The following is a 51,210-nucleotide window of genomic DNA, read 5'->3' as shown; positions in this document are numbered from 1 at the left end:
TTATATATTGGTGGTAGCGAGCATGCTACTGGTCATTTATTATACTCACGTTTTTGGGTCAAGTTTTTATACGATCGTGGTTTTGTTGGTGTGGATGAGCCATTTAAAAAGTTGATTAACCAAGGGATGATATTGGGGACTAGTGCAATTACCTATCGACTTAATATAGGACTTTTGTTTGAGAATGATGAATTTGCCACGAAGAAGGATTTTTTTGTAAATGAGATTTTTATTTCTAAAAAGGTTTATGATTCTTTGGATAGAGGGAATTACGGTGAGTTTGCAAGACAAAATGAAAATTTAAAATTACTCTTTGACTTTTTGGTTGATTATATTGAAACAGAAATAATTAAAGGTTCTACTGAAATTAGAACTATGTTTTATGGCAGAAATGGAAATAAAAAGAATATTAGTTTTCAGGTTTTACCAGTTCATGTAGATGTTTCTTTTGTAAGTTCTTCCAATGAACTAGATCTTGAAGCTTTTAGTAATTGGAGGGAAGATTATAATAACTCCATTTTTATAGATGAAAAAGGTGAAGTTTTCATTGAAGATAATACATCGTTTACTGTTGGTCGTGAACCTGAGAAAATGTCCAAATCCAAATACAACGTGGTCAATCCAGATGATATCGTAGAGCAATATGGAGCAGACAGTTTAAGACTATACGAAATGTTCCTTGGGCCTTTAGAACAATACAAACCTTGGAATACAGCAGGTATTACAGGAGTCCACGGCTTTCTTAAAAAATTATGGAAGTTATTCCACCAAGGAGAAAACGGTAGTTTTTACGTTTCGAGTGAGGGTTCTTCCCCTCAGGGGAAGCTAGATGGGGCTGCACTTAAGACGCTTCATAAAACCATAAAGAAAGTACAAGAAGATATTGAGAACTTCTCATTTAATACATCGGTATCAACGTTCATGATTGCAGTTAACGAATTGACAGCACAGAAATGTACAAGTAAGGAAATTCTCGAACCTTTGCTAGTTCTTATTTCACCTTATGCACCACATATTGCAGAAGAACTTTGGGAACAATTAGGGCATAGTGAATCTATTTCTACGGCACCATTTCCAAAATTTGAAGAAAAGCATTTAGTAGAGAGTTCTAAGAACTATCCGATTTCGTTTAATGGAAAGATGCGCTTTACTATGGAATTGCCTTTAGATTTAAGCAAAGATGACATAGAAGCTGCTGTAATGGCCAATGAGAAAACACAAGAGCAATTACAAGGTCGTACACCAAAGAAAGTTATTGTAGTACCTGGTAAAATTGTAAATATTGTAGGCTAATGGTATTGCGAGGTGTCACACTGGGCTTGCGGAAGTGACGAAGAACGCGGCAATCTGTTTAATATTATGGAACCTATATATTATATAGAAAGCATTGGGTTATGCGCCACAATTTTAACAACAACAGCTTTTCTGCCAAAAATGTATAAAACATAGAAAACAAACGATGTGTCGTCACTTTCTTTACCAATGCTGTTACTATTTCTTGTGGGAGTCTTTCTCTGGTTAATTTATGGGTGGTTATTAAAAAGTCCTTCACTAATTTTAGCTAACAGTATTACGATAGTTTCTGTACTGCTTTTGTTTATTTTTAAAATAAAATACAGTAAAAAATAATTAAAAAATGTGCCTAAATAGTCTAAAAAGAAATGATAGAATTGGTTTATTTTTCTTTTTAGCATTTGTTATCAGTAGTTCGCTTATTTGGTTATTTGAAGAACGATTTAATAAAGAACAGTGGAGCAATCAACCAGCCTTACGCTATAAAATGGTGGACGATATAATAGAGTCTCAAAGATTTATTAAAAAATCAAAAGATGAAGTTATTTACCTATTGGGACAACCCACTTTAAAATCTAATACAGAAAAGGACATCTTTATTTATAATATTGGTAAGCAACCTAGTTTTATTACCTCTCACAAAGAACATTTACTAATTGTATTTAAAAATGAAAAAGTGACCGAAGTTACTTTAGCTACTGAATAGAAATAAATGACTTTCATTTTATCGATACAATATTTCATTCATCTATTGCTGTATTCAATTGAAAACGAGGCTTATATTTTAAAATCTTTAAATTTTAACTTTCAAATTTAGAATTTCGTAAAAATACTTCCAATTAAGGATAATAATTTGGAGGCTTCAATTTTTTAATAGTATTTAACGGTGCTATTAATTCAAAATAAATTCAATATGAAAATTGGAGTCCCAAAAGAAATTAAGAATAATGAAAATCGTGTTGGTATGACACCAGCTGGTGTTTACGAACTTGTTAAAAATAACCACACTGTATTTGTGCAAAAGGATGCTGGCTTTGGCAGTGGTTTTTTTGATAACGATTACAAGAAGGTCGGAGCTACCATTTTAGAGACCATAGAAGAGGTCTATGCTGCTGCAGAAATGATTGTAAAAGTAAAGGAACCTATTGAAGAAGAGTATGCTTTAATAAAGCCACATCATGTGGTATTTACCTATTTTCATTTTGCATCAAGTGAGCCATTAACCAAAGCAATGCTAAATAGTAAATCGGTTTGTATTGCATACGAAACTGTGGAAGACGCAGATGGGTCCTTGCCATTACTAACACCTATGTCTGAAGTAGCTGGGAGAATGGCGATTCAACAAGGAGCTAAATATTTAGAAAAACCAATTAAGGGTCGCGGAGTACTCTTGGGAGGTGTACCAGGAGTGCCTCCTGGAAAAGTTTTAGTGCTAGGGGCTGGTATTGTAGGAATACAAGCGGCAAAGATGGCGGCAGGTTTAGGAGCACATGTTACCATTATGGATATTAATATGAAGCAATTACGTTATGTAAATGATGTTATGCCAAATCATGTAGTCACCGAATTTTCGAGTGAATTCAATATAAGAAAACGTATTAAGGATCACGATCTAATAATTGGTGGAGTTTTAATAAAAGGTGCCAAAGCACCAAAATTAATAACCCGAGATATGCTCAAGGAAATGCGGCCTGGAACAGTTTTGGTTGATGTAGCCGTCGATCAAGGAGGTTGTATGGAAACAACAAAAGCGACAACCCACGAAGATCCAACTTATATTATAGATGATGTTGTACATTATTGTGTAGCAAACATGCCTGGTGCTGTACCTTATACCTCTACCTTAGCATTAACCAATGTAACCTTACCTTATGTGCTGAGATTGGCTAATCAGGGTTGGGAAGTTGCTTGTGCTAAGGATGAATCTTTACGTAAAGGACTTAATATTGTTAAAGGTAAAATTGTTTATGAAGAAATTGCGGAAGCCTTTAATTGGTCTGTGGATACTGTTTAAGTTGTTTTTTAGCTATTAAATACTGACAATTTTTCTTAAATATAATTTGGCTTATTTTTTGCAATTCATTTATTACTTTTACAATAACTAAAACTTATTTATTATGAATGGAATGATGGGATATTACGTTTTAATCGGTGCTATAGCTTTAGTAAGCTGGTTAGTTAGTAATCAACTTAAGCGTAAATTTGCAAAATATTCAAAAGTGCAATTACGTAATGGAATGTCTGGAAAAGAAATAGCAGAAAAAATGCTAACTGATAATGGTATTTTTGATGTTGAAGTTATATCCACTCCTGGGCGCCTAACAGATCATTATAATCCAAAGAATAAAACCGTTAATTTAAGTGAGGCTGTATATAATCAGAGAAACGCAGCGGCAGCAGCAGTTGCAGCGCACGAAGTTGGTCATGCAGTTCAGCATGCTCAAGCCTATAGTGCGTTGGGTATGCGATCAGCGTTAGTTCCTATTGTAAGTGTTACTTCTGGTATGTCGCAATGGTTGGTAATTGGTGGTTTGGTTCTTGGAGCTGCTGCTGGTGTTGGATTAGGCTATTGGGTCGCTATTGCTGGTCTTGTTTTTATGGGTTTTGCAACCTTATTTAGTTTTATTACATTACCAGTAGAGTACGATGCTAGTAATAGAGCCTTAGCGTGGTTAAAAAATAAAAATATGGTAACTCCAGATGAATATAAAGGATCAGAAGATGCACTAAAATGGGCTGCAAGAACTTATTTGGTGGCGGCAATAGGCGCTTTAGCGTCGCTCTTATATTGGGCATTACAAGTATTTGGTGGACGCGACTAATTAATAAATCTATCCTAATAAACTAAAAGCTCTGAGAAATCAGGGCTTTTTTTGTTGTAATTTTGGCACGTAATTTTTAAATTCTTTGAAGAAAGGTATCATTTTTATGCTTATTGCCACATTCGCATTTGCGTGGATGAATTTAATGGCTAAATATCTTAAGGATTTTCATCCGATGCAAGTGGTGTTCTTTAGAGCTATGGGAACTTTTGTTTTTATCTTTCCGTATATGATTGTAAAGAAAGTACCTATAATTGGTAAGCATGTTTTTTTGTTAAGTACAAGAGGTCTTCTAAGTTTTGTTTCTTTAGCGTTTTTTTTTAAGGTTGTACAAGACATCCCTTTGGGTTCTGCTGTTGCGTTACGTTACACTGCACCGATTTTTAGTGTGGTATTAGCGTTCTTTTTTTTGAAAGAAAACGTAAAGTTTTGGCAGTGGATGAGTTTAATTATTGCTATTACAGGTGCATTTGTAATGAAAGGAGTAGATTTTAGGATAGATACTAATAGTTTTATTCTTATAATGCTATCTTCATTATTTGTCGGTGCTGTATTTGTTATTGTTAGGTATCTAGGATCTAAAGAGCATTATTTAACTATCATAAACTATTTTATGATGTTTTCTATAATAGGAAGTTTGTTTTTTATTCATACATGGAGAATGCCAATAGGCGAGGAATGGTTATGGATATGTTTAATAGGAACTTTAGGATTGGCAGGACAAGTGTTTTTAACGAAGTCATTTCAATTAGCCGAAGCAAGTACTGTTGCACCCATTAAATATATGGAATTGGTATATGCCTTAATTTTTGGATTCCTATTGTTTAATGAGTCCTATGGTTTTTGGCCTATAGTTGGTATGCTATTGGTAGTGTTAGGTATGGTTTTAAATATTTGGATTAAGCGAAAAGGCTAGATCGTTATTTAATTAAAGCTGTAGCCATACCCTAAAATAATATACTTATGGCTTTTAGATTGCAGAGTTTCTCTAGAATTATATCTTACACCAATTTTTAAATTATTTTGTCCAAATTTGTTATGAAAATCAAAGCCAAATCTCAACAATGCGTTTTGGCTTTCACGCAATACCTGTGAGTCGTCACCAAATAAGTTACCTTCAATTATACCATTATAAATAACATTACGGTACGCCGCATTTAGCGTAAAATATATTTCGTGGTTATGAACACCCAAAAGATCAAAGAAAATACTATTTTTAAGTTGTGCTTTTCTTCCAAAAGATAATACAAGCTCTGGCTCTAAATATATATCGCGAGTTCCTAAAGCTATATGCGAAAGCAATGCTATTCTCATACCAAACGGATTTGGGACTAGTGTCCATTCCTTAGCATAAGTACTGTATAAATTGAACTGAAAACTGTCTCTTAGTTCTGCTACCCATATCGGAGGATCAGAAATTACTAAAGTATTGTGGTACCACCTCTGAAATCCACCAGCACCAGAGTTAGGGCCAACAATCCCTGCAAGAGCACTAATCTTTAGTAGGTTATTTTCCTTTGCATGTAACCAATGAAATCCCAAACCTACAAAACCAGCGTAGCTTCGGTCAAACTCATCGATGTTAGTAGATTTTGTTTGCGATGGTGTATAGATTTCTTGTTGAATACTGAACTCAACCTGTTCTGTACCTTCATTAAAAATAGGGTTAGAAAGTAACTTTCTATATCTTAGATATAGACCAGACGAATAATACCTATCTGTTAGGGTAATAAAATCATTATCGTGTTGTAATTGTAGTTGTTGGCTAAACGTGTTGTTAGATTGAGAATAACCTAAAAAAACAGTAATAGCAAACAGACTAAAGCATAAGCTAAATTTAGCCATATCAGATCTTAATTTGCCTATTAATTTGCTGCTGAAGAGAGATAAAAGTTTCAGTTCGAGACACGCCTTTAATGCCTTGTATCTCTTTGTTAAGTAAGTGCATTAAATGTTCGTTGTCTTTAGATAGAATTTTAATGAAAATACTCCACTCACCAGTGGTGTAATGGCACTCTATAACCTCTGGGACACGCTGTAATTGTTTAACGGCCTCTGGGTTACTTACCGCTTTATCTAAATAAACTCCGACAAAAGCCATAGTGGTGTAACCTAATACTTTGGGATTAATTATAAATTTTGAGCCTGCTAAAAGACCAGATTTATAAAGCTTCTTTAACCTTTGGTGTATAGCCGCACCAGAAATACCGACGCTGCGGGCAATTTCTAAAATCGGAGTTCTGGCATCTTCCATTAAAGCTCTTAGTATCTTTTTATCAATACCGTCAATGTAAATGCCTTTGTCATTAACTTTCATACGTAACTTATTTTCATTTCCAAGTCAATAGAAATTTTAGTATTACATTTAACAATATATAAATAAGAAAACGATTCCAGTTTGTAACTTATAAATATTTTTAGTTTAAATATTTAGTGGATTGTAACCTAAATATGGCATTTCTTTTTTATTAAAGGCTATTCCATAAGATTCTAGCTCTTTTAAAATAGGAGTGTACACTTCTTTTGATATAGGAATCTGTACACCAGGTGTTTTAATTTTACCATTTAATATAGCCATAGTTGCAATGGCTACAGGTAATCCTACTGTTTTTGCCATTGCTGTATACGTTTGGTCTTCTCCTAAAGCAACCATAGTTGCATCAATTTGATGATTTTCTCCATTAAGTTTATAACCAAATTTATGATACATTACAATCATATCTTTATCCTCTGCATCTAAGGTCCAGCTATCCATTAATATTTTTTGCAGAATTTGAGCGGGAGTTGCTTTATCTAGTTCTACCATTTTAATAGCGCTAAAAATATCTAACTCAACAAATTTATCCCATATAATATCATCTTGGTCAATCTTTAAGGCATGTCTAAATTTAAGTTCAACTGAATCCGTTGGGCTATAAGGTAAAAAAGCATTAACAAAATCGCGATAGCTCATATTGGCACTATCGTCTATGGTATAACTATCGTCAGTCATACCTAATTGAACAAAAACATTCCAAGCACGACTAAAACCCACGCGTCTCATAGTGCCTCTGTATAATGTTCTAATATGGTCTAAGCCATATAGGTTTTGATATTTTAAAGAGTCTCTGTTTGCATAGGCCTCAAATCTACCATAACCCTCTACATCTAAAAATTCGGTACGTCTAAAAAGGCGGTAATATGGAATATATTTAAATTGATTTTCTTGTAAGAATTTTGCGGCTCCACCTTGCCCTGCAACAACTACGTTTCTTGGGTTCCAAGTAAACTTGTAATTCCAAAGGTTAGTGTCACTTTCTGGTGCAACTAGTCCGCCAGTAAAAGATTCAAACAAAATCATTTTTCCTCCTTTATCTCTAATTTGATCAATGATTTGCATAGCGCTCATATGGTCTATGCCAGGATCTACGCCAATTTCATTCATAAACACTAAATTATTAGCTTTTACATCTTCATTTAGTTCCTGCATTTCTTTACTTACGTACGAGGCTGTAACCATGTGTTTTTTATAAGTAATACAATCTTTGGCAACTTCAATATGGAATCTTGCAGGTAACATTGAAATTACGAGATCTGCACCCATTACGGCGTTTCTTCTAGATTCGGAATCAAAAACATCTAAGTGAATGATTTTAGCTTTAGAATTTTCACCAACTAATTTTTCTGCATTTTTTATATTAAGATCAGCGATGGTAACTTCTAGATTTTCAGAGTTAACTTTATCTAATAAGTATTTAATGAGATAGGATGAGGATTTTCCGGCACCAATGATTAAAATCTTTCGCATAGTGGTTTTATATGACTAATTTTGTTTGTACTAATGTAGTAAATTACAAAAGGCAAAAAAACCATAGCATTACTTTACTTATGAACAGAAAATTATTAATTGTAGGTTCAATTTTGGGTATTTTAGGAATTATTTTAGGTGCTTTCGCGGCTCATGGCCTAGAAAAGTTAATTGATAACGACGCGCTTGCATCTTTTGAGACAGGTGTGCGCTATCAGATCTATCATGCATTTTTTCTTCTCTTTTTAGGTAATACCTCGCTTATAAGTATAAAGCTTAAAAAGATGATTTTTTATGTTGTGATTTTAGGTGTTATTTTCTTTTCAGGATCTATATATGGCTTGGCTACAAATGAGCTTTCAAATTTTAATTTTAAAGCCATAGCCCTCATTACGCCAATAGGTGGATTATTGTTAATAATCGCATGGGTTATGATGTTAATCGGTTTATTAAAGGCAAAAGGCGATTAATCTTTTTTAGTGTCGCTCGTTTAAAATAAAGTTTTAATTTTGTGGTCTTAAATATAAAAATATGGCAAACTATACACAATCATCGAAAACGATTTCGTTAGACAATTACGGTATTAAAAATGCCAAGATTAATTATCAATTATCTTCAGACCAATTACACGCAGAAATAATTGCAAAAGGTCAGGGAGTTGAATCGTCTTCTGGTGCTATTGCTATTAAAACAGGTGAATTTACAGGGCGATCACCTAAGGATAGATTTATTGTAAAAGATGATATAACAAAAGATAAGATTTGGTGGGGAAATATAAATATCCCTTTTAAAAGTGATAAGTTTGAGCAACTTTACCATAAAATAACTAACTACCTATCTGGTAAAGAAATTTATGTTAGAGACTGTTATGCTTGTGCAGATCCAAATTATAAAACTGGTATCCGCGTTATTAACGAATATGCATGGAGTAATATGTTTGCTTACAACATGTTTTTACGTCCAACGGAAGATGAATTGCAAAATTTTAAACCTGAATGGACAGTGATTAATGCACCAGGTTTTATGGCTGTAGCAGAAGAAGATGGCACCAGACAACATAATTTTGCGATTTTAAATTTTACCAAAAAAATAGCTATTGTAGGTGGAACAGGATATACTGGCGAAATAAAAAAAGGTATTTTTTCTGCTTTAAATTTTGAGCTACCTGTGTTTAAAAACACATTGCCAATGCATTGCAGTGCTAATGTTGGTAAAGACGGTGATACTGCCATTTTCTTTGGCTTATCTGGTACAGGTAAAACAACGCTCTCAACCGATACAAATCGAAGTTTAATTGGTGATGATGAGCATGGTTGGACCAGTGAAAATACAGTCTTTAATTTTGAAGGTGGATGCTATGCTAAAGTTATTAATCTATCCGCAGAACAGGAGCCTGAGATCTATGAAGCCATTAAAAAAGGAGCCATTCTCGAAAATGTGATTATGGATGATAATGGTAATGTGGATTTTACCGATACATCTATAACTCAAAATACAAGGGTAAGTTACCCTATTTATCATATTGATAATATAAAAACACCATCTATTGGTAAGAATCCAAAACATATATTTTTCTTAACTGCGGATGCTTTTGGCGTGTTACCTCCAATTTCTAAATTAACTCCATCGCAAGCAGCCTATCACTTTATATCTGGTTATACGGCTAAGGTTGCAGGTACTGAGGCAGGTGTTGTTGAGCCGCAACCTTCTTTTTCTGCATGTTTTGGCGCACCGTTTATGCCACTTCATCCCACAGAATATGCAGCTATGCTAAGTAAGAAAATGATAGAAGCTGGCGTCAATGTTTGGTTAGTTAACACAGGTTGGACTGGCGGCCCTTATGGTATTGGTACACGTATGAAATTAAAATATACACGTGCCATGATAAATGCTGCATTAAATGGTGATTTGGGTTTATATAATTATGACGATTACCACATACATTCTGTATTTGGTGTGGCGCAACCAAGGACTTGTCCTGGTGTGCCTACGGAAGTTCTTAGCCCAAGAGCAACATGGAATGATGACGATGCTTACTATAAGATGGCATTTAAATTATCTAATGCGTTTAGAGAAAACTTTAAGCAGTTTGAGTCCTATGCTTCTGAAGAAGTTAGAAGAGGTGGGCCGCAACGTTATGCGTTTTAATTTTACTATAACCCAAAGGGTATAAATAACATCGGGATTCTCAATGAGAATCCCGATGTTATTTAATGTAACTTAGTTATAATTATTTTCCCTTATTTACGGAATCAATATATTTTTTTAATGCCATAGTCATGGATGGAGTTTCAGGTGTAGGTGCAGAAATATCTACACGTAACCCTTTCTCTTTTACAGCCTTTATGGTCGTGTTTCCAAAAACGGCAATCCTAGTGTCGTTTTGTTTAAAGTCTGGGAAATTATGAAACAAAGATTCTATGCCAGACGGGCTAAAAAAGACTAAGATATCATAATATACGTCGGCTAAATCAGATAAGTCGCTAATTACAGTTTTATAAAACGTAGCCTGTGTCCATTTAACATTAAGTTTGTCTAAGTTCTCTGGGATTATAGGTTTTACTTTATCTGTAGTAGGTAGTAAAAACGTTTCGTCCTTATACTTTTTAATAAGTGGCATTAAATCTGCAAAAGTTCGTTTACCAACATATATTTTTCGTTTTCTGTAAACCACATATTTTTGTAGATAATAGGCAACAGCTTCAGATTGGCAAAAATACTTCATAGTATCAGGTACTTTAAAGCGCATTTCTTCTGCTACTCTAAAGAAATGATCTACAGAATTTCTACTGGTAAGTATAATCGCAGTATATGTGCTGAGATCTATTTTTTGTTGTCTAATTTCTTTGGCTGAGACACCTTCGACATGGATAAAAGGTCTGAAATCTACTTTAACTTTCTGCTTTTCTTGCAAATCAAAGTACGGAGAGTTCTCAATTTTAGGTTCTGGTTGAGATACCAAGATCGTTTTCACTTTCATACGTAAACCCCTTTGTTTTAAACGTTATACCCTCTAAACGCCTTATATAAAAGAACATAAGGTGCAATTTCGAGAGCGCAAAGATACAATAAAAAATAGAATAAATTAGGTAATAGACTTTTTTGGTATATTTTAAAGGACGTAATAAATCCAATGAGATTTAATAACACAACTAGTATAAAAGCTGTAATTACAATAATTTTTGTATTTATATTAGTGTAAAGTAATATAATATTTGCGGCTAAAAGAACGAATCCAGAATAATTGATAAATGTGGTTTTTTGAAAAAGATAAAAGTCAATTAAACCATCAATTTCAAACAAACTACCTATTAATCGCTCAATTAAGGTTTTAATAATAATAATGGTAGCAAGTGTAAAAGCTAATTTAAAAAAAGTGATGATTTCAAAATTAACAGGTACAATAAAATTAGAATAGCCTTGATATAAAAAAATACTCGCAGAAACAACTAGGTTTATAAACAGAAAACCATCAAAAAGATCAATAAACTTCTGGTCTTTACTATATATTTTTAAATATTTGGAATTTCCAACGGTATATAAAAAATCGTTAAACCTAATAGAATTAATAGTCTTAGCTGCAATAATTGCTATAAGACTAAACAGACTAAGAACGGTAAACCAATCGTACGTAATAAATTGCCGCATAATGCTAAATTATAAAGAAAAATAAGGTTGTCATAATTTATGTAGAGGTTTCAATCTTTAAGAAAGAAATAACAGTTTCAAATACATTAAAACTGTTACTTTTGTCATTAAACTCTAATTATAGTAGTATTAAATTCAATACATGTCTAACGCAGTAGTTATTATACCTACCTACAATGAGATAGAAAATATAGAGCCCATAATAAAGGCTGTATTTTCTCAACAAAAAACATTTCATGTATTAATAGTAGATGATAATTCTCCAGATCACACAGCAGAAAAAGTTAAAGCCTTGCAAGTGGAATTTCCCAATCAACTTTTTTTATTAGAGCGCAATGAAAAAAACGGATTAGGTGTGGCTTATATAGCAGGTTTTAAATGGGCATTAAAACACGCTTACGATTATATTTTTGAGATGGATGCCGATTTTTCACACAATCCAAATGACCTCATAAAACTATATAATGCCTGCGCCAACGATGGTGCAGATGTATCGGTAGGATCAAGGTATGTAAAGGGTATTACAGTAGTTAACTGGCCGATGTCTCGTATTTTGTTGTCTTATGGAGCATCAAAATACGTAAGGTTAATCACACAAATGAAGGTTAAGGATTCTACAGCAGGTTTTGTTTGTTATAAACGAAACGTTTTAGAAACCATAGACTTAGATAAAATTAAGTTTGTGGGTTATGCGTTTCAAATAGAAATGAAATTTAAGGCGACCTTAAAAGGGTTTAGAATTAAAGAAATACCTGTTATTTTTAAAGATAGAGAAAAAGGAAAATCAAAAATGAGTGGTAGTATAATATCAGAGGCTATTTTTGGTGTCATTAATTTAAAGTTGAAAAGTTTATTTAATAAGTAAATTACAAATGAAGCGAAGTACATTAATAAAAAATGCAAAAATCGTTAACGAAGGCTCTATAGTTGAAGGAGATATCTTAATCGAAAATGATATTATAAAAACGATTGACGATTCCATAAGTGTAAAGTCAGCAGATATTAATGTTATTGATGTAGAAGGTAATTTTGTTATTCCTGGTATGATAGACGACCAGGTACATTTTAGAGAGCCAGGTTTAACCCATAAGGCAAATATTGAAACCGAATCTAAAGCTGCATTAGCTGGTGGTATAACCTCATTCATTGAAATGCCAAATACCAATCCGCAGACTACAACAGTAGCAAAGTTGGAAGAAAAATTTAGTATTGCTGCCAAGTCGTCTCATGTTAATTATTCATTTATGTTTGGTGGCACTAATAATAACCTAGACGAAATATTAAAGGTAGACGCTAAAACAGTAGCAGGTTTAAAGTTGTTTTTAGGCTCTTCTACAGGCAATATGCTAGTGGATGATCCAGAAATATTAGAAAAGATTTTTTCTAGTACAAATATGGTCATTTCGGTACATTGTGAAGATGAAGCAACGATAAGAGAAAATCTTGCCAAGTATAAAAGTGAGTACGGAGACGATATACCTATGCATTTGCATCCAATTATAAGAAGTGAAGATGCATGTTATTTATCATCCTCTAAGGCCATTGAATTAGCAAAGAAAACAGGAGCAAGGTTACATGTGTTTCATCTTTCAACAGGAAAAGAAACAAATCTTTTTTCAAACAAACTTCCATTAAAAGATAAAAAAATCACAGCCGAGGTTTGTATTCATCATTTGTGGTTTTCAGATGAAGATTATGAGAAAAAAGGGAGTCACATAAAATGGAATCCGGCTGTAAAAACGGCAAAGGACAGAACGCAACTTATAGAAGCGTTATTAGATGATAGAATTGATGTAATTGCCACAGATCACGCACCGCACACTATCGAAGAAAAAAGTAATCCTTACACTAAAGCACCTTCGGGTGGGCCTTTAGTACAACATGCCTTAGTTGCGTTATTAGAAATGCATCATCAAGGTAAAATATCAATAGAAAAAATTGTAGAAAAAGCATGTCATAATCCTGCTATTTTATTTGATGTAGAGAAAAGAGGTTACCTAAAAGAAGGTTATTTTGCAGATTTAGTTGTTGTAGATTTAAACAATCCATGGACCGTAAATAAAGATAATATTCTCTATAAATGTGGTTGGTCTCCTTTTGAAGGCAATACCTTTAAAAGCAGAATTACGCATACATTTGTTAATGGGCAATTAGCCTATAATAATTTTAAAGTATTAGAAGTTAAGGCTGGTAAACGTTTAACATTTAACAGATCATAATGAAAAGAATATTCTCTATCTGCATATGTATGCTAGTATTAGGCTGTATTGGTAATGATAAACCCAAAAGGCCTACAAATCTTATCTCCAAAGCTGATATGGAGACTATTCTTTACGATTTATATATTATTAATGGAGCTAAAGGAGTCAACGGAAAACTATTAGAAAATAATGGCTTTTTGCCCGAGACGTATATTTTAGAAAAACACGGTATTGATAGTTTGCAATTTGCTACAAGTAACGATTATTATGCTTTTGACACAGAACAGTATAAAGGTATAATTGAAAATGTGAAAGCTAAATTAGAGCAGAAAAAAGGTCAATTAGAGGCTTTAGAAAAAGAAAAAGCTGAAGTAGCCAAAAGAAAGCGCGATTCTCTACGTAAAAAGGGTAAGAAAAAACAAGACTCTATTCGTAAAGTAATGGAGAAACAAAAAGATACCGCAAAATATAAATTGCAAGAATTGTCAATTGACAACTAGTTTAATTGATATCCTTTAGAAAATGTTGACAAGTACGCACTATGGATTCTTCTATTGGCGTTAGTTTTATCTTAGAGATGTTTTTTACTTTAGTGGTATCATATTTTGTAATAGTAACAGCTGACTCCGCATTTTGTTTTGAGAATGCTCTACGAATTCCAAAAATTTTGTGCTGTAACCAATCTAATCGCCATGCCACAGCAAGCATCCATGGCTTGGCTTCTTTTTTGGGAGGCTTTACGTTGAGTGCATTTGCAACTTTATATTGAAAATCTTTAAAACTCAAATGTTCAGCAACCACTATAAATTTCTCATTAGAGATGTTGCTCTCCATGAGTTGTATCATAAGCTTTACCACATCCCAAACATCTACATAACCTGTTACTCCTTTGGTATAGTATGACATGCCTTTGTAGATTCTTTTAAAAATACCACCACTACCACCACCATGCCAATAGCCAGGACCTAAAATAATACCTGGATTAACTATGACGGCATCTAACCCTTCTTGGGTGCCACGCCAAACTTCTAATTCTGCTCCATATTTAGTGATAGCATAGACACTGTTATCAGCCTCAGGATTCCAATCTGTTTGTTCGGTAATTAATTTTTTAGAATTTTCATGAGATCCCAAAGCGGCTATAGAGCTCACATAGCATAATTTTTTAATAGAATGACTAATGCATAAGTTAACTATGTTTGCTGTTCCTTCAATATTTATTTTACGAAGACTATTATATTTATTGGGCTCAAAAGATACAAAGGCAGCACAATGGTATACGCTAGTTATGCCTTTAAAAGCATCGTTTAATTGAGGTATATTATTAATATCCGCTTCTATCCATTCTATACGTTCAAAAAGCGTTTCAGAATTGTCAGTATAGTAACTAAATACATGGGCAACACGCTTTATGGTCTTTTCTCTTCTGTAAATAGCACGCACATTTTCGCCATTACTAACAAGTTTATAAAGTAAATGAGATCCAACTAAGCCAGTACCACCAGTAATTAATATCATTTCTTGTTTTTCATTTTTGTGTGTATTTGGTTACTGAATGTAGCCCAAGTAAAATTACGGTAAATTTGTCTTTTGTCTTTTATTATGGAAATATATCTTTGTCCAAATCTAATACTGAAACGCTAAGTAATGAAAAAGAATTTTGTAGAAGAATTAAAATGGAGAGGTATGTTACATCAAAACATGCCTGGAATAGAAGAGCATTTAGAAGAAGCAATGCGCAGTGCTTATGTTGGTTTTGACCCAACTGCAGATTCTTTACATATTGGTAATTTAGTTCCGATTATGCTGTTGGCACATTACCAAAGATGTGGGCACAAACCTGTAGCTTTAGTTGGTGGAGCAACAGGCATGATTGGTGATCCTTCTGGGAAATCTAGCGAGCGTAATTTGTTAGACGAAAAGACCTTGCGCCATAACCAAGAAGCCATAAAACTTCAGTTGTCTCATTTTTTAGATTTTAAGAGTAATACTGCCAATGCCGCTGTTTTAGTAAATAACTATGATTGGATGAAGGAGTTTAGTTTTTTAGAATTTATTAGAGATGTGGGTAAACACATTACAGTAAATTACATGATGGCTAAAGATTCTGTAAAAAACCGAATTTCTAGCGAATCTTCTAACGATGGTATGAGCTTTACTGAGTTTACTTATCAGTTAGTACAAGGCTATGATTTTTTACATTTATTTAAGGAAAATAGTTGCACAATACAAATGGGTGGAAGCGACCAATGGGGAAATATTACTACAGGTACAGAGTTAATAAGACGCATTGGCGGTGGAAAAGGTTTTGCCATCACGTGTCCTTTAATTACCAAAAGTGATGGTTCTAAGTTTGGAAAGTCTGAAGGTGGTAATGTTTGGTTAGATGCAAAAAGAACATCACCCTACAAATTCTATCAATATTGGTTAAACTCTAGTGATGAAGATGCTAAAAAGTATATAAAGATATTTACGTTTTTAACCCAAAGTGAAATTGAGGCTTTAATTTCTGAACATGCAGAAGCACCGCACCAACGACATTTGCAAAGACGGTTAGCAGAAGAAATTACCACTATGGTGCACTCAAAAGAAGATTTTGAGAATGCTGAACGCGCCTCTAATATTTTATTTAGTAAATCTTTTAAAGAAGATATTAAAACATTAGATGAGACTACATTTTTAGATGTTTTTGAAGGTGTGCCGCAAGCTCTAATTCCACAATCTGAATTTAATGAAGGTATAGATATGATTGCGGCGCTAGCGGCAAAAACTAATTTTTTAAACTCTAATGGAGAAGCACGTAGAGCCTTAAAAGAAAATTCGGTCTCAGTAAACAAAGAAAAAGTAAAAGAGGGCTACCAGCTATCTGCAGAAGATTTAATTAATGATAGATATATTATTATAAACAAAGGAAAAAAGAATACGTATATTATAAAAGTAGTATAAACAAAAGTGCCCAAAATTTCTTTTGAGCACAATCTAACCAATCAATCAATGAGACCAAATTAATTCTTCTTTTTCATAGAATTAATCAAACTTAACGGCCTCCCAATGTAAGTCGGCTTTTTGTTTCAAACCTTTCACATTTTTTTTCAACCATTTTTTAAGCGTGTTATTTCCCCAAGAATTATAGAACAAATAAAGCTTACCATCCCTGACTTCAAAAGTCTCAGGGTTAATGTCAACTTTTTTAGAATTTATGGCAATAGCGTACGCGCAATAGCCACCATATTGAGGTATATATTTTTCAGGATGTTCTAAAAATGTCTCTAAATTGGCTTTAGAGGCAAATTTAAAATTTACGCCCTTATAGCTTGTTGCAAACTCTTGCAACCCTTCTTTCGGTGCATTATTAAAGTAAGCAACCACATCGTAGCCTTTGGCAATAAAACCATCTTTTAAATTATAATCTATGTTTTGTGAGTAAGTACTCAGCGCAACTAGGTATAGTATTAATGTAATATGTTTCATAATGTAATAACGTTTATGGTGTTGTGTAAAAATTAATACAGATTTACAATGCCATTAAATTGCAACCTCGTATGTCTGAATTATCAAATCTACCGATAATTTCAAACTGTTCATTATCGTAGACGCGTCCTAAATCTTGAGTCGCAATAAACGCGCAAGAATTTACATTTGCCAAATCAATAATATTAATGCCACCGGTTTTGTTTGTTTTATGGAGCGTAAGAGCATCCTCTGTATCTCTAGTCATAATTTTCATCCAAGCAGGGCATTTAAAAATACCATTTCCTTTTGAGTAGGCTTGACTAAGAAGCTCGGTCATGCCATACTCACTATGTATTTTGTCAACACCAAAACCAGATTTTAACATGTTATGAAGCTCTTGGCGTATGATTTCTTTTCTACGACCTTTCATTCCGCCAGTTTCCATAACTATGGTATGTTTTAGTTTAAATTGAAATTGTTCAATTAAATCTAGTAATGCAAAAGATACACCAATTAATAACGTTTTTTGACCTTTACGCTCTAATTTGTTTAAGGTTTTAGATAAGTCAGTGATATTATTAAGGTAAAACCCGCTTTCAGTATGTTTAGATTTTTGGATTAAGTCATTCATCATATAGATTAAAGACGAGCCTTCACGCTCTAGATAGGAGGGCAACAAAGCCAATATCGCATAGTCTTCTATATTGCCATAAAAATGTTGAAAGCCTTTAAGATAACTCTCTTCATAAATAGAAACATCAGAGACATAGTGTTTGCTATTTATATTACCAGTAGTACCAGAACTTGTAAATATTTTTTCGACATTGTTCTTAGTACTTACAACCTTACGACTTTTAAAAAATTGAATGGGTAAAAATGGAATGTTTTCTATAGAACTTACATCAGATGGATGTTTGTAGAGCAAATCACAGAATGAGCGATATGTTGTATTGTTGTTATACTGAAATTTAAAAATAGCTAGAGATAGGGTGTTAAATTCCTCTTTAGTTGTTATGCTAAATATCTTATCTCTAAAACTCATTGAGCAAAAATATAGAAAATAAAAAAGCGCAACTAAACTTTAGCTGCGCTTTATCTGTTTATGCAGAGACTATAAAACTATTAGTTAATTACTAGTTTTTTAGTTGATGTCTGGTTGTTTTGAGTTATTTTAATAATATAAACTCCAGTTTTTAAACTAGAAACGTCTAACCTACCGTTTGATAGTGTTTGATTTTTAACTTGTTTTCCTAAAATATCAAATACTTCAACATTTAGGTTATCAGCATTAGATGATGTAATAGTAACAAACCCTTTATTAGTTGGGTTTGGATATAGTTTAAAATCAGTTATAATATTAAATTCATTGTTAGATAAAGTTTCATTGAAATTAGATGAAACTACTAAATTATCAACTAAAACACTTTCGTTAAGACTAGAGTCGGACTGTCTCAGTGCAAATTGCGTAATCGTAATACCAGGATCATCTCTATCTTCCCCTAATATAGAGGTGTCAGATGATGATGATGCATCAATCCAAAGTTCTGCAATATTAGAATCTTGGTTATATCTTACAGTAGCTCTATAGGTTGTGTCAAAGGATAAATCTGTTGCCCAAATTGCGTCTGCCGTAGACTCATCTGAGGCAATACCAACGGTGAAGTCATTGCCTGACGTGTTCGCTTCTACGATGTCTAACCTTGCAGCAAATGCAAACGCATCATCTTTTAAAAGTGCAAAATATTCATAATCTTCACCAGCTATTGGTGCGCCAGGATCTACAACTGTAAAATCGAAAGCATAATAAATATCTCCTGCTACAGCATCAAAAGCAATACTGGCGTCTTCACTAGGTGTACCATGTTGTACAACAGCTTGCCCAGAAGCTACTAATAAATCTCCATCGGTACCAGAAAAATTATCCCAATTAGGATTAGAGGTTAATGAGCCATCCGAATAATCAAAATTTTCTATTACAGGTAATGTTAGTGCAGGTTCGCAATCTGCGGAATTTACAACACCATCAACATCACATATATTACCATCTTGTACATTTATTGTTACATCGATGCCTTCAGTAATGCCTGTTACGGTAATAGTTCCTGTAGTATCTGTAGTTGGATTTCCAGCAGATAAATCCACTGTACCAGAGTCTGCTGTAACGGTGTAAGTTGCTGTTCCTCCACCATTAAAATCTATGGTTGCTGTATAGGTGTCAGTACCTGTGGTTATAGCATCACAAGTTGCATTTGGGTTAGATAAGGACAAACCACACGTTGGTGTTCCCCAAGCCCCTGGATCGTAATCCTCAGGTGCAGTTCTAGGAGCATTTTGGTGCGATGTACAGTCATTAACCGTAGAATCTGCCCAAACATTCCACTGCGATTCATCAAAAGTTGCGCTTCCGGCTGTTACAGAAGTTAAGCGCTCTGCTCTACCATCTTCATACTCTGCACACGTACTAGAATTATCTACAGCAGGAACTCCAAAAAAGTCTACAATAGTGTCAGTGCCATCCACTAAAACAATATCATCGTCACCATTACTACCAGCTACACCGTTATTTACATTGTCTAATTGATCTGGTGCAAATCCGTAGGTCGATTGAAATTCTCCTGCGTCATTAAGATCGTAAGCGATAATATAAAACCCACCAGCAGGGATTGTTCCTGTAAGGTCTAATGAAATTGATACAGTTGCACTAGCATTAGTGTATTTGTCAATTTGCCAACCGTTACCTTCAGTAAAATCTACAGCGGTAGTACCTAAATTATGTAGCTCAATGAATCTTGCATTGGCATTATTATTAGGATCGGCAATTTCTGTAATGATTACTTGCGAAAAAGTAAAGCAACTTATCATTAAAAAAGAAAATAAAAAGTAAAGTTTTTTCATAATTAAGGATTAAAATTAGACTATAAATATACTAACAAATAGCTTGTTTTTTAGAGGTTTTTATTAACAAGGTGCTTTTTTACAATAAGTTAACATTACATTAATTTTTTGCTAATGTTAGCGAATTGTTACTAATTTAAAATTGAATATTTAGTAATTATCTATTTTTTATCTTTACCCATAATCAATATGCCTAATCGTGAAAAAAAAGAATATTAAAATATTGTTGGTAGACGATGAGCCAGATATTTTAGAAATCGTTGGTTTTAATTTGTCTTCTGAGGGTTATCAGGTGCTAACTGCGGAAAACGGTGTTGAAGCCGTTGAAATGGCTAAAAAATACAAGCCACATTTAATAATATTAGATGTAATGATGCCAGAAATGGATGGTATTGAGGCGTGTGAGCGTATTAGGCAAGACAGCAGTTTAAACGACATTATAATCACTTTTTTAACAGCAAGGGGAGAGGATTATTCTCAGGTTGCCGGTTTTGATGCAGGTGCTGATGATTACATCACCAAACCTATAAAACCAAAAGTTTTAATTAGTAAGGTGAAATCTTTACTAAGACGATTAAAATCTAAAACAAACGAATCTAGTGCCATTAAAATAGGGGATTTAGTAATAAACCGAGAAGAGTATAAAATTTCCAAAAAAGGTAAAGAAATAATTCTACCTCGAAAAGAATTTGAATTGCTTGCGCTATTGGCGACAAAACCTGGTAAAGTATTTAAACGCGAGGAAATACTTGATAAAGTTTGGGGAAATGAGGTTGTTGTTGGTGGTAGAACAATAGATGTACACATTAGAAAACTCAGAGAGAAAATTGGTGATAAATCCTTTAAAACAGTTAAGGGTGTAGGTTATAAGTTTGTAGACTAATGCAAAAAAATAATTTAAAAAAAACATATAAGTTTGCTACAAGAACCTCGCTTTATGTAACATTTTTTGCGACACTCCTTGTAAGTTTTTTTTTACACTATTACCATACGTTTAATTGGCAGATCATCTTCTTTCCTTTAATGTGTTTTCCATTATGTTTTGCAGTAGTGCAATACAGAGTTGAGCGTTTTATATATAGACGTGTAAAGAAAATATATGATGATCTTACCCTTTTAGAATCTGTTAGTTTACGAGATCAACCTATAACTACCGATATGGGTACCTTAACCAAAGAGATAGATAAATTTGCAAGAGATAAAAAGATTGAAATTGAGACCCTAAAAATTAGAGAAGAGTACCGTAAAGAATTTATTGGTAATGTGTCCCACGAACTTAAAACACCATTATTTACCGTACAGGGTTATATAGATACAATATTAGATGGTGGTGTTGAAGATGAAAAAATCAAAAAAAAATATTTAACCAGAGCAAGTAAAGGAGTAGAACGGTTAACTTATATTATTAAAGATTTAGACATGATCACCAAATTAGAAGTAGGCGATCTAAGTCTAAATAAAGAAGATTTTGATATAGTAATGCTCGTTAAAAGTATCTTTGAACTGTTTGAAATGAAAGCCGCCAAGAAGAAAATATCATTAACTTTTGATATTGATTACCCCTCCCCCATAATAGTCTTTGCAGATAGAGAACGTATACAGCAAGTTTTAACCAATCTTATTGTGAATTCTATAAAATATGGAAGAGAAAATGGAACTACCGAAATTAGTATTGAGAATCTTATAAAAAATAAAGTTATTGTACGTATAACAGATAATGGTGAAGGTATAGATAAAGAGAATTTACCACGTCTTTTTGAGCGTTTTTACAGAGTTGATAAAAGTGGCTCTCGTAAAGAAGGCGGTTCTGGTTTAGGCTTATCCATTGTAAAACATATTATTGAGGCACATAAAGAAAAAGTATATGTAGAAAGTGAGTTGCAAGTGGGTAGTGAGTTTTCCTTTACTCTAGAAAAGGCTAAATAATTCTTTATAATTAACGTCATTATTATGTAAATCTTTAAAACCAGTGTAGGGTTCTATAGTATTTAACATAGCTATTTTAAATTCATTTTGTCTGCATGTAGGAGCAATAACTTCTTTTTTAAATTTATCAGCTAAATATTCTTGCTCGTTTTGACCTGGTGTTGGTATAAAAAATACCTTTTTTTCTAACTTCGCATAATCCATAATTGATGTGTAACCAGATCTGCTTAATACCATTCTGCTTTCATTTAAAGCGTTTTCTAACGCTGCGCTAGTCATAAAATTATAGATTAAGACATTCTCGTTTTTAGTAATGCGTTGTTCAGTCTCAATAAGTCCTTTAATAAGGCAGGCCTTACCATTGTAACATTGCAATTCTAAAAGTAATTTTTCCTCTAAATATGTGCGCTGAGGTTCTAGACCAGATAAAATAATTAGAAGATCGTGTTTAATGGGTAATCTTAGTTTTTTAAAACGACTCAGAGGACCTATATGTTTTACATGAGATGGTTGATTTTTTAAATGCCCTAAGCAACCACTAAGATTTGGTTGTTCTTTATAATCTGGCACCCAGCATTCATCAAATTTTTTAATAATATTTTGATGTAATTTAGAACTAAGCCAAGTCGTATTTCCGCTCAAAACCTGCAATTGATGCGTTATAAAAACGGATGGTACGTTTTTATGACGTATTCCAAATCTATTATCTGATATAATGCCTGCAATATCCTCAGAATTTACCAAGTGGTCAATAGCTTTTCTTTCTTGTTTTATGGTTTTTAAAAGATACGGTGCATCTTTAATTAACTTTAGTTTAATACTTTTAGACTGTTTAGGATAAGTAATGTTATAAGAAGGTAGTTTAAAGGAGCTAAGTTTAGGAAACTCTTTTTGTAATAATTTTAACGACACACCATCTGATGCAATAAGAGGTTCAAACCCATTAGAAATTAGTGCATTTATAATAGGTATACACCGTGTAGCATGGCCTAAACCCCAATTAAGAGGAGCAACTAAAATTCGTTTTTTTTTTGCGTTGGATTTCTTCATGCTAAACAAAGATAAACCTAAATGATTGCTTAATTTTACCCATTATTAATTAATAAAAGCGTGGGAAGCAAAAATAAACTGAAGCGATTTAAGGAAAACGAAACCTTTAAAAATGTTTTTCAGCCTAAACGTGAAGAACTTACAGACGAAAATTATAAACTAAAAGGCAAATGGAAAGCCTCGTTTTTTAAGAACGAAAACCCATTGGTTTTAGAGTTAGGTTGTGGCAAGGGTGAGTATACGGTTGGTTTAGCAAAACGCTATCCCAACAAAAATTTTATTGGTATAGATATTAAGGGAGCGCGTTTTTGGAGAGGTGCCAAAACAGCCATAGAAGATAATTTGTTAAACGTAGCGTTTATAAGAACCCAAATAGAGCTTATTGAATATGTATTTGAAGACAACGAAGTTGATGAAATTTGGATTACATTTCCAGATCCTCAAATTAAATATAAGCGTACCAAACATCGTTTAACCAATCTTCAGTTTTTAGAACGCTATAAAAAAATACTTAAACCAGACGGTCTTATGCATCTAAAAACTGATAGCGAATTTATGCATGGGTATACCCTTGGGTTGCTTCATGGGTTAGATTGTGAGGTGTTATATGCAAATCATAATGTTTATAAGCTAGAAGGTAGTCCGGAGGAAGTAACACAGATACAAACCTTCTACGAGAATCAATATTTAGAGAAAGATAAAGCAATTACGTATATTAGATTTAAAATCAACTAAAGCTTGAGTATTACTGTTGTTTTCTTTCTCGGACTTTTCGTTGCACTCGTTGGTGTAATACCACCAGGCTTGCTTAATATGACGGCAGCAAAAATTGGTCTTAAGGAAGGGCCAGGCAGAGGTATTTCTTTCTCCTCTGGTGTATGTTTGATTGTTTTTATTCAAACCTATGTCGCAGCTATTTTTGCAAGATATTTATCTAATAGACCAGATATTGTTGAGATTCTTCAACGCGTCGCTTTTGTAATCTTTGTATTAATCACCATTTATTTTCTTGTTATTGCCCGTAATCAAAAAAAAGCAAAAGTTGAGGCAAGAATAATGAGTAAAAAGAGCCGTTTTTTTAATGGCATGCTGTTATCTGCGCTTAATGTGTTTCCTATTCCTTATCAAGCCTATATGACCATTACATTAGCCTCTTTTGGTATAATGGATTTTGAACGTACAAGTGTTATTACCTATGTTACTGGTGCTGCAATGGGTACCTTTGTAATGTTATATTTCTATATTTTCTTTTTTGAAAAAATTAAGGACAAGAAATTTACGTCTCAAAAAAGTATGAATTATAGTATAGGTATCATTACTGGCACTGTTGCTTTAGTCACTTTTATTAATATACTTAGAGAATTATAATGAAGCCAGAAACCTTAGGTTTTTTTGAGAACGTATATGATGTGGTGCGACAAATTCCTTTTGGCAAGGTTACTAGTTATGGTGCTATTGCTAAGTATTTGGGAGCTGCAAAAAGCGCTAGAATTGTGGGTTATGCTATGAATAGTTCTCACGATAAAGACGTGCCAGCGCATCGTGTTGTTAATAGAAAAGGCTTGCTTACGGGTAAACATCATTTCCAAGGTACTAATCTCATGCAACAATTATTAGAAAATGAGGGTGTTGAGGTCGTGGATAATCAAATACAGAATTTAGAATCTGTTTATTGGGATCCTGCAAAGGAATTATGAGTCATCATTCTTAACAATCACACTAAACATGTCGATCCGTTATTAAGAATCTTCGATTTGTATTTTATACGATAAAACGCCTTGCTATACATTATAATTTAAAATTTACGACACATTGTTTTTATTCTATTTACAAACCTAATAGACCTATTATTCAATTCAATTTTAACCCTTCAAAATCTAAACTTTTCACCCTATCTTTGCATTTAGAATAAATCTAGATAAGAATATTGGTTAGGTTGAGCGTGTCGCACTGAGCGCAGTCGAAGTACAGTCAAAACCTATTGAATTTCAAAACTGATTTTTCATAATTAAAACTATGAAGTTAAACAAGCAAGACATACTAAATGCACTTAAAACCATAACAGTTCCTGGTGAAGGAGAAAATATGGTAGATAGTGGTGCAGTAACTAATGTAGTGACCTTTGCAGATGAGGTCATTGTAGATATTACAATAAAAAACCCAAGTCTTCAAGCAAAAAAGAAAACCGAAGTAGACATTCTACAAACCATTCATAGAGCGGTTTACGAAAAGGCTAAAATAAAAGTCAATATAAAAGTAGATGCGCCAGTAAAACCAAAAAGCAATGAGATTAAAGGGAAGCCAATTTTAGGGATTCAAAATATTGTGGCGGTAGCCTCTGGTAAAGGTGGTGTGGGTAAGTCTACAGTTACGGCTAATTTGGCAGTTACATTGGCTAAAATGGGCTTTAAAGTAGGTGTGTTGGATGCAGATATTTATGGGCCATCTATACCAATAATGTTTGATGTCGCCAATGAGCGTCCACTATCGGTTAATGTAGATGGCAAATCTAAAATGAAACCTATTGAAAATTATGGTGTTAAAGTACTATCTATTGGGTTCTTTACAAAGCCAGACCAAGCTGTAATATGGAGAGGTCCAATGGCTTCTAAAGCCTTAAATCAAATGATTTTTGATGCAGCTTGGGGAGAATTAGATTTTCTTTTACTTGATTTACCACCAGGTACTGGCGATATACATTTAAGTATTATGCAAGCCCTACCAATTACAGGGGCAGTTGTGGTAAGTACACCGCAAAATGTGGCATTGGCAGATGCAAAAAAGGGTGTAGCTATGTTTGAGCAAGATAGCATCAATGTACCTGTGTTAGGTATCATAGAAAATATGGCGTATTTTACACCTGCAGAATTACCAGATAACAAGTATTATATCTTTGGTAAAGAAGGAGCTAAGCATTTAGCTGAGGATTTAGAGGTACCTTTCTTAGGTGAGGTGCCAATAGTACAAAGTATAAGAGAAGCTGGTGATATCGGTCGTCCGGCAGCATTACAATCAGCGACACCTATAGAAAAAGCTTTTGAAGAATTGACCAAACAAGTCGTTCAGCAAGTTGTAGATAGAAACGAAAATCTACCTGAAACAGAAGCTATAAAAATTACAACAATGGCAGGTTGCTCTGCTATAAAAAAATAATAATAAAATCTTTCCCTTTCCTTTGGAAAGGGTTAGGGTAAGGCTAAAAAGTAAATGAGCTCAGAAGAACTTAAATTAAACGTAGAAAAAGCACTCGATGAAATCCGTCCATTTTTACAGAGTGATGGTGGCGATATTAATCTATTATCTATTGATGATGGTAAATTAGTAAAAGTACAACTCGTAGGAGCATGTACATCGTGTAGTGTTAATCAGATGACTTTAAAATCTGGTGTTGAGATGACGATTAAAAAGTATGCGCCACAGATAGAGCGTGTTGTTAATGTAGAATAAAGAATGTGTCATTTGTAGCATTTTAATTTGAAATGCATTAGTAATTTTGTGTTTAATAGCATATTAAATAAAACAACCTACGAGTTTGGTTGCTGAGCGAAGTCGAAGCACTAAAACCTTGTAGGTTTTAATAATAAAAATACAAGGTAGCAATCATGCGATTCCTGCCTTCGCAGGAATAAAATGATTAAAACAGATATACTTATAATAGGTGCCGGACCAACAGGCCTTTTTACCGTTTTTGAAGCAGGACTATTAAAATTAAAGTGCCACCTTATAGATGCTTTACCACAACCTGGTGGACAGTGCTCTGAGATTTACCCTAAAAAACCTATTTACGATATACCAGCATATCCCGAAATATTAGCAGGAGATTTAACAGATAAATTACTTGAGCAGTCTAAGCAGTTTGAGCCAGGATTTACCCTTGGTGAACGTGCAGAAACTATAGATAAGCAAGACGATGGAACATTTATTGTAACCACCAATAAAGGCACCAAACACCATGCACCAGTTGTTGCAATAGCCAGCGGCTTAGGTAGTTTTGAGCCAAGAAAACCTTTAATTCATAATATTGCTGATTACGAGGATAAGGGTGTGGAGTATATGATAAAAGAACCTGAGTTTTATCGCAATAAAAAAGTGGTGATAGCAGGTGGAGGAGATTCTGCACTAGATTGGAGTATTTTTTTAAGTGACGTAGCTTCGGAGGTAACATTAATCCACAGAAGAAACGAATTTAGAGGGCATTTAGATTCAGTGGAAAAAGTACAAGCCTTAAAAACTGCCCGAAAGATTAATTTAATAACACCTGCAGAAGTCATTGGTATTAATGGTCATAGTAAGGTAGAATTTATAGTAGTTAAGCAATTAAAACCTGAAGAAAGAGAGTTTAGAATAAACTGTGATCATTTTGTGCCACTCTTCGGATTATCTCCTAAACTTGGTCCTATCGCAAATTGGGGACTAGAGATTGAAAAGAATGCTATTAAAGTTAATAATGCCTTAGATTATCAGACCAATATTCCTGGTATTTTTGCTATTGGAGATGGTAACACCTATCCAGGTAAATTAAAATTAATATTGTGTGGTTTCCATGAAGCGACTTTAATGTGCCAAGCGGCTTATCAGATAATAAATCCAGGGAAGCGTTACGTTTTAAAATACACAACTGTTAGTGGTGTAGATGGATTTGACGGTACACGTAAGGAAGCGCCAAAGGCAGTTGTGAAAGCAATTCAGTAAGTAGAATTATTTCAATGGGTTATTATGCCGAGCTTGTCGAAGCATCTTAAAATATGGAAACAGACATAAACATAAAAATAATAGATAGAGATGGTGTAACTCATAAAGTAGAAGCACCAACGAATATGGCAATGAATCTAATGGAAGTGGTTCGTTCTTATGAGCTTGCACCAGAAGGTACTATTGGTGTTTGCGGTGGTATGGCCATGTGTGCGTCTTGCCAATGTTATGTATTAAGCGACACGCAATTACCAGAAATGCAAGATGATGAAGAAGCTATGCTTTCGGAAGCTTTTTATGTAAAGGATAATTCGCGCTTGGGTTGCCAGATACAAATGACTCCAGCAATGGAAGGTTTAGAGGTTGAACTCGCACCAGAGAGTTGATTTGATGTCATTCAGAGCGTAGCGAAGAATCTAATAGTGAGACTCCTCAATCGTTTCTCATTTCGGAATGACATCCATAAGTTACTCAGTCTTATAATCCATCAAAGGAGTAGGTCCTTCCAACAAAAAGCGATCAATTTTTAAAGTACCATCGTCAGTAGTTACAATCTGCCATTTTATTAAAGATATTTTGCCGTCTTTAATTTCAATTCCTGTTATACTTCTCGGATGTACACAACTCCCATCATTAAAAAATGCAATAGCACCAGGCTCAGGAAAACGTGGTCTATGCGTGTGACCAGTAACCGTAATTATATTGTCATTTTCGGTAATCCATTTTTTTGTTCTACGTTCTACTTTTATGAGTTCAGTATAATTTTTAGCTGGACTCGTAGGGTCAGCAATACCCATAACATTTAAAGGTTTCCAAAGTATTCTAACCAAAAATCGACTCCACTTCCAGAAAATATAATTCCACCAATCGGCTTGGTGACCGTGGCATAAAAACAGTTCTTGGCCAGTTTCTGAGTGTTTTAAAACCATGCCTTCATGATATTGAATATCACAAAACAATTCAACATTTTCACCTGTCTTTGGATCAAAGTAGGTTGATAAGTGCTTATCTACGTAATGAGGGTCTCTGTAAACCATGTCATGATTTCCCCATATCATATGTAATCGATCCTCTTCATGAAATTGTTTCATAAGAAGATATACATTTTTGTGAGCGTTTAGTATGGATGCAAACGATAGATTCTCCCATAATTCGTCACCATCACCAAGTTCGCAATAACTAAATCCTTCGGTGTAATAATGCTTTAAAGCATGAAAATAGATGTTACGGTTGTTAGCAAAATCATCAGCAAAACTATTATCACCACGATGGCAATCGCTGAATAAGATGAATTTGGAAGTGTCATCAAACGGAATACGTTTAGCAGTTTTGTAGGCGCGATCTAATCTAGATTTTGATGACATAAAGTAAATGTAAACAAAAGGATGCTATCTAAAAAGTCAGTAAAACTGAAATTTGTCACATTGAGCATTGGTTGAAAGCAAAGTATGCTTTGATTGAAAGTACACTGCAAAGCAGTAGAAATGCCTTTAAAATCAAAATTTTAGATTTTTCGACTACGCTCTAAATGACAGAAAATAATACTTTTTAGAGAGCCACTAGTAGTTGATTTTAATTTATAATAATGATTATCGATCGTAATTATAAGATTCCCGCTTCCGCAAGAATTTTATTTAAAAGCATTAAAGCCGGTGATATCTAATCCTGTAATTAATAAATGAATATCGTGTGTACCTTCATAGGTAATAACACTCTCAAGATTCATCATGTGTCTCATAATGCTATATTCGCCTGTAATACCCATGCCTCCTAACATTTGTCTAGCTTCTCTAGCAATTTTAATTGCCATGTCTACATTGTTACGTTTGGCCATAGAAATCTGAGCAGATGTTGCTTTATCATCATTTTTAAGCTGTCCTAATCTAAATGCTAATAATTGCGCTTTGGTTATTTCTGTAATCATCTCCGCAAGTTTCTTTTGCTGTAGTTGAAACGCGCCAATTGGCTTACCAAATTGTATACGTTCTTTAGAATATCTTAATGCAGTATCGTAACAATCCATTGCGGCACCTATAGCACCCCAAGCAATACCGTAACGTGCAGAATCTAAACATCCAAGTGGAGCACCTAAACCAGTTTTATTTGGCAGTAGATTTTCTTTTGGCACTTTTACATTATCAAAAATTAACTCACCTGTGGCAGAGGCTCTTAAGGACCATTTGTTATGTGTTTCTGGTGTGGAAAAACCTTCCATACCACGCTCAATAATTAAGCCATGGATACGACCTTCTTCGTTTTTAGCCCAAACTACAGCCACGTTGCAAAATGGTGAATTACTAATCCATAATTTAGCACCATTTAAAAGATAATGGTCTCCCATGTCTTTATAGTTTGTGGTCATACCACCAGGGTTACTTCCATGGTCTGGCTCGGTTAAACCAAATGAACCCATCCATTCTCCAGAAGCTAATTTTGGTAAGTATTTATGGCGTTGTTCTTCGGTACCATATTTCCATATAGGATACATCACTAAAGATGATTGTACCGATGCTGTACTTCTTACACCAGAATCTCCACGCTCAATTTCTTGCATTATTAAGCCATAAGAAATTTGGTCTAGTCCGGCTCCACCATATTCTTCAGGAATGTAAGGTCCAAAAGCACCAATTTCTGCTAATCCTTTAATAATCTGTTTTGGGAATTCTGCTTTCTGTGCATAGTCTTCAATAATGGGGGATATATCTCTTTTAACCCATTCTCTAGCAGAAGCTCGTATCAGTTTATGTTCTTCGGTAAGAAGATCGTCTATATTATAATAGTCTGGTGCTTCAAATAAATCTGGCTTCATTTTTCATGATTATCAATTGTAAATCAAAGGTAACGAAAACGATTTCATTGACAAAAAACAGTTTTACATATTCAGATAGAATGCTTTGGTAAGGTTAATATAATCTTCAGTGTAATTATGACGATCTGTTTCAATCACTAACTCTGAAATTTTTACAGCGACGTTATGGAAGGTAAATTCTATTAAACATCGTTTTATTTTAGTATTTGAATTCCCTTTTACATTGAGAATACGGCTAGGGAATATTTTAACAGAAGCCGCTAATTGTATAAGATTTAATTCTTCTTTTTTAGGAATAATAATAGAAAATAAACCTTCTTTTGAAAGTAATTTTGCAACGGCATAAATAATATGTTTAAACGGCATAGCATCATTAAAACGTGCTAAATCCCGAGATTTAATATTAGATTTATAATCTTCAAAATAAAATGGCGGGTTGCAGATAATTAAATCAAAGGTATCATCAACATCGTCTACAAACTCTAAAAGTGAAGCGTGGTAACAGAACAAACGATCGTTCCATGGCGAATTTTCAAAATTTCCAACACACTGTTCATACGCATTAGCATCAATTTCTATAGCTTCAATGAGTTCTGCACCACTTCGTTGCGCAAGCATTAATGCTAAAATCCCTGTGCCTGACCCAATGTCTAAAATTGAAAAAGGATTATTTTTAACAGAAGTCCAAGCGCCAAGTAAAACACCATCAGTGCCTACTTTCATGGCACATCGATCTTGTTCTATTGTAAATTTTTTGAATTGAAAAGGTTTTTCCATTGGCTTGAAAGTCCTTCCCTCTGGGAAGCATTTAGGATGGGCTTATATATAAATCAATCAACCCTTCAGGTGTACTAACTACTATATTTTTGTTATCTCTGTCTACCTTAACTATAAACTCATCATTCATAGGAATAAGAATCTCAATTCCATTTCTGTCAATTTCAAAAAGTGCTTGCGCAGTAGAATCATTAATACCTTTTATAATACCAACTTCTCCAAAATTTTCATCTTTAATTTTAAAGCCGATTACCTCATGGAAGTAGAATTTATCACCTTCTAGCTTCGGTAATAAATCTAATGGCAAATACAACTCTGATTTTATGAGGCTGTCGGCATCAGCTTCTGTATTTACATCTTCAAACTTTAAGCGTAATAAGTCCGATTTGTGTAATTGTGAAGATGCAATAAAAAAAGGCACTAAGTTACCTCTTAGATCTATAAAAATAGCATCTAAATTTTCGTACAATCCAGGCTCATCTGTGTCTAGTTTGGCAAGGACTTCACCTTTAAAACTGTATTTCTTTACAATCTTACCTAAGTAAAAACAATCTTCTTTCTTCAAAATGGACTCTTCCTTTAGTTTTATCGTAGTAGAATTCTATGACAGCATCATATTTTATAAAACATCTCCACTACGCTTAATGTGTTAGTTATAATAATAAAAAACCCTGACGGTTAACGTCAGGGTTTAAAAGTATAAAAATTAATTTTTTACTCTTCTTCGTTAGCTGTTGTATCTTCAGACGCAACATTTTCTGCTACTTCTTCTTCAACAACTGGTGCAGCTGCAGCAATACGAGCTTCGTTAACAGCCTTTTCAGCTTCTAAAGCTTTAGCTTTTGCGTCAGCATCTGCTTTAGATAGACCATCAGTTTTAGCTTGTATTTTAGCTGTTTTTTCTTCTAACCAAGCATTAAATTTAGCTTCTGCTTGCTCTTCGGTTAAAGCACCTTTGCTTACACCACCAGCTAAATGTTTCTTTAGCATAGCTCCTTTATACGATAAAATGGCTCTAGCAGTGTCTGTTGGTTGAGCACCGTTTTGTAACCACTTTACAGCACCATCAACATCTAATTCTACTGTTGCTGGGTTTGTGTTTGGATTGTAAGCACCTAGTTTTTCTAAGTATTTACCATCTCTTTTAGCGCGAGAATCCGCGGCTACGATCCAGTAATAAGGTTTTCCTTTTTTACCGTGTCTTTGTAATCTAATTTTTACAGGCATAATAATTAATTAGTGAGGTTCTCGACCTCTGTTATTAATGAGAACCTATCAAACATATTTATTGTATGTTGATAAGGCGGGCGCAAATATAGCATATTTTTTTAAAATTCAATGACTTTATGCAGTTTAGATAAAGTGATAAATGTAATACTAAATAAACATTTACAGTATAACCCAACTGTAAAAAAATATTATAGGTTTAATCACTCGTTTTGCTATATTTGGATCATTGATGAATTAAAATTTTACCATGAAAAAATTTACCCTTCTAGCGTTTACCATGTTGTTAATCTTTAATTGTGGAGATAACGTTGAATTTAATTCTCCAGCATTTCAAGCGGATCGAGAAAATAGGCTTTGGCGCGCAAGTGGTTTTTCTGCTAGTATTGATTCTAATGGGTTTTTAACCATATCAGGAACAGCAAGTGGTGAGACAATTAATCTTATAGTCCCTTCGGTTACGGAGGGCACTTTTGTTGTTGGTGATGTAAGTACTATAAAGGCAAATTACGAAAGCGGTTTTGGAGTGTTATTTTCAACGGTTAACAATCCACAACTTAATACAGATCCTGCCAATCCCGTTAATCCAGAATTCGGTGAAATAAATATAGATGAAATTGATATCACCAATGGATCTTTTACAGGTACATTTAGATTTTTAGCATTTGATGCTTCAGGTGAAAATTCGGTAGGATTTACAAATGGGATATTTTTTAAAGTGCCATTAATTTCTGGAACTATTCCTGCAGACCCAATAACCTGTACCGATAAAGAAATTGAAGCTGTAACAGCTTTGGAGGCGTACACAGCAACCTTTGATCCTAGCTTAGATTTTATAGATAGTGATGCTTTTTCGAATGCTTGTAACGCTTACATTTTAGCTTTAAACGAGCAGCGAAATTACTGTGGTGATACGGATAGGACAATCCAAGACGCCATTGATGCTTTAGGAGAATGCCAATTGAGTTGCGAGCAAGCCACTGCTAACCGTGTAGAGGCTGAAACGCAATATAACGCAGCAACTATAGGTAATTATTTTGTGCTTTGTGCGCAATACCAATTGTATTTACAAGAACAAATACAATTTTGTGGTGACGAGGATGGAAGTGTTCAAACAGAAATAAACAGTTTAAACTGCCTAGATTCAGATAGTGATGGAGTACCAAATGTGTTTGAAAATTTTAATGGTGATCCTGAAGGAAATTTAGATGATGACGATACGGATGACGATGGTACACCAAATTATTTAGATAATGATGATGATGGAGATGGTATCTTAACACAATTTGAAGCCCAAGATGAAAATGGTAATCCTATAGATACTGATGGTGATGGTGCTGTAGATTATTTAGATAATGATGACGATGGAGATGGTATCTTAACCATAAACGAAAATGCAGACCCTAATGGTGATGGTAATCCTGAGGATGCTGTAGATACAGATGGCGATGGCATACCTGATTATCTCCAAGGATAAATGTGAAATTAATCTTAAAAAAATGGGAAGCGTTACTCGTAAGAGCAGCGCTTTTTTGTTAAAAAGGGTTAAACTTATGTGATAAATGTTAAGATGCTTGACATGACTGTATTTATCTATTATGTTGGTTGGAGATGTGAAACAATAGGCATCTTAAAAAAAGCGTATTGAAATTTAAATGATAAAAGAAAACATGAAGTACGAAAAAATTATTTCAGACAAATTAAATGAATTACTAATTAAAAATTATGATGCGGAAAAAGGCTACATCAACGCCATGAAGGAAATCGACAACATCAATGTCAAAAATTTCTTCAAAAATAGAGCAGAGGAAAGAGCAAGATTTGCACGCCAATTGAGAACAGAGATTTTAACCTATGGAGAAATTCCTGAAGACTCAGGAAGTTTTAAAGGCTTAATGCACAGAAATTGGATGTCTTTAAAAGCAACATTTTCCTCTAATAATGAAGAAACAATTCTTGAAGAGGCTATACGAGGCGAAAAAGCAAGCTTGAGCGAATATAATGAGTTACTAAGTAATTCCGAATTTCCGACAAGACTAAATAATTTATTGCGAGAACAGCGTAATTCAATCGAAGCAGCGATTAATTCCGTAAGAATGTATGAGGAAGTATTGGCGTAATATATCCATTATTAAGTTAACTTATAAACCATGCGAGAGCATGGTTTTTTTGTTTACAACTGTTTATAACTTCACTTTAAAAAAGTGCAAATTCTACGTAATTTTATATGCTAACTTTTAAACAAGTCCCTTTCTTTTGGAAAGGGATTTAGGGATAGGCTTATGTACTTAATATTCGATACCGAAACCACAGGTTTACCAAAGCGTTGGGACGCACCAATAACAGATACCGATAACTGGCCAAGATGTATTCAGATTGCTTGGCAATTGCATGATGCTATGGGGAACTGTATTGAACATCAAGATTATTTGGTAAAACCAGAGGGTTTTAATATTCCTTATGATGCAGAGAAAATTCATGGTATTTCTACCGAATTGGCTCAAGAGCAAGGTGTACCACTAGCTGAAGTTTTAGAAAAATTCAATGAAGCCTTATCTAAAACTAAATTTGTTGTTGGGCAAAATGTAAAGTTCGATTTAAATATCATGGGTGCGGAGTTTGTGCGCGAAGATGTTGTAAACCCGTTACAAGAATTACCGGTTTTAGATACGTGTACAGAGCATACGGCTAGTTTGTGTCAGATTCCTGGTGGTAGAGGTGGTAAATTCAAATTGCCTACACTTACCGAGTTGCATCAATACTTATTCGGCGAACCTTTTGCTGAGGCACATAACGCAACAGCAGATGTTGAAGCAACCACACGTTGCTTTTTCGAATTAATTAGAAAACAGCAATACACAAAAGAACAGCTCGATGTTCAGCCAGATTATTTTCAGAAATTTTCAGAAGCCAATCCAGATACCATTCGGCTTATAGGGTTAAAGCATATTAATCTAAAGCGCGAGAGTGCTAAGATTAATGAACGCCTTCAGAAAGAGCAGGTAGATGTTGTTCCTACTGAGACTAATAAAGAAGTGGCTTCTCAATTAGCGGAGGTAGATTTTGTGCATTTGCATAACCATTCGCAGTTTTCTATTCTGCAATCCACTATTAGTATTAAAGATCTCGTAGCAGCCGCTGCAAAAGAAGATATGCCAGCTGTAGCATTAACGGATCATGGAAATATGATGGGTGCATTTCATTTTGTAAGTGCCGTTGGCAATCATAACAAAAAGATTAAAGCACAACACACCGAAGCTGAACAAGCTGGTGAAGAGAAAAAAGGTAAACTCATTAAACCTATCATTGGCTGTGAGTTCTTTGTTTGTGAAAATCATTTAGATAAAACCAGAAAAGATAATGGCTACCAGATTGTATTGTTAGCCAAGAACAAAAGAGGCTACCACAACTTAGCAAAACTATCTTCAGCAGCATTTACGGATGGATTTTACTACGTTCCTAGAATAGATAAGCAACTCATAGAACAATACAAAGAAGATCTTATTTGCCTTACAGGAAACCTCTATGGTGAAGTACCAAGTAAAGTGTTGAATATAGGTGAAAACCAAGCTGAAGAAGCCTTACTTTGGTGGAAGGACACTTTTGGTGATGATTTGTATATGGAGGTAATGCGACACAACCAAGAAGATGAAAATCGTGTTAACCAAGTCTTAATTCAGTTTGCAAAGAAACATAATGTTAAGTTGGTCGCCACTAACAATACGTACTATGTAGAACAAGAAAACGCCAATGCACACGATATTTTACTGTGCGTAAAAGATGGTGAAAAACAAGCCACACCAATAGGTCGTGGTCGAGGGTATCGTTATGGCTTGCCAAATCAGGAATATTATTTCAAATCCTCAGAAGAGATGAAAGCCTTGTTTAGAGATATTCCTGAAGCTATTGTAAATATAAAAGAGGTTGTCGATAAAATAGAACCTTATGAATTAGCACGAGATGTATTACTACCTGCGTTTGATATTCCAAATGAATTTAAGTTTGAAGAAGATGAAGCCGATGGAGGCAAACGTGGCGAAAACGCCTATTTAAAACACCTCACTTACGAAGGTGCTAAAAAGCGCTACGGTGAAATAACGCCAGAAATAAAAGAACGCCTCGATTTTGAGCTAAGTGTTATTGAAAATACAGGTTATCCTGGTTACTTCCTCATTGTAGAAGATTTTATTAGAGAAGCCCGAAAAATGGATGTGTCCGTTGGTCCTGGTCGTGGGTCTGCGGCAGGTTCGGTAGTTGCCTATTGTCTTTGGATTACCAATATAGATCCTATTAAGTACGACTTACTTTTTGAGCGTTTCTTAAATCCAGATCGTGTGAGCATGCCAGATATTGATATCGATTTTGATGATGAAGGTCGTGGTCGGGTTATGCAATACGTTATCGATAAATATGGTGCCAATCAAGTAGCGCAAATTATAACTTATGGTACTATGGCCGCAAAATCTTCAATACGCGATACAGCGCGTGTTTTAGATTTACCACTCAATGAAGCGGATCATATTGCAAAGCTTATTCCTAATATGTCTAAGCTAGGAAAGATCTTTGGTAAGAGCGAAAAGGAATTGGCAAGTAAATTCCGCTCAGAAGAATTAGATAAAGTAAATCAACTGCTTAATATTTCAGATGGATCCGATTTGCAAGCAGAAACCGTTAACCAAGCTAGAGTATTAGAAGGCTCGGTTAGGAATACAGGGATTCATGCCTGTGGTGTTATTATTACACCAGGTGATATTACCAATTATGTTCCAGTTTCGGTTGCCAAGGATTCAGATTTATATGTCACGCAGTTTGATAACTCTGTTGTAGAAAGTGCAGGTCTGCTTAAGATGGATTTTTTGGGTTTGAAGACCTTAACCTTAATTAAAGATACGGTTAAGATTGTTAAAGCTAAGCATAATAAAGAGTTAGATCCTGAGAATTTCCCGTTAGACGATGAGGAAACTTATGCCTTATTCCAAAGAGGAGAAACGGTTGGGATTTTTCAATACGAATCGCCTGGTATGCAAAAACACATGAAACATTTAAAACCTACGGTTTTTGATGATTTAATAGCCATGAATGCATTGTACCGTCCAGGACCGATGGAATATATTCCAAGTTTTATTAATCGTAAACATGGCAAAGAAGAGATTGTCTACGATTTACCAGAAATGGAAGAATATCTTAAGGAAACTTATGGTATTACCGTTTACCAAGAGCAAGTGATGTTACTATCTCAGAAGCTAGCAGATTTTACCAAAGGTGAAGCTGATGTTTTGCGTAAAGCCATGGGTAAAAAGCAGAAAGCTGTACTCGATAAGATGAAGCCAAAGTTTATTGAACAGGCTGCTGCAAAAGGCATGGATAAAGAAAAGCTAGAGAAAATTTGGAAGGATTGGGAGGCTTTTGCAAGTTATGCCTTTAATAAATCGCACTCTACATGTTATGCTTGGATTGCTTACCAAACAGCATATTTAAAAGCCCATTATCCGGCAGAATATATGGCTGCTGTACTGTCTAATAATATGAACGATATTAAATCGGTCACCTTCTTTATGGAAGAATGTAAGCGTATGCGCCTGCCAGTTTTAGGGCCTAGTGTAAACGAGAGTTATTATAAGTTCTCTGTAAATAAAGACAACGCAGTGCGTTTTGGGATGGGTGCAATTAAGGGAGTAGGTCACGGTGCGGTAAAGACCATCGTAGAAAATAGAAAGGAAGACGGTAATTTCAAATCTATTTTTGATTTGGCCAAGCGTATCGATTTAAGAGCTGCCAATAAAAAATCTTTTGAAGGACTTGCCAATGCTGGTGGTTTTGATTGTTTTACAGACACACATCGTGCACAATATTTTGCGCACGACGGTGATGGTATTACATTTTTAGAAAAAGCTATTAAGTATGGTGCTAAACACCAAGAAAATGAAAATTCTTCTCAGGTGAGTTTGTTTGGTGAGGCTAGTGAAGTTCAAATCGCAGAACCACAAGTACCACCATGCCAGGATTGGGGAACTATGGAAAAGTTATCTCGCGAAAAGGAAGTGGTAGGCATTTATATTTCTGGGCATCCGTTAGATGATTTTAGGATAGAAATGAAAACGTTTTGCAATGGTACTATTTCTGTATTTAATGATTTAGAAGCTATAGTAAATAGAGAAATTACTTTTGGAGGCGTAGTGACTGATGTGCAACACCGTGTTAGTAAGCAAGGCAAAGGTTGGGCATTATTTACGATTGAAGATTATACCGATAGTTTTGAGTTTAGAATCTTCGGTGAAGATTACCTAAAGTTTAGGCACTTTTTTGTGGTAAATTCCTTTGTATACGTTAGAGCTTTTGTAAAAGAAGGCTGGGTAAACAGAGATACGGGTAAAAAGGGAGATCCGAGGATTCAGTTTAACAGCTTTCAATTATTACATGATGTTATGGATACCTATGCGAAAAAGCTATCTATTCAATTAAACATCGATGATTTAGAAGAAGACAAAATTATAAGCCTAAATGATTTGTTTAGAATGCATGATGGAAATAATACCTTGAATTTTTTAGTTTATGATAATGCTGAAAAATTAAAATTAACCATGCCAAGCCGCAAACAAAAGGTAAAAATCTCTCAAGAATTGTTGTATGAACTCAAGGAGTTAGATATTAGGTATAAACTGAATTAGTATAAACCTAAACAATGACCTCATAGCCAAATCAAATACTGCATTTGTAAGGTTTGGCATTTTTTTTGACTAATTTTGTGTAATTAAAGGTAGAATACAATAAACATTAAATATTATGGCACTAGAAATAACAGATGCAACTTTTGAAGAAACAGTATTAAAGAGTGATAAACCGGTTATGGTAGACTTTTGGGCAGCTTGGTGTGGACCATGCCGTATGGTGGGTCCAATCATTGATGAGATTAGCTCTGAGTACGAAGGTAAAGCTGTGGTTGGTAAGATAGATGTAGATGCTAACCAAGAATTTGCTGCTAAATATGGAGTAAGAAACATACCTACAGTTTTAGTATTTCAAAACGGAGAGGTTGTTGGTCGCCAAGTTGGTGTAGCGCCTAAAAATGCTTACGCAGAGGCTATCGATGCACTTTTATAGCATATTACTCTAAAAGAAATGATAAAAGGTTTGCCAATACGGCAAACCTTTTTTAGTTTGGCCGAAATAGGAATGAGATTTAAGTTCCTCTAGGACTAAGCTAATCATTTTAAAGAATTTAATATTTGATAGTTAATAGCTAACTCCTTCTCTCTGGGAAGGTTAGGATGGGCTTATGGATTTACAATTAGAATTAAATAAAACAGGTGGTTTTAAAAACCTAGAGTTATTAGCCAAACAAGTTGTGGAAGGCTTTATTGCAGGTATGCATAAAAGCCCATTTCATGGATTTTCTGCTGAGTTTGCAGAGCATAAAATTTACAACCAAGGCGAAAGCACAAAGCATATAGATTGGAAATTATATGCTAAAACCGATAGACTATACACTAAACGTTACGATGAAGAAACCAATTTGCGCTGTCATCTTATTTTAGATAATAGTACATCTATGCATTATCCAGAAGCTTCGGGTACTACAATTGATAATCTTAATAAAGTAGCATTTTCTGCATTAGCCAGTGCTTCCTTAATGCATATACTAAAAAAGCAACGCGATGCGGTTGGCCTAAGTATTTATAGTGATGATTATGATTTTTATGCACCAGAAAAAGGTAGTGAACGTCATCACCAGATGTTATTAAATAGATTAAGCGAAGCCGTAGCTACTAAATCTCAATCTAAAACTACAGAAACGTACCATTATTTGCACCAAATTGCTGAGAAGATTCATAGACGCTCTTTAATTTTTTTATTCACAGATATGTTTCAGACCTCCGAAGATGATGCCAAAATGTTTGAAGCGCTTCGTCATTTAAAACACAATAAGCACGAGGTTGTTTTATTTCATGTCTTTGATAAGTCTAAAGAGTTAAAATTTAATTTTGATAATAGACCTAAGCGCTTTATTGATATTGAAACGGGAGACTACATAAATCTCTATGCAGATACCATTAAAGATAACTATGAAAAAGCTGTTGCAGACTACTTTAATAGTTTAAGAATAAAGTGTGGTCAATACCGAATAAAATATGTAGAAGCGGATATCAACGCAGGATTTAACCATATACTCACAACCTATATGATAGAGCGCCAAAAATTTGTGTAATTTATTCTCTATTTTTTTCAATTTTTGTTTGTGACAATTAAAAATGCAATGTATATTTGCCCTCGCAATTACGCAACGGTCTGGTAGTTCAGCTGGTTAGAATATCTGCCTGTCACGCAGGGGGTCGCGGGTTCGAGTCCCGTCCAGACCGCTTAAAAGCTTCTCAATTTGAGGAGCTTTTTTTGTGGAATTATTCTTTTGAAATAGATTAATAGAATTACAACAGAAGCGTTCTTAGTACTATATAGAAATAAAAAAGCCGAAACAATTGTTTCGGCTTTTTTAATGGTTAATAGCAATATTAATTAGCAAAGCTTTTTAGTCTTCACTTTGATTTGTAAACTTTTTCTGTAAGCCTTAATACTAATAATTTCGTTACTCTTTTTATGGTTTAGTTTTAAAACTTTCGCTTTTATTTGAGAAGAAATTACTGTTTTGTTAGCTTCTGGCTTTTCTGCTTTAACAATGTCAACAAGTTCAGTAGTATTATTAGCGATAACGTCTTGCTGAGCAAAACTTGCTAGAGACATTGTTAAGAATGCTAATAAGATTAAACTTTTTTTCATGACTGTTAAATTATTTTTTGTTTTAACTTCGGGTCAAAGAAACATCGATTTACTTATTTAACGCGAAACTTTTGGACGAAACAAGGCGATAATTAGATAACTGACATGTGTAAGCTAAAAACATCGGTGAATAACATAAAACAGGCAGATAGCACAGTAAAACTCATCTTTTTATGGTTATAATAGTCTTATTACAAGATGAAATACAAGGCCTATGAACACACTATCGTTTAAATGCATATATAACTATACAAAAGCACCAATTTAGCAATGGATTATAGCAATAATATATACTTTGAATTATTTCAAAATCAACAGAAGCATCAATTTATAATTGGTAAAACGGATTATTATTATAGAATTAGTATTCTAAATAAACTTCAGCACGCAATTGAGCATACGTATAGAAGTGACATAAAGGATGCTTTACATAAGGACTTAGGAAAACCAAAGTTAGAATCTGAGTTAACAGAGATCTATGCTATTATAAGCGATATAAAATATGCAAAAACACATTTATATAAGTGGATGCGAAAGCAAAAGGTAGCAACTCCTATTACAATGCTAGGCTCTAGTTCATACTATAAATTTGAATCTAAAGGAGTCTGTTTAATTATATCACCATGGAATTTTCCTTTTAATCTCACTTTTGGGCCTTTAGTTTCGGCTATAGCTGCGGGCAACACAGCGATAGTAAAACCATCTGAGATGACACCTCATTCTTCAGCATTAATGGCCAGAATGATTTCTGAAGTTTTTAAAGAAAATCATGTTGCTCTGGTACAAGGAGAGGTAAACACCTCTACTGAATTATTAAAGCTACCATTTAATCATATATTTTTTACGGGATCACCTCAGGTCGGTAAGATTGTAATGGAAGCGGCATCTCAACATTTGGCTTCTGTAACTTTGGAGCTTGGTGGTAAATCTCCGGTTGTTATAGATAAAACAGCTCATATTGATAGAGCAGCAAAGAAAATTGTTTGGGGAAAATATCTAAATGCAGGTCAAATTTGTATTTGCCCAGATTATGCTTTAGTAGATGAGTCCATAAAATCTCTATTTATTTCGGCTTGTAAAAAATGGTTGAAACACTACTTTACAGAACACCCTAAAGACTCTAAGTCTTATGGTAGAATTGTGACCTCTAAGCATTTTAAACGTTTAAAGTCTCATTTAGATAATGCAAAACAAGGTAATGCCAATATTGAAGTTGGAGGTCAGTTAGATGAAGATTTAAAATACATAGAACCAACCATTGTTTCAGATCTAAAAGACGATGCATCATTATTAAATGAAGAAATTTTTGGTCCTATATTACCAATAGTAACCTATAAAACTTTGAAAGAGGCCATTGATTATATAAATACTAAGGAACGACCTTTAGCTTTATATATTTACAGTAAGAACAAGGTAAATGTTAACACTATTATTGAGACTACCAGAGCAGGTGGTACGTGTATTAATAATAACATTATTCATTACACTAACCACAATTTACCATTTGGAGGTGTAAACAATAGCGGAATTGGTAAAAGCCATGGGTTTTTTGGTTTTGAAGCTTTTAGTAATAAGCGTGCTATTGTTAAGCAACGTACCTTTGGCATTATAGAATTGCTGTTTCCGCCATATACAAGTTTGAAAGAAAAAATAGCCAAAGCAACAATAAAGTGGTTTTAGACTTTATTATAAAAATTTGATTGAATTTGTTCATTAACTCCATCTTGAAATTTCGTCATGCTAAACCACTGATGAATAGCATAACTGCCAGTTTCTCCTTGTTTATTAACAGCGATATAACCTACTTGAAAATCCTTAAAATTACTGTTGGGTTTATTAACGATTCTAAGAATTGCTTCTTCGCATGCCTGTTGAGGGGATTTACCTTGCCGCATTAATTCTACTACTAAGAAGCTGCCCACGGTTTTAAGCACCTCTTCACCTAAGCCAGTAGCAACACAAGCACCAATCTCATTATCTACAAATAAACCAGATCCAATTATGGGCGAATCACCAACACGGCCTCCCATTTTATAGGCTAATCCACTTGTGGTACAGGCACCAGAAAGATCTCCGTTTTTATCAATGGCTAGCATACCAATAGTATCGTGGTTTTCAATATTTATAATGGGTTTATATTTGGCCTCTACTTTCCATTTTTTCCATGCGTTTTTTGAAGCTTCGGTTAATAAATCTTCTGGCTCAAAACCACTAGAAATTGCAAATTGTTTTGCGCCTTCACCAGCTAGCATTACATGCGGTGTGTCTTCCATTACTTTTCTTGCCACTGAAACCGCATGTGTAATATTTTGAAGATAAACCACCGAACCACAATTACCATGTTTATCCATTATGCAGGCATCTAATGTTACATTACCATCTCTGTCTGGTAAGCCACCTTTACCAACGGATTGACCTTTTTCATTGGCTTCCTCAATCCTACAACCTTGCTCAACAGCATCTAGGGCATTTCCGCCAGCTTGTAAAATTCCCATGGCTTTAGCTGTGGCTTCTTTTACGTGCCAAGTGGCAATAACTAAAGGTAAGTTTGCTTTTGAATTGCTTTCAGTTATCGTTGCAGACGTTTCATTCGTTTTAGATGCTTTCTCTTCACAACTGATTAAACTATTGCCTACTGCTAATCCTGCACCAGTTAGTGCTGAATTTTTTATAAATTTTCTTCGATTCATAACGCCCTATTTTGTCATTTCCGTAAAGACAGGAATCTTATTTCGACTTCGACTTAATTAATATTCAACACCTTGTTTATCTAAAACGGTTTTGGTTCTGAAGGCATAAAATAGGAGATAAGCATAACAGGCTACGGCCATCCAATAAGATGATTGAATGTTGAAAACATCAGCTAATTTTCCTTGTACAGGCGGAATAATAGCGCCTCCTAAAACCATCATAACTAAAAAGCCTGAACCTTGTGATGTGTATTTACCTAAACCGGCAATACTTAAGGTGAAAATACAAGGCCACATAATAGAACAGAATAAACCACCAGATATAAATGCAAATAAGGCCACATTTCCTGATGCAAATAAGCCTATTAAAATAGCAATGACACCAAATAAACTAAATAGCTTAAGTGTCTTAACAGGTTTATCTTTCGCTAAAAAGAAACCTAAAATTTGAACAGCAATACAAATAGCAAAAAATAGAATTTCGTTGCTAGAAAAACTGTATTTAATGGAGTTTACTAGAATGATAATTCCAAATGCAATGTAAGGGACAACAATGAGTAAAACTTTTTTTAAACCTTTACTTGGATTAAAAACAGTAATGGCTCCAACCCAACGACCAATCATTAATCCGCCCCAATAAAGTGAGACGTATGGCGCTATACTAGCATCATTTAATACGGGTAAATTAAGTCTATTTAAGCCTGTGTCTCCAACCGATTGTTTTAAAAGTTCTCCGAGATTACTCCCTATAGCAACTTCAACACCAACATACGTAAATATGGCTAACATGCCTAAAACCAATTGAGGATACTTCATGGCTCCCCAACCTTGTGGTTTTTTAGACGCATTAGAATAGGCAATAAATACAGTAGCAACAACTGCAAAAAGTGCTACAAATAATAGAATTAAACGTGTTTGCTCTAAGTCTTCTGAAGCTGTTACTTCTCCAGAATAGGTGCTAAATATATATCCAAAACAACCAATAATTACGGAACTCAATAAGATTAATAAATTTCGGGCTTTATTAGCAGGTTCAAAAGCTGTGTTTGATTTTAATGCAGGTAGTTTGTTTGAAAAATGAAAAAGTGCTGCTGCAATTAAAAACAAAACACCAACACCAAGATATAATCCTTGTACAGTAACTAATGTAATTTCATTATTAGCAATCATAGCTTCTAATTCTTCTGTTCCTCGGGTTGCGGAACCAAAAATTACTAAACCAACAACAATGGGTCCGATAGTGGTGCCAAAAGAATTAACTCCACCTGCTAAATTTAAACGATGCGAACCTGTTTTAGGATCACCCAAAGCAATAGCAAAAGGATTGGCTCCCGTTTGTTGTAATGAAAATCCTAATCCAACAATAAACAATGCAATAAGTACTAAGTAAAACACACCAGTTTGTCCTTGCTCCGCACCTGCAGTTGCAGGATACATAGCAAAAGCACCAATTGCAGATAGCAGTAAGCCATATATAATGCCATTCTTATAGCCCCAATTATTAAAAATGTTCTTTTTTAATGAGCCAGACATTATAAATAACATAAGTGCTCCAAAATAATAAGCACCATAGAAGGCAAAATCTACTAACTGTGATTGAAATTGGTCAATATTAAAATAGGTTTTGCAAAAAGGAATAAATACGCCATTAGAGGCTGCAATAAATCCCCAGAAAAAGAAAACTGTAACTAAGGTAGCTAAAGCTGATTTGTTGTTTTGATTATTCATTATTTTTTGTTGTTAGTCTGTGTTATTTATATTATTGTTTGTTTTACTTAATAGAGATTTCGTCTGCAAAAATCCAGCTACGTCCATTATAAGGATAGCCCAAGTGCCATTTGGGTAATTTACCCATTTTTTTAGCAATTATTTTTACATATTTGTATGATCCATCAAGGATTTTAAATTCGGTCGTTTTAATTTCAAGATTACTATTTTGTTTTGAGGCGTCTATCTTTTGAGATGGTAAAGCTGTAAAGGTTTTATTGTCTTTTGAGACTAGACACTGCACTTGGGTTGGGTAAAAAATCCAAGCGCCTTGGTCTTGTAAAAAGTTCACCTGTACTGTTGAAATTTCTTTAACTGATCCTAAGTTTACAGTTGCAATCATATCTGTATTATGATAGCCTTGCCAACTGCCTGTGCGATAGTTTTTTGTGCTTCTAATACCATCTATTAGTGCGTCATTACCACCAGCAGAATATTGATTGGCATAGTCTGTTTCTAAGGTTATACTGAGGTTTGGGTCTATTTTAAAGAATGGTGTTGTAAGTATAGGGCTTTTTAATTCTTCTTTTTCTGAATATAAGTTCAAATTAGCATCTTCACGCAAAGTAATTGGCTTTTCGTATAATTTAAAGTCTTCATTATCTAAAGCATAATAGATTTTAGCGTCTTGCTCTGCAGAGTTTAATACAACTTCGGTTTTTTCTCTAAAGGTAATAGCGCCTTTTTCTATATAGGGTGATGGTAAAATATTATGATGTTTAATTTCTGTTTTTGGTTCTTGTTCTGTTTTGCTTCCCCAAATTGCTGGCTTGTCTGTCATATAAAATTCAAGCGTTCCACCAGCCATAATAGCTTCATGTTTTAGATAAGTGACGTCTAAATCTTTTCCGTTTAGTTTAACGTTGTCAATATAGATATTGGTGTCGCTTAAATTATGTGCCAAGATGTTGAATTGATTTTTGTTTTCAAGATTAATGGTTACTTTATCAAAAAGTGGTGTTCCAATAATGTAGGTATTACTGCCAGGTGTTACAGGGTAAAATCCCATTGCACTTAGTACATACCATGCACTCATTTGCCCACAGTCTTCATTGCCTGATATGCCATTTGGCTCATTTTTGTATAATTCTGTTAGTATTTGATGTACTTTTTCTTGTGTTTTGTGTGGCTTATTTACAAAGTTATAGAGATATGCTATGTGATGACTAGGCTCGTTACCATGAGCATACTGACCGATCAGTCCTGTGATATCGGATTGGTTACGACCAGAGGTTTCGGTATTGGCATTAAATAATTTATCGAGTTGAATTTCGAGATTATCTTTTCCACCGAGTAAATCTATAAATCCTGAAACATCCTGAGGGGCATAGAAACTGTATTGCCATGCATTAGCTTCGGTGTAGTTAAAGTTAACTTCGTAAGGGTCAAAAGGCACAAACCAGGTATTTCTAAAACGGCCTCTCATAAATTTAGATTCTGGATCAAAAACATTTTTGTAGTGCTGAGCACGTTTAATATAGGTTTTGTAATCTTCGGATTTACCCATTTGCTTTGCCATTTGTGCAATCGTCCAATCATCATAAGCATATTCTAAGGTTTTAGACACGGATTCGCTTTCTTCATCCACAGGAATAAAACCATAGGTTTTGTAAGCTTTAAGCCCAAATTTATCTCTTGTTGCCGAGTGCTTCATCGCTTTAAACGCTTTTTCTACATCATAATCCCTTATGCCTTTTAAATACGCATCAGCGATTACTGATACGGCATGATATCCAATCATACAATCCGTATAATTACCTGCTAAATCCCACATAGGCAAAATGCCACCTTCATCATATTTTGCTAAAAAGGTATTGATGAAGTGGTTGGTTCGTTCTTGTTCAATTATGGTATATAATGGATGCGCAGCTCTGTAAGTGTCCCAAAGCGAAAATACCGAGTAATAGTCAAAATCTGAATAGTGAATCTCTAAGTCCATACCTCTATAACGCCCATCAACATCTTGATAACGTTGCGGTGCTAACATGGTATGATATAGTGCTGTGTAAAAATTGGTTTTTTTGTCTATATCTTCTGTGCTGAGCGTTGTTGTAGTACTTTCAATGGTAATCTTTCCTAATTGTTTTTCCCAATAGGATTGTGCTTCGTTCTTGACAGTTTCAAAATCTTTGTTGCCAATTTCTGCATTTAAATTTTTGCGTGCACCTTCAATATCTACAGCAGAAATCCCGATTTTTATAATAAGAGGCTCGTTGTTTGGGTTATTAAATTTTAAGGATGAGCGTCTGCCTCCAGGTTTACCATTTTCAGGTGGTGATTGCAACATATCATCAAACGGATGCGATGTTTTTATGGCAAAGAATAGCCTTTGGTCTTTTGCCCAAGCTGAAGAATGACGATAACCAACAATTTCGGTATCAGAGATTCTATCAATTTTAGCGTCCAAAACCTTATCGCGATGGACCAAATCTAAAATCACAAATTGATTTTCAGCTGATGGAAATTGATATTTATGAAGTCCACTTCGCAATGACACTGTTAATTCTACATCAATATTTATAGAGTCTAAATGTACTTTATAATAACCAGGTTCTGACGTTTCGTTTTCATGGTTAAAATGTGCCCTGTAGCCTTTTTTACCATCTGAGCCATTATTAAAGTTATGTGTATTTGTAGGCATTAAAAGTACGTCACCATAATCACTAATTCCTGTACCGCTGAGGTGTGTGTGCGAAAACCCATATATATAATTATCACTATAATGATAGCCAGAGCAGCCGTCCCAGCCGTCTAATCTTGTATCTGGGCTTAACTGCATCATACCATAGGGTAGCGTGGCACCGGGATAGGTATGTCCATGGCCACCTGTTCCAATAAAGGTATTGACATAGCTAGTAAGTGGTAGGTCTTTTTTTGCTTTGTTAGTTTTAGAGGTTTTATTGCAGCTAAAACATAAGATAATGCTAATGAGAACAGCGGATAGTTTAGAAGTCATCAAAAAAAGATTACTAATTTTAATGCATCTAATATACTAAAATGCATTACAAGACCTTTGTAGATTATTTTTATTCTGCACAATAAGATGACCAATGCATAGCAAACTTGTATTTAGTAAGTATAATAGAGTTGCAATAATTTAATAAAGCTATCTTATTTAAATAAGTGAGCTATTTTAAATTTTAATTATAGTTATGAATCTTAAGAAATAGAATTTCTATAAATGATAGGGCATTAACAATATTGTAAGAAAGTTTATGGTTTCATTCCGTAACTTTGGGATTAAATTAGTACGTCTATGCGCTTAGTCATTTTTCTTATTATTTGTATTTTATCTATCGTTTATGGGTTTATGGCCATACGTACAATAACAAAGCATACTTGGCTTTATTACCTTTACTTTGGCATTGTTGCGTTGGTTATTGTTAATCTCATATATCAACTTATGGGATCATCTGAGGGCCGTGTACTTACGCCAAGTAAAAGTTACGCGTTTGGCTTTATGTTGGCATTACTTTCTTTTAATCTTATTATAACCATAGTTCTTTTTGGTGAAGATATTTTTAGAGCGATACATTGGGGATTCAGAAAACTGGTTTATAGAAATGAAACTACTTATTTTTCTTCGAGGCGAAAATTTATTAGTCAGGTTGCTCTTGGTTTAGCTGCTATACCTTTTGCATCCTTACTTTACGGTATGTATCGTGGTAAGTATAGATTTAGAGTTTTAAATTATACGCTTTATTTTGAAGATTTACCAGACGCGTTCGATGGTTATAGACTTACCCAAATAAGTGATATTCATTCTGGTAGTTTTGATAATAAAGAGAAAATTGAGTATGCCATAGATTTAATTAACGAGCAACAATCTGATGTTATATTATTTACGGGTGATATGGTAAATAATAAAGCGTCTGAAATGCTACCTTGGAAATCTACTTTTGGTCGGTTAAAAGCTAAAGACGGAAAGTTTTCTGTATTAGGAAATCATGATTATGGCGACTATGTAGATTGGCCAACAGAAGCAGATAAAGCTAAAAATTTAGAGGATTTAAAACGCATACAAAAGGAAATAGGATTTGATTTATTATTAAATGAACATCGCTATTTAGAAAAAGATGGTGCTAAACTAGCACTTATTGGTGTAGAAAATTGGGGAAAAGGAGGCTTTAAAAAAGCGGGAGATTTAAAAAAGGCATCCTCAAAAATAGAAGCTAATGACTTTAAAGTATTAATGAGCCATGACCCAAGCCACTGGGAGGCCCAAGTGGTTAATGATAATTATCATTACCATTTAACTTTAAGCGGTCATACGCATGGTATGCAATTTGGTATTGAAATTCCTGGTTGGATAAAATGGAGCCCTGTTAAATGGCGATATAAGCAGTGGGCAGGTATTTATAAAAATTTGGGTCAGTATATAAATGTTAATAGAGGATTTGGGTATTTAGGATATCCTGGTCGTGTTGGGATATGGCCAGAAATAACAGTTATTGAACTTAAAAAAGGCTCAAAAGAAGCTTAATTGCTTACAAATGCTTATTTTTATAATGTTGAAAGTTAACCTAGTAGCTTTATAAAATGGCAATTGAGTTAGTTTTAATTAACATATTTTACCAAAATCTATACAGCGTATGTCAAAATTTGGGGACTTAATAGATGTTGATATTCCGGTGTTATTAGACTTCTATGCAGAGAAGGATAATGAGTCTATAGCTATGCATTCTGCACTAAGAGATGTCGCTGCGGCATTAGGGGACAAAGCCAAAGTTATAAAAATTGATGTTGATAAAAATAGAGAATTGGCAGACGCGCTACGCGTTAAAGGCTTACCAACATTAATAATCTACAAAAACGGAGAAATGAAATGGCGTTATAGCGGTAAGCAGGAGGTTAACGCTTTAATAGAAATTCTGCAAAATTATATGTAGCGAAGTAGTATTTTTATATTTTAATCTAAAGTTCTAAATTTAAAACCCTGTTCACTAAAATAAGCTAAGACTTTAGGTAGTACGTATCTTAAGTTTTTTGAAGCTTTTAAACTATCATGAAACACAATAATACTTCCTTTTTTTGTGGCAGTTATAACATTGTTTAAACAAGCGTCTTCACTAACGGTCTTATCCCAATCATAAGATAGAACATCCCAAAGAATGATTTTATAACCTAATTTCTGAAGTTTTTTACTCTGTTTTACTTTAAACTTGCCATACGGAGGTCGAAAGAGATTTTGGCCTACTGATGGATGATTTTCGACTTTTGAATTGATCAGCTGGTTTGTTTTTTCAACATCTTCAATGTATGTTTTGGTCTTTTGTTTCCATCCTTTAAGATGACTAAATGTATGGTTTCCAATGCTATGACCATCAGCTATGATTCTTAAAAAAATATCTGGATGTTTTTCAATATTATTTCCAATGCAGAAGAAGGTCGCTTTAGCATC

At 34.2% G+C, this 51,210-nt stretch carries 49 protein-coding genes and 1 tRNA gene (1 of these 50 cut by a window edge); 30 read left to right on the top strand and 20 right to left on the bottom strand.

The window, feature by feature from the left end; translation table 11 throughout:
• From Q0800_RS03030 to Q0800_RS03005, 6 genes are all read left to right on the top strand, one after another.
• Nucleotides 1-1,293: class I tRNA ligase family protein (locus Q0800_RS03030; protein WP_299127498.1), on the top strand; the 1,293-nt coding region annotated here is incomplete at its 5' end.
• Between the two features lie 168 nt (nt 1,294-1,461).
• A complete protein-coding gene (locus Q0800_RS03025; RefSeq protein ID WP_299127496.1) occupies nt 1,462-1,629 on the top strand; it encodes a SemiSWEET family transporter in 168 nt (55 codons plus the stop codon).
• A gap of 7 nt (nt 1,630-1,636) precedes the next feature.
• On the top strand, nt 1,637-1,999 hold the full coding sequence (locus tag Q0800_RS03020) for a hypothetical protein (RefSeq protein ID WP_299127494.1): 363 nt from the start codon (nt 1,637-1,639) through the stop codon (nt 1,997-1,999).
• A 207-nt stretch (nt 2,000-2,206) separates the two neighbouring features.
• Complete coding sequence (gene ald, locus Q0800_RS03015) at nt 2,207-3,307, top strand: alanine dehydrogenase (protein ID WP_299127492.1); 1,101 nt, start codon at nt 2,207-2,209, stop codon at nt 3,305-3,307.
• A 112-nt stretch (nt 3,308-3,419) separates the two neighbouring features.
• Nucleotides 3,420-4,115 carry a zinc metallopeptidase gene (locus Q0800_RS03010; protein ID WP_299127501.1) on the top strand — a complete coding sequence of 232 codons (696 nt, stop codon included), beginning with the start codon at nt 3,420-3,422 and terminating at the stop codon, nt 4,113-4,115.
• Nucleotides 4,116-4,200: 85 nt separating this feature from the next.
• Nucleotides 4,201-5,031, top strand: a complete 831-nt coding sequence (locus tag Q0800_RS03005; RefSeq protein ID WP_299127490.1) for a DMT family transporter — start codon at nt 4,201-4,203, stop codon at nt 5,029-5,031.
• Nucleotides 5,032-5,039: 8 nt separating this feature from the next.
• On the opposite strand, the gene Q0800_RS03000 is transcribed toward Q0800_RS03005, so the two are convergent.
• From Q0800_RS03000 to Q0800_RS02990, 3 genes are all read right to left on the bottom strand, one after another.
• Nucleotides 5,040-5,960 (bottom strand): lipid A-modifier LpxR family protein, encoded by a 921-nt coding sequence (locus Q0800_RS03000; RefSeq protein ID WP_299127489.1) that lies wholly within the window; start codon nt 5,958-5,960, stop codon nt 5,040-5,042.
• Nucleotide 5,961: 1 nt separating this feature from the next.
• Nucleotides 5,962-6,432, bottom strand: coding sequence for an Lrp/AsnC ligand binding domain-containing protein (locus Q0800_RS02995; protein ID WP_299127488.1), 471 nt, complete (start codon nt 6,430-6,432; stop codon nt 5,962-5,964).
• Between the two features lie 105 nt (nt 6,433-6,537).
• Nucleotides 6,538-7,902, bottom strand: a complete 1,365-nt coding sequence (locus tag Q0800_RS02990) for a saccharopine dehydrogenase C-terminal domain-containing protein (RefSeq protein ID WP_299127487.1) — start codon at nt 7,900-7,902, stop codon at nt 6,538-6,540.
• A gap of 80 nt (nt 7,903-7,982) precedes the next feature.
• Here Q0800_RS02990 and Q0800_RS02985 point away from each other — a divergent pair, with 80 nt between their 5' ends.
• Together Q0800_RS02985 and pckA are read left to right on the top strand one after the other, a co-directional pair.
• Entirely contained in the window at nt 7,983-8,372 is a 390-nt protein-coding gene (locus Q0800_RS02985) for a DUF423 domain-containing protein (protein WP_299127485.1), read from the top strand.
• Between the two features lie 61 nt (nt 8,373-8,433).
• Nucleotides 8,434-10,050 carry a phosphoenolpyruvate carboxykinase (ATP) gene (gene pckA / locus Q0800_RS02980; RefSeq protein ID WP_299127483.1) on the top strand — a complete coding sequence of 539 codons (1,617 nt, stop codon included), beginning with the start codon at nt 8,434-8,436 and terminating at the stop codon, nt 10,048-10,050.
• Between the two features lie 82 nt (nt 10,051-10,132).
• On the opposite strand, the gene Q0800_RS02975 is transcribed toward pckA, so the two are convergent.
• Both Q0800_RS02975 and Q0800_RS02970 read right to left on the bottom strand, forming a co-directional pair.
• Nucleotides 10,133-10,882: a uroporphyrinogen-III synthase gene (locus Q0800_RS02975; RefSeq protein ID WP_299127482.1), complete on the bottom strand. Its 750-nt coding sequence runs from the start codon at nt 10,880-10,882 to the stop codon at nt 10,133-10,135.
• 17 nt (nt 10,883-10,899) lie between these two features.
• Nucleotides 10,900-11,550 carry a DUF4271 domain-containing protein gene (locus Q0800_RS02970; protein WP_299127480.1) on the bottom strand — a complete coding sequence of 217 codons (651 nt, stop codon included), beginning with the start codon at nt 11,548-11,550 and terminating at the stop codon, nt 10,900-10,902.
• A gap of 142 nt (nt 11,551-11,692) precedes the next feature.
• Between Q0800_RS02970 and Q0800_RS02965 the strand changes: the two genes are divergently transcribed.
• The 3 genes from Q0800_RS02965 to Q0800_RS02955 are packed head-to-tail and all read left to right on the top strand — an operon-like array spanning nt 11,693 to nt 14,251.
• Nucleotides 11,693-12,415, top strand: a complete 723-nt coding sequence (locus Q0800_RS02965; protein WP_299127479.1) for a polyprenol monophosphomannose synthase — start codon at nt 11,693-11,695, stop codon at nt 12,413-12,415.
• A 7-nt stretch (nt 12,416-12,422) separates the two neighbouring features.
• Complete coding sequence (locus Q0800_RS02960; RefSeq protein ID WP_299127477.1) at nt 12,423-13,769, top strand: dihydroorotase; 1,347 nt, start codon at nt 12,423-12,425, stop codon at nt 13,767-13,769.
• Complete coding sequence (locus Q0800_RS02955) at nt 13,769-14,251, top strand: DUF4296 domain-containing protein (protein WP_299127476.1); 483 nt, start codon at nt 13,769-13,771, stop codon at nt 14,249-14,251. The genes Q0800_RS02960 and Q0800_RS02955 overlap by 1 nt, the downstream gene beginning before the upstream one ends.
• A gap of 1 nt (nt 14,252) precedes the next feature.
• On the opposite strand, the gene Q0800_RS02950 is transcribed toward Q0800_RS02955, so the two are convergent.
• Entirely contained in the window at nt 14,253-15,269 is a 1,017-nt protein-coding gene (locus tag Q0800_RS02950; protein ID WP_299127474.1) for an NAD-dependent epimerase/dehydratase family protein, read from the bottom strand.
• A 129-nt stretch (nt 15,270-15,398) separates the two neighbouring features.
• Here Q0800_RS02950 and tyrS point away from each other — a divergent pair, with 129 nt between their 5' ends.
• The gene (gene tyrS, locus Q0800_RS02945; RefSeq protein WP_299127472.1) at nt 15,399-16,697 is read left to right on the top strand and encodes a tyrosine--tRNA ligase; all 1,299 of its coding nucleotides are present in this window, start codon (nt 15,399-15,401) and stop codon (nt 16,695-16,697) included.
• Nucleotides 16,698-16,778: 81 nt separating this feature from the next.
• Here tyrS and Q0800_RS02940 read toward each other — a convergent pair whose 3' ends face one another.
• From Q0800_RS02940 to Q0800_RS02930, 3 genes are all read right to left on the bottom strand, one after another.
• Nucleotides 16,779-17,222, bottom strand: a complete 444-nt coding sequence (locus Q0800_RS02940; RefSeq protein ID WP_299127470.1) for a YHS domain-containing (seleno)protein — start codon at nt 17,220-17,222, stop codon at nt 16,779-16,781.
• Nucleotides 17,223-17,265: 43 nt separating this feature from the next.
• On the bottom strand, nt 17,266-18,246 hold the full coding sequence (locus Q0800_RS02935; RefSeq protein WP_299127469.1) for an acyl transferase: 981 nt from the start codon (nt 18,244-18,246) through the stop codon (nt 17,266-17,268).
• A gap of 80 nt (nt 18,247-18,326) precedes the next feature.
• A complete protein-coding gene (locus Q0800_RS02930; RefSeq protein WP_299127468.1) occupies nt 18,327-20,099 on the bottom strand; it encodes a T9SS type A sorting domain-containing protein in 1,773 nt (590 codons plus the stop codon).
• A gap of 199 nt (nt 20,100-20,298) precedes the next feature.
• On the opposite strand from Q0800_RS02930, the gene Q0800_RS02925 reads away from it, so the two are divergent.
• Nucleotides 20,299-20,982 (top strand): response regulator transcription factor, encoded by a 684-nt coding sequence (locus Q0800_RS02925; protein ID WP_299127466.1) that lies wholly within the window; start codon nt 20,299-20,301, stop codon nt 20,980-20,982.
• A complete protein-coding gene (locus tag Q0800_RS02920; protein WP_299127464.1) occupies nt 20,982-22,025 on the top strand; it encodes an ATP-binding protein in 1,044 nt (347 codons plus the stop codon). The genes Q0800_RS02925 and Q0800_RS02920 overlap by 1 nt, the downstream gene beginning before the upstream one ends.
• Here the strand turns inward: Q0800_RS02920 and Q0800_RS02915 are convergent.
• Entirely contained in the window at nt 22,008-23,075 is a 1,068-nt protein-coding gene (locus Q0800_RS02915; RefSeq protein WP_299127462.1) for a glycosyltransferase, read from the bottom strand. The two genes, Q0800_RS02920 and Q0800_RS02915, sit on opposite strands and share 18 nt — an antisense overlap.
• 60 nt (nt 23,076-23,135) lie before the next feature.
• On the opposite strand from Q0800_RS02915, the gene trmB reads away from it, so the two are divergent.
• The 7 genes from trmB (at nt 23,136) to Q0800_RS02880 (ending at nt 28,153) form a co-directional block, all read left to right on the top strand.
• Nucleotides 23,136-23,810 (top strand): tRNA (guanosine(46)-N7)-methyltransferase TrmB, encoded by a 675-nt coding sequence (gene trmB, locus Q0800_RS02910; protein WP_299127461.1) that lies wholly within the window; start codon nt 23,136-23,138, stop codon nt 23,808-23,810.
• Between the two features lie 3 nt (nt 23,811-23,813).
• Nucleotides 23,814-24,443 (top strand): lysine transporter LysE, encoded by a 630-nt coding sequence (locus Q0800_RS02905; RefSeq protein WP_299127459.1) that lies wholly within the window; start codon nt 23,814-23,816, stop codon nt 24,441-24,443.
• The gene (locus Q0800_RS02900; protein ID WP_299127457.1) at nt 24,443-24,772 is read left to right on the top strand and encodes an MGMT family protein; all 330 of its coding nucleotides are present in this window, start codon (nt 24,443-24,445) and stop codon (nt 24,770-24,772) included. Before Q0800_RS02905 ends, Q0800_RS02900 begins: the two co-directional genes overlap by 1 nt.
• A gap of 319 nt (nt 24,773-25,091) precedes the next feature.
• A complete protein-coding gene (locus Q0800_RS02895; RefSeq protein ID WP_299127455.1) occupies nt 25,092-26,228 on the top strand; it encodes an Mrp/NBP35 family ATP-binding protein in 1,137 nt (378 codons plus the stop codon).
• A 54-nt stretch (nt 26,229-26,282) separates the two neighbouring features.
• The gene (locus Q0800_RS02890) at nt 26,283-26,522 is read left to right on the top strand and encodes a NifU family protein (protein WP_299127453.1); all 240 of its coding nucleotides are present in this window, start codon (nt 26,283-26,285) and stop codon (nt 26,520-26,522) included.
• 183 nt (nt 26,523-26,705) lie between these two features.
• Entirely contained in the window at nt 26,706-27,767 is a 1,062-nt protein-coding gene (locus tag Q0800_RS02885) for an NAD(P)/FAD-dependent oxidoreductase (protein ID WP_299127452.1), read from the top strand.
• A gap of 53 nt (nt 27,768-27,820) precedes the next feature.
• Nucleotides 27,821-28,153, top strand: coding sequence for a 2Fe-2S iron-sulfur cluster-binding protein (locus Q0800_RS02880; protein WP_299127450.1), 333 nt, complete (start codon nt 27,821-27,823; stop codon nt 28,151-28,153).
• A gap of 81 nt (nt 28,154-28,234) precedes the next feature.
• Here Q0800_RS02880 and Q0800_RS02875 read toward each other — a convergent pair whose 3' ends face one another.
• From Q0800_RS02875 to Q0800_RS02855, 5 genes are all read right to left on the bottom strand, one after another.
• Nucleotides 28,235-29,131 (bottom strand): metallophosphoesterase family protein, encoded by an 897-nt coding sequence (locus Q0800_RS02875; protein ID WP_299127448.1) that lies wholly within the window; start codon nt 29,129-29,131, stop codon nt 28,235-28,237.
• A 266-nt stretch (nt 29,132-29,397) separates the two neighbouring features.
• Entirely contained in the window at nt 29,398-30,576 is a 1,179-nt protein-coding gene (locus Q0800_RS02870) for an acyl-CoA dehydrogenase family protein (protein ID WP_299127446.1), read from the bottom strand.
• A gap of 63 nt (nt 30,577-30,639) precedes the next feature.
• Nucleotides 30,640-31,353 carry a methyltransferase gene (locus Q0800_RS02865; RefSeq protein ID WP_299127444.1) on the bottom strand — a complete coding sequence of 238 codons (714 nt, stop codon included), beginning with the start codon at nt 31,351-31,353 and terminating at the stop codon, nt 30,640-30,642.
• A 31-nt stretch (nt 31,354-31,384) separates the two neighbouring features.
• A complete protein-coding gene (gene rimM, locus Q0800_RS02860; protein WP_299127443.1) occupies nt 31,385-31,918 on the bottom strand; it encodes a ribosome maturation factor RimM in 534 nt (177 codons plus the stop codon).
• Nucleotides 31,919-32,067: 149 nt separating this feature from the next.
• Nucleotides 32,068-32,580 (bottom strand): 30S ribosomal protein S16, encoded by a 513-nt coding sequence (locus Q0800_RS02855; RefSeq protein WP_299127442.1) that lies wholly within the window; start codon nt 32,578-32,580, stop codon nt 32,068-32,070.
• 250 nt (nt 32,581-32,830) lie between these two features.
• On the opposite strand from Q0800_RS02855, the gene Q0800_RS02850 reads away from it, so the two are divergent.
• The 6 genes from Q0800_RS02850 (at nt 32,831) to Q0800_RS02825 (ending at nt 40,937) form a co-directional block, all read left to right on the top strand.
• Complete coding sequence (locus Q0800_RS02850) at nt 32,831-34,057, top strand: DUF6252 family protein (RefSeq protein WP_299127441.1); 1,227 nt, start codon at nt 32,831-32,833, stop codon at nt 34,055-34,057.
• A gap of 193 nt (nt 34,058-34,250) precedes the next feature.
• Nucleotides 34,251-34,700 carry a PA2169 family four-helix-bundle protein gene (locus Q0800_RS02845; protein ID WP_299127439.1) on the top strand — a complete coding sequence of 150 codons (450 nt, stop codon included), beginning with the start codon at nt 34,251-34,253 and terminating at the stop codon, nt 34,698-34,700.
• Nucleotides 34,701-34,862: 162 nt separating this feature from the next.
• On the top strand, nt 34,863-39,248 hold the full coding sequence (gene dnaE / locus Q0800_RS02840; RefSeq protein WP_299127438.1) for a DNA polymerase III subunit alpha: 4,386 nt from the start codon (nt 34,863-34,865) through the stop codon (nt 39,246-39,248).
• A 115-nt stretch (nt 39,249-39,363) separates the two neighbouring features.
• Nucleotides 39,364-39,681 carry a thioredoxin gene (gene trxA, locus Q0800_RS02835; protein WP_299127437.1) on the top strand — a complete coding sequence of 106 codons (318 nt, stop codon included), beginning with the start codon at nt 39,364-39,366 and terminating at the stop codon, nt 39,679-39,681.
• A 175-nt stretch (nt 39,682-39,856) separates the two neighbouring features.
• A complete protein-coding gene (locus tag Q0800_RS02830) occupies nt 39,857-40,786 on the top strand; it encodes a DUF58 domain-containing protein (protein WP_299127436.1) in 930 nt (309 codons plus the stop codon).
• 77 nt (nt 40,787-40,863) lie between these two features.
• Nucleotides 40,864-40,937 (top strand) — tRNA-Asp (locus Q0800_RS02825).
• 154 nt (nt 40,938-41,091) lie between these two features.
• On the opposite strand, the gene Q0800_RS02820 is transcribed toward Q0800_RS02825, so the two are convergent.
• Complete coding sequence (locus Q0800_RS02820) at nt 41,092-41,352, bottom strand: hypothetical protein (protein ID WP_299127435.1); 261 nt, start codon at nt 41,350-41,352, stop codon at nt 41,092-41,094.
• A 270-nt stretch (nt 41,353-41,622) separates the two neighbouring features.
• Here Q0800_RS02820 and Q0800_RS02815 point away from each other — a divergent pair, with 270 nt between their 5' ends.
• On the top strand, nt 41,623-43,032 hold the full coding sequence (locus Q0800_RS02815) for an aldehyde dehydrogenase family protein (RefSeq protein ID WP_299127434.1): 1,410 nt from the start codon (nt 41,623-41,625) through the stop codon (nt 43,030-43,032).
• Here the strand turns inward: Q0800_RS02815 and Q0800_RS02810 are convergent.
• The 3 genes from Q0800_RS02810 to Q0800_RS02800 are packed head-to-tail and all read right to left on the bottom strand — an operon-like array spanning nt 43,029 to nt 48,765.
• Complete coding sequence (locus tag Q0800_RS02810; protein WP_299127433.1) at nt 43,029-44,042, bottom strand: N(4)-(beta-N-acetylglucosaminyl)-L-asparaginase; 1,014 nt, start codon at nt 44,040-44,042, stop codon at nt 43,029-43,031. The genes Q0800_RS02815 and Q0800_RS02810 overlap by 4 nt on opposite strands.
• A gap of 57 nt (nt 44,043-44,099) precedes the next feature.
• Complete coding sequence (locus tag Q0800_RS02805; protein WP_299127432.1) at nt 44,100-45,770, bottom strand: MFS transporter; 1,671 nt, start codon at nt 45,768-45,770, stop codon at nt 44,100-44,102.
• 43 nt (nt 45,771-45,813) lie between these two features.
• Nucleotides 45,814-48,765: a GH92 family glycosyl hydrolase gene (locus Q0800_RS02800; protein WP_299127431.1), complete on the bottom strand. Its 2,952-nt coding sequence runs from the start codon at nt 48,763-48,765 to the stop codon at nt 45,814-45,816.
• Between the two features lie 300 nt (nt 48,766-49,065).
• On the opposite strand from Q0800_RS02800, the gene Q0800_RS02795 reads away from it, so the two are divergent.
• On the top strand, nt 49,066-50,292 hold the full coding sequence (locus Q0800_RS02795) for a metallophosphoesterase (protein WP_299127430.1): 1,227 nt from the start codon (nt 49,066-49,068) through the stop codon (nt 50,290-50,292).
• A gap of 109 nt (nt 50,293-50,401) precedes the next feature.
• Nucleotides 50,402-50,698, top strand: coding sequence for a thioredoxin family protein (locus Q0800_RS02790; RefSeq protein ID WP_299127428.1), 297 nt, complete (start codon nt 50,402-50,404; stop codon nt 50,696-50,698).
• Between the two features lie 20 nt (nt 50,699-50,718).
• Here Q0800_RS02790 and Q0800_RS02785 read toward each other — a convergent pair whose 3' ends face one another.
• Nucleotides 50,719-51,210 carry the 3' portion of a polysaccharide deacetylase family protein gene (locus Q0800_RS02785; protein WP_299127426.1) on the bottom strand. It continues 159 nt past the right edge of the window, so the window shows 492 of its 651 coding nt (coding positions 160-651); the start codon falls outside the window, past its right edge — the gene reads right to left on this strand; the stop codon is at nt 50,719-50,721.

Origin of the sequence: uncultured Winogradskyella sp. (genome assembly GCF_937958655.1) — a bacterium.
Classification (GTDB): domain Bacteria; phylum Bacteroidota; class Bacteroidia; order Flavobacteriales; family Flavobacteriaceae; genus Winogradskyella.
Note: the sequence above shows the minus strand (reverse complement) of the source record. Positions and strands in the feature narration are given on the sequence as shown.

What these genes read in the sequence shown, in the direction of transcription:
- Q0800_RS03020 (WP_299127494.1), top strand. Translation starts at nt 1,637, where the DNA reads ATGTGCCTAAATAGTCTAAAAAGAAATGATAGAATTGGTTTATTTTTC.
- ald (WP_299127492.1), top strand. Translation starts at nt 2,207, where the DNA reads ATGAAAATTGGAGTCCCAAAAGAAATTAAGAATAATGAAAATCGTGTT.
- Q0800_RS03010 (WP_299127501.1), top strand. Translation starts at nt 3,420, where the DNA reads ATGATGGGATATTACGTTTTAATCGGTGCTATAGCTTTAGTAAGCTGG.
- Q0800_RS03000 (WP_299127489.1), bottom strand. Translation starts at nt 5,960, where the DNA reads ATGGCTAAATTTAGCTTATGCTTTAGTCTGTTTGCTATTACTGTTTTT.
- Q0800_RS02995 (WP_299127488.1), bottom strand. Translation starts at nt 6,432, where the DNA reads ATGAAAGTTAATGACAAAGGCATTTACATTGACGGTATTGATAAAAAG.
- Q0800_RS02990 (WP_299127487.1), bottom strand. Translation starts at nt 7,902, where the DNA reads ATGCGAAAGATTTTAATCATTGGTGCCGGAAAATCCTCATCCTATCTC.
- Q0800_RS02985 (WP_299127485.1), top strand. Translation starts at nt 7,983, where the DNA reads ATGAACAGAAAATTATTAATTGTAGGTTCAATTTTGGGTATTTTAGGA.
- pckA (WP_299127483.1), top strand. Translation starts at nt 8,434, where the DNA reads ATGGCAAACTATACACAATCATCGAAAACGATTTCGTTAGACAATTAC.
- Q0800_RS02975 (WP_299127482.1), bottom strand. Translation starts at nt 10,882, where the DNA reads ATGAAAGTGAAAACGATCTTGGTATCTCAACCAGAACCTAAAATTGAG.
- Q0800_RS02970 (WP_299127480.1), bottom strand. Translation starts at nt 11,550, where the DNA reads ATGCGGCAATTTATTACGTACGATTGGTTTACCGTTCTTAGTCTGTTT.
- Q0800_RS02965 (WP_299127479.1), top strand. Translation starts at nt 11,693, where the DNA reads ATGTCTAACGCAGTAGTTATTATACCTACCTACAATGAGATAGAAAAT.
- Q0800_RS02960 (WP_299127477.1), top strand. Translation starts at nt 12,423, where the DNA reads ATGAAGCGAAGTACATTAATAAAAAATGCAAAAATCGTTAACGAAGGC.
- Q0800_RS02955 (WP_299127476.1), top strand. Translation starts at nt 13,769, where the DNA reads ATGAAAAGAATATTCTCTATCTGCATATGTATGCTAGTATTAGGCTGT.
- Q0800_RS02950 (WP_299127474.1), bottom strand. Translation starts at nt 15,269, where the DNA reads ATGATATTAATTACTGGTGGTACTGGCTTAGTTGGATCTCATTTACTT.
- tyrS (WP_299127472.1), top strand. Translation starts at nt 15,399, where the DNA reads ATGAAAAAGAATTTTGTAGAAGAATTAAAATGGAGAGGTATGTTACAT.
- Q0800_RS02940 (WP_299127470.1), bottom strand. Translation starts at nt 17,222, where the DNA reads ATGAAACATATTACATTAATACTATACCTAGTTGCGCTGAGTACTTAC.
- Q0800_RS02935 (WP_299127469.1), bottom strand. Translation starts at nt 18,246, where the DNA reads ATGAGTTTTAGAGATAAGATATTTAGCATAACAACTAAAGAGGAATTT.
- Q0800_RS02930 (WP_299127468.1), bottom strand. Translation starts at nt 20,099, where the DNA reads ATGAAAAAACTTTACTTTTTATTTTCTTTTTTAATGATAAGTTGCTTT.
- Q0800_RS02920 (WP_299127464.1), top strand. Translation starts at nt 20,982, where the DNA reads ATGCAAAAAAATAATTTAAAAAAAACATATAAGTTTGCTACAAGAACC.
- Q0800_RS02915 (WP_299127462.1), bottom strand. Translation starts at nt 23,075, where the DNA reads ATGAAGAAATCCAACGCAAAAAAAAAACGAATTTTAGTTGCTCCTCTT.
- Q0800_RS02900 (WP_299127457.1), top strand. Translation starts at nt 24,443, where the DNA reads ATGAAGCCAGAAACCTTAGGTTTTTTTGAGAACGTATATGATGTGGTG.
- Q0800_RS02895 (WP_299127455.1), top strand. Translation starts at nt 25,092, where the DNA reads ATGAAGTTAAACAAGCAAGACATACTAAATGCACTTAAAACCATAACA.
- Q0800_RS02890 (WP_299127453.1), top strand. Translation starts at nt 26,283, where the DNA reads ATGAGCTCAGAAGAACTTAAATTAAACGTAGAAAAAGCACTCGATGAA.
- Q0800_RS02885 (WP_299127452.1), top strand. Translation starts at nt 26,706, where the DNA reads ATGATTAAAACAGATATACTTATAATAGGTGCCGGACCAACAGGCCTT.
- Q0800_RS02880 (WP_299127450.1), top strand. Translation starts at nt 27,821, where the DNA reads ATGGAAACAGACATAAACATAAAAATAATAGATAGAGATGGTGTAACT.
- Q0800_RS02875 (WP_299127448.1), bottom strand. Translation starts at nt 29,131, where the DNA reads ATGTCATCAAAATCTAGATTAGATCGCGCCTACAAAACTGCTAAACGT.
- Q0800_RS02870 (WP_299127446.1), bottom strand. Translation starts at nt 30,576, where the DNA reads ATGAAGCCAGATTTATTTGAAGCACCAGACTATTATAATATAGACGAT.
- Q0800_RS02865 (WP_299127444.1), bottom strand. Translation starts at nt 31,353, where the DNA reads ATGGAAAAACCTTTTCAATTCAAAAAATTTACAATAGAACAAGATCGA.
- Q0800_RS02855 (WP_299127442.1), bottom strand. Translation starts at nt 32,580, where the DNA reads ATGCCTGTAAAAATTAGATTACAAAGACACGGTAAAAAAGGAAAACCT.
- Q0800_RS02850 (WP_299127441.1), top strand. Translation starts at nt 32,831, where the DNA reads ATGAAAAAATTTACCCTTCTAGCGTTTACCATGTTGTTAATCTTTAAT.
- Q0800_RS02845 (WP_299127439.1), top strand. Translation starts at nt 34,251, where the DNA reads ATGAAGTACGAAAAAATTATTTCAGACAAATTAAATGAATTACTAATT.
- dnaE (WP_299127438.1), top strand. Translation starts at nt 34,863, where the DNA reads ATGTACTTAATATTCGATACCGAAACCACAGGTTTACCAAAGCGTTGG.
- trxA (WP_299127437.1), top strand. Translation starts at nt 39,364, where the DNA reads ATGGCACTAGAAATAACAGATGCAACTTTTGAAGAAACAGTATTAAAG.
- Q0800_RS02830 (WP_299127436.1), top strand. Translation starts at nt 39,857, where the DNA reads ATGGATTTACAATTAGAATTAAATAAAACAGGTGGTTTTAAAAACCTA.
- Q0800_RS02820 (WP_299127435.1), bottom strand. Translation starts at nt 41,352, where the DNA reads ATGAAAAAAAGTTTAATCTTATTAGCATTCTTAACAATGTCTCTAGCA.
- Q0800_RS02815 (WP_299127434.1), top strand. Translation starts at nt 41,623, where the DNA reads ATGGATTATAGCAATAATATATACTTTGAATTATTTCAAAATCAACAG.
- Q0800_RS02810 (WP_299127433.1), bottom strand. Translation starts at nt 44,042, where the DNA reads ATGAATCGAAGAAAATTTATAAAAAATTCAGCACTAACTGGTGCAGGA.
- Q0800_RS02805 (WP_299127432.1), bottom strand. Translation starts at nt 45,770, where the DNA reads ATGAATAATCAAAACAACAAATCAGCTTTAGCTACCTTAGTTACAGTT.
- Q0800_RS02800 (WP_299127431.1), bottom strand. Translation starts at nt 48,765, where the DNA reads ATGACTTCTAAACTATCCGCTGTTCTCATTAGCATTATCTTATGTTTT.
- Q0800_RS02795 (WP_299127430.1), top strand. Translation starts at nt 49,066, where the DNA reads ATGCGCTTAGTCATTTTTCTTATTATTTGTATTTTATCTATCGTTTAT.
- Q0800_RS02790 (WP_299127428.1), top strand. Translation starts at nt 50,402, where the DNA reads ATGTCAAAATTTGGGGACTTAATAGATGTTGATATTCCGGTGTTATTA.